Source organism: Microcoleus sp. EPA2 (assembly GCA_020882975.1).
Classification (GTDB): Bacteria; Cyanobacteriota; Cyanobacteriia; order Cyanobacteriales; family Microcoleaceae; genus Microcoleus.
In genome coordinates, this window is the sequence record JAHRFD010000032.1 from 1 (window position 1) to 52,592 (window position 52,592).

The 52,592-nt window shown below is 44.1% G+C and carries 43 protein-coding genes, 1 tRNA gene and 2 pseudogenes; 28 read left to right on the forward strand and 18 right to left on the reverse strand.

What is annotated here, in order from left to right:
• Nucleotides 1-78 precede the first annotated feature (78 nt).
• Nucleotides 79-219: a hypothetical protein gene (locus AAFP14_RS22250; protein WP_341734374.1), complete on the forward strand. Its 141-nt coding sequence runs from the start codon at nucleotides 79-81 to the stop codon at nucleotides 217-219.
• Nucleotides 220-267: 48 nt separating this feature from the next.
• Nucleotides 268-1,287, forward strand: a pseudogene (locus AAFP14_RS22255) (McrC family protein); the annotation flags it as partial.
• Nucleotides 1,288-1,526: 239 nt separating this feature from the next.
• Here AAFP14_RS22255 and AAFP14_RS22260 read toward each other — a convergent pair.
• Nucleotides 1,527-2,531, reverse strand: a complete 1,005-nt coding sequence (locus tag AAFP14_RS22260) for a phosphoribulokinase (RefSeq protein ID WP_341734375.1) — start codon at nucleotides 2,529-2,531, stop codon at nucleotides 1,527-1,529.
• 731 nt (nucleotides 2,532-3,262) lie between these two features.
• Here AAFP14_RS22260 and petH point away from each other — a divergent pair.
• The 3 genes from petH (at nucleotide 3,263) to AAFP14_RS22275 (ending at nucleotide 6,896) form a co-directional block, all read left to right on the forward strand.
• Nucleotides 3,263-4,468, forward strand: a complete 1,206-nt coding sequence (gene petH, locus AAFP14_RS22265) for a ferredoxin--NADP reductase (RefSeq protein ID WP_341734376.1) — start codon at nucleotides 3,263-3,265, stop codon at nucleotides 4,466-4,468.
• 281 nt (nucleotides 4,469-4,749) lie between these two features.
• Nucleotides 4,750-5,463, forward strand: coding sequence for a Uma2 family endonuclease (locus AAFP14_RS22270; protein WP_341734377.1), 714 nt, complete (start codon nucleotides 4,750-4,752; stop codon nucleotides 5,461-5,463).
• Nucleotides 5,464-5,579: 116 nt separating this feature from the next.
• A complete protein-coding gene (locus tag AAFP14_RS22275; RefSeq protein ID WP_341734378.1) occupies nucleotides 5,580-6,896 on the forward strand; it encodes a homoserine dehydrogenase in 1,317 nt (438 codons plus the stop codon).
• A gap of 76 nt (nucleotides 6,897-6,972) precedes the next feature.
• On the opposite strand, the gene AAFP14_RS22280 is transcribed toward AAFP14_RS22275, so the two are convergent.
• Complete coding sequence (locus AAFP14_RS22280; protein WP_341734379.1) at nucleotides 6,973-7,761, reverse strand: DUF4058 family protein; 789 nt, start codon at nucleotides 7,759-7,761, stop codon at nucleotides 6,973-6,975.
• A gap of 119 nt (nucleotides 7,762-7,880) precedes the next feature.
• On the reverse strand, nucleotides 7,881-9,710 hold the full coding sequence (thrS, locus tag AAFP14_RS22285) for a threonine--tRNA ligase (protein ID WP_341734380.1): 1,830 nt from the start codon (nucleotides 9,708-9,710) through the stop codon (nucleotides 7,881-7,883).
• Between the two features lie 278 nt (nucleotides 9,711-9,988).
• Here thrS and AAFP14_RS22290 point away from each other — a divergent pair, with 278 nt between their 5' ends.
• From AAFP14_RS22290 to AAFP14_RS22300, 3 genes are all read left to right on the forward strand, one after another.
• A complete protein-coding gene (locus AAFP14_RS22290) occupies nucleotides 9,989-10,318 on the forward strand; it encodes a DUF2605 domain-containing protein (RefSeq protein WP_341734381.1) in 330 nt (109 codons plus the stop codon).
• Nucleotides 10,319-10,473: 155 nt separating this feature from the next.
• Entirely contained in the window at nucleotides 10,474-10,785 is a 312-nt protein-coding gene (locus tag AAFP14_RS22295) for a DUF2973 domain-containing protein (protein WP_340518289.1), read from the forward strand.
• A 178-nt stretch (nucleotides 10,786-10,963) separates the two neighbouring features.
• On the forward strand, nucleotides 10,964-12,952 hold the full coding sequence (locus AAFP14_RS22300) for a DICT sensory domain-containing protein (protein WP_341734382.1): 1,989 nt from the start codon (nucleotides 10,964-10,966) through the stop codon (nucleotides 12,950-12,952).
• Nucleotides 12,953-13,114: 162 nt separating this feature from the next.
• On the opposite strand, the gene AAFP14_RS22305 is transcribed toward AAFP14_RS22300, so the two are convergent.
• Nucleotides 13,115-18,538 (reverse strand): ATP-binding sensor histidine kinase, encoded by a 5,424-nt coding sequence (locus AAFP14_RS22305; protein WP_341734383.1) that lies wholly within the window; start codon nucleotides 18,536-18,538, stop codon nucleotides 13,115-13,117.
• Between the two features lie 740 nt (nucleotides 18,539-19,278).
• Here AAFP14_RS22305 and psaD point away from each other — a divergent pair.
• Nucleotides 19,279-19,704: a photosystem I reaction center subunit II PsaD gene (psaD, locus tag AAFP14_RS22310; RefSeq protein WP_341734384.1), complete on the forward strand. Its 426-nt coding sequence runs from the start codon at nucleotides 19,279-19,281 to the stop codon at nucleotides 19,702-19,704.
• 165 nt (nucleotides 19,705-19,869) lie between these two features.
• The gene (locus AAFP14_RS22315) at nucleotides 19,870-20,730 is read left to right on the forward strand and encodes a GNAT family N-acetyltransferase (protein ID WP_341734385.1); all 861 of its coding nucleotides are present in this window, start codon (nucleotides 19,870-19,872) and stop codon (nucleotides 20,728-20,730) included.
• 8 nt (nucleotides 20,731-20,738) lie between these two features.
• On the opposite strand, the gene AAFP14_RS22320 is transcribed toward AAFP14_RS22315, so the two are convergent.
• Nucleotides 20,739-20,864 (reverse strand): hypothetical protein, encoded by a 126-nt coding sequence (locus AAFP14_RS22320; protein WP_341734386.1) that lies wholly within the window; start codon nucleotides 20,862-20,864, stop codon nucleotides 20,739-20,741.
• A 41-nt stretch (nucleotides 20,865-20,905) separates the two neighbouring features.
• Here AAFP14_RS22320 and trpE point away from each other — a divergent pair, with 41 nt between their 5' ends.
• The 3 genes and pseudogenes from trpE (at nucleotide 20,906) to AAFP14_RS22335 (ending at nucleotide 23,776) form a co-directional block, all read left to right on the forward strand.
• The gene (trpE, locus tag AAFP14_RS22325; protein ID WP_341734387.1) at nucleotides 20,906-22,459 is read left to right on the forward strand and encodes an anthranilate synthase component I; all 1,554 of its coding nucleotides are present in this window, start codon (nucleotides 20,906-20,908) and stop codon (nucleotides 22,457-22,459) included.
• A gap of 261 nt (nucleotides 22,460-22,720) precedes the next feature.
• A pseudogene (locus tag AAFP14_RS22330) lies at nucleotides 22,721-22,801 on the forward strand (IS200/IS605 family transposase); the annotation flags it as partial.
• 90 nt (nucleotides 22,802-22,891) lie between these two features.
• Nucleotides 22,892-23,776: a PhzF family phenazine biosynthesis protein gene (locus AAFP14_RS22335; RefSeq protein ID WP_341734388.1), complete on the forward strand. Its 885-nt coding sequence runs from the start codon at nucleotides 22,892-22,894 to the stop codon at nucleotides 23,774-23,776.
• Nucleotides 23,777-23,945: 169 nt separating this feature from the next.
• Here AAFP14_RS22335 and AAFP14_RS22340 read toward each other — a convergent pair whose 3' ends face one another.
• Nucleotides 23,946-24,794: a hypothetical protein gene (locus tag AAFP14_RS22340; protein ID WP_341734389.1), complete on the reverse strand. Its 849-nt coding sequence runs from the start codon at nucleotides 24,792-24,794 to the stop codon at nucleotides 23,946-23,948.
• A 381-nt stretch (nucleotides 24,795-25,175) separates the two neighbouring features.
• Here AAFP14_RS22340 and AAFP14_RS22345 point away from each other — a divergent pair, with 381 nt between their 5' ends.
• The 6 genes from AAFP14_RS22345 to AAFP14_RS22370 all read left to right on the forward strand — a co-directional run bounded on the left by AAFP14_RS22345 (nucleotide 25,176) and on the right by AAFP14_RS22370 (nucleotide 29,193).
• Nucleotides 25,176-25,397, forward strand: a complete 222-nt coding sequence (locus tag AAFP14_RS22345) for a DUF3285 domain-containing protein (RefSeq protein ID WP_341734390.1) — start codon at nucleotides 25,176-25,178, stop codon at nucleotides 25,395-25,397.
• Nucleotides 25,398-25,684: 287 nt separating this feature from the next.
• Nucleotides 25,685-26,239 carry an rRNA maturation RNase YbeY gene (gene ybeY / locus AAFP14_RS22350; RefSeq protein ID WP_340518305.1) on the forward strand — a complete coding sequence of 185 codons (555 nt, stop codon included), beginning with the start codon at nucleotides 25,685-25,687 and terminating at the stop codon, nucleotides 26,237-26,239.
• A 162-nt stretch (nucleotides 26,240-26,401) separates the two neighbouring features.
• Nucleotides 26,402-26,911 carry a diacylglycerol kinase family protein gene (locus AAFP14_RS22355; RefSeq protein WP_472851081.1) on the forward strand — a complete coding sequence of 170 codons (510 nt, stop codon included), beginning with the start codon at nucleotides 26,402-26,404 and terminating at the stop codon, nucleotides 26,909-26,911.
• Nucleotides 26,912-26,932: 21 nt separating this feature from the next.
• Nucleotides 26,933-27,520, forward strand: a complete 588-nt coding sequence (locus AAFP14_RS22360) for an anthranilate synthase component II (RefSeq protein ID WP_340518307.1) — start codon at nucleotides 26,933-26,935, stop codon at nucleotides 27,518-27,520.
• A 100-nt stretch (nucleotides 27,521-27,620) separates the two neighbouring features.
• On the forward strand, nucleotides 27,621-28,403 hold the full coding sequence (locus AAFP14_RS22365; RefSeq protein WP_341734391.1) for an MBL fold metallo-hydrolase: 783 nt from the start codon (nucleotides 27,621-27,623) through the stop codon (nucleotides 28,401-28,403).
• Between the two features lie 166 nt (nucleotides 28,404-28,569).
• Complete coding sequence (locus tag AAFP14_RS22370) at nucleotides 28,570-29,193, forward strand: fasciclin domain-containing protein (RefSeq protein ID WP_341734392.1); 624 nt, start codon at nucleotides 28,570-28,572, stop codon at nucleotides 29,191-29,193.
• Nucleotides 29,194-29,270: 77 nt separating this feature from the next.
• On the opposite strand, the gene AAFP14_RS22375 is transcribed toward AAFP14_RS22370, so the two are convergent.
• Nucleotides 29,271-31,958, reverse strand: coding sequence for a phospholipid carrier-dependent glycosyltransferase (locus AAFP14_RS22375; RefSeq protein WP_341734393.1), 2,688 nt, complete (start codon nucleotides 31,956-31,958; stop codon nucleotides 29,271-29,273).
• A gap of 131 nt (nucleotides 31,959-32,089) precedes the next feature.
• On the opposite strand from AAFP14_RS22375, the gene AAFP14_RS22380 reads away from it, so the two are divergent.
• Nucleotides 32,090-32,162: transfer RNA gene (locus AAFP14_RS22380), tRNA-Phe, on the forward strand.
• A 205-nt stretch (nucleotides 32,163-32,367) separates the two neighbouring features.
• On the opposite strand, the gene AAFP14_RS22385 is transcribed toward AAFP14_RS22380, so the two are convergent.
• From AAFP14_RS22385 to AAFP14_RS22410, 6 genes are all read right to left on the reverse strand, one after another.
• The gene (locus AAFP14_RS22385; protein ID WP_341734394.1) at nucleotides 32,368-33,453 is read right to left on the reverse strand and encodes a 30S ribosomal protein S1; all 1,086 of its coding nucleotides are present in this window, start codon (nucleotides 33,451-33,453) and stop codon (nucleotides 32,368-32,370) included.
• Nucleotides 33,454-33,530: 77 nt separating this feature from the next.
• The gene (locus AAFP14_RS22390) at nucleotides 33,531-33,740 is read right to left on the reverse strand and encodes a hypothetical protein (RefSeq protein ID WP_341734395.1); all 210 of its coding nucleotides are present in this window, start codon (nucleotides 33,738-33,740) and stop codon (nucleotides 33,531-33,533) included.
• 583 nt (nucleotides 33,741-34,323) lie between these two features.
• Nucleotides 34,324-34,899, reverse strand: coding sequence for a transcriptional regulator NrdR (nrdR, locus tag AAFP14_RS22395; RefSeq protein ID WP_341734396.1), 576 nt, complete (start codon nucleotides 34,897-34,899; stop codon nucleotides 34,324-34,326).
• Nucleotides 34,900-34,992: 93 nt separating this feature from the next.
• Nucleotides 34,993-35,088: a photosystem II reaction center protein T gene (locus AAFP14_RS22400; RefSeq protein ID WP_083622085.1), complete on the reverse strand. Its 96-nt coding sequence runs from the start codon at nucleotides 35,086-35,088 to the stop codon at nucleotides 34,993-34,995.
• 254 nt (nucleotides 35,089-35,342) lie between these two features.
• Nucleotides 35,343-36,872 (reverse strand): photosystem II chlorophyll-binding protein CP47, encoded by a 1,530-nt coding sequence (gene psbB, locus AAFP14_RS22405; protein WP_341734397.1) that lies wholly within the window; start codon nucleotides 36,870-36,872, stop codon nucleotides 35,343-35,345.
• Nucleotides 36,873-37,069: 197 nt separating this feature from the next.
• A complete protein-coding gene (locus tag AAFP14_RS22410; RefSeq protein WP_341734412.1) occupies nucleotides 37,070-37,399 on the reverse strand; it encodes a hypothetical protein in 330 nt (109 codons plus the stop codon).
• A 104-nt stretch (nucleotides 37,400-37,503) separates the two neighbouring features.
• Here AAFP14_RS22410 and AAFP14_RS22415 point away from each other — a divergent pair, with 104 nt between their 5' ends.
• A complete protein-coding gene (locus AAFP14_RS22415; RefSeq protein ID WP_341734398.1) occupies nucleotides 37,504-37,656 on the forward strand; it encodes a hypothetical protein in 153 nt (50 codons plus the stop codon).
• 488 nt (nucleotides 37,657-38,144) lie between these two features.
• On the opposite strand, the gene AAFP14_RS22420 is transcribed toward AAFP14_RS22415, so the two are convergent.
• Nucleotides 38,145-38,888 carry a DUF3800 domain-containing protein gene (locus AAFP14_RS22420; protein WP_341734399.1) on the reverse strand — a complete coding sequence of 248 codons (744 nt, stop codon included), beginning with the start codon at nucleotides 38,886-38,888 and terminating at the stop codon, nucleotides 38,145-38,147.
• A gap of 124 nt (nucleotides 38,889-39,012) precedes the next feature.
• Here AAFP14_RS22420 and mnmG point away from each other — a divergent pair, with 124 nt between their 5' ends.
• The 5 genes from mnmG (at nucleotide 39,013) to AAFP14_RS22445 (ending at nucleotide 43,538) form a co-directional block, all read left to right on the forward strand.
• On the forward strand, nucleotides 39,013-40,929 hold the full coding sequence (gene mnmG, locus AAFP14_RS22425; protein WP_341734400.1) for a tRNA uridine-5-carboxymethylaminomethyl(34) synthesis enzyme MnmG: 1,917 nt from the start codon (nucleotides 39,013-39,015) through the stop codon (nucleotides 40,927-40,929).
• A 273-nt stretch (nucleotides 40,930-41,202) separates the two neighbouring features.
• Nucleotides 41,203-41,547: a hypothetical protein gene (locus tag AAFP14_RS22430; RefSeq protein ID WP_341734401.1), complete on the forward strand. Its 345-nt coding sequence runs from the start codon at nucleotides 41,203-41,205 to the stop codon at nucleotides 41,545-41,547.
• Between the two features lie 4 nt (nucleotides 41,548-41,551).
• Nucleotides 41,552-41,965: a hypothetical protein gene (locus AAFP14_RS22435; protein WP_341734402.1), complete on the forward strand. Its 414-nt coding sequence runs from the start codon at nucleotides 41,552-41,554 to the stop codon at nucleotides 41,963-41,965.
• A 67-nt stretch (nucleotides 41,966-42,032) separates the two neighbouring features.
• Entirely contained in the window at nucleotides 42,033-42,767 is a 735-nt protein-coding gene (locus AAFP14_RS22440; RefSeq protein WP_341734403.1) for an SGNH/GDSL hydrolase family protein, read from the forward strand.
• A 108-nt stretch (nucleotides 42,768-42,875) separates the two neighbouring features.
• Nucleotides 42,876-43,538 (forward strand): OLD family protein, encoded by a 663-nt coding sequence (locus tag AAFP14_RS22445; protein WP_341734404.1) that lies wholly within the window; start codon nucleotides 42,876-42,878, stop codon nucleotides 43,536-43,538.
• A 340-nt stretch (nucleotides 43,539-43,878) separates the two neighbouring features.
• Here the strand turns inward: AAFP14_RS22445 and AAFP14_RS22450 are convergent, their stop codons facing one another.
• The 3 genes from AAFP14_RS22450 to metK all read right to left on the reverse strand — a co-directional run bounded on the left by AAFP14_RS22450 (nucleotide 43,879) and on the right by metK (nucleotide 49,125).
• Entirely contained in the window at nucleotides 43,879-45,834 is a 1,956-nt protein-coding gene (locus AAFP14_RS22450; RefSeq protein ID WP_341734405.1) for a sensor histidine kinase, read from the reverse strand.
• A 673-nt stretch (nucleotides 45,835-46,507) separates the two neighbouring features.
• Nucleotides 46,508-47,545 carry a glycoside hydrolase family 10-like protein gene (locus AAFP14_RS22455; RefSeq protein ID WP_472851082.1) on the reverse strand — a complete coding sequence of 346 codons (1,038 nt, stop codon included), beginning with the start codon at nucleotides 47,543-47,545 and terminating at the stop codon, nucleotides 46,508-46,510.
• A gap of 317 nt (nucleotides 47,546-47,862) precedes the next feature.
• Nucleotides 47,863-49,125, reverse strand: coding sequence for a methionine adenosyltransferase (metK, locus tag AAFP14_RS22460; RefSeq protein ID WP_341734407.1), 1,263 nt, complete (start codon nucleotides 49,123-49,125; stop codon nucleotides 47,863-47,865).
• A gap of 297 nt (nucleotides 49,126-49,422) precedes the next feature.
• Between metK and AAFP14_RS22465 the strand changes: the two genes are divergently transcribed.
• Nucleotides 49,423-51,138, forward strand: coding sequence for an AAA-like domain-containing protein (locus AAFP14_RS22465; RefSeq protein ID WP_341734408.1), 1,716 nt, complete (start codon nucleotides 49,423-49,425; stop codon nucleotides 51,136-51,138).
• Between the two features lie 173 nt (nucleotides 51,139-51,311).
• Nucleotides 51,312-51,608: a hypothetical protein gene (locus AAFP14_RS22470; RefSeq protein ID WP_341734409.1), complete on the forward strand. Its 297-nt coding sequence runs from the start codon at nucleotides 51,312-51,314 to the stop codon at nucleotides 51,606-51,608.
• Here the strand turns inward: AAFP14_RS22470 and AAFP14_RS22475 are convergent.
• A partial coding sequence (locus AAFP14_RS22475) for an RNA-guided endonuclease InsQ/TnpB family protein (RefSeq protein WP_341734410.1) occupies nucleotides 51,544-52,592 on the reverse strand: 1,049 nt, incomplete at its 5' end. The two genes, AAFP14_RS22470 and AAFP14_RS22475, sit on opposite strands and share 65 nt — an antisense overlap.

The window sequence follows — 52,592 nt, forward strand, 5'->3', positions numbered from 1 at the left end:
ACTTCAAGTCGGGATAGGGCATTGCCACGACTCTAAATGTACGCAGAGAGAAGGTAAGACCACTTGTGGCACATCTCGATGAAGCGTAAAGAATCCCCGCGCGTTTACGCCGGGGAGTATGTCAAAGAATATCAATTAGCAACTTTTGAACAAAACTCAATCCCCGAATCAGTAGGACAAAAAATATACCATAATTATGGTAAGGAAATCGAGATATAATTTCCCAACTTTAAAACAAGAGATAAATGGCACTTAAAATCTAAAGGCAGAGTTGGCAACATTCCCATCACTCCAGAATTTCATATTGCTATCCGCCCAAAGGTTCCCATAAACAACATCTTCGGAATGCTTGACTATGCCTACAACCTGAAGATAAAATTTCCCGAAGGACAGATTCAGTGCCAATTTTTAGAACAAGCTTACGAGACATTAGCTAACATTCTTGCTCAAAAAATTCTAGAACGCTGTCGCAAAGGACTATATCGCGATTACTTACCCAAAACCGAAAGACTCGCCTACATTCGCGGCCGCGTCGATTTGCGATCGGCCATTCAAAAACCTTGGGATGTTAAACTAAAATGCGACTATCACGAACAAACAGGCGATATCGAAGACAATCAAATACTCGCTTGGACACTCTTCATAATTGGGCGCAGCGGTTTGTGCCGCGAATCTGTTTCATCCACTGTGCGAAAAGCTTTTCACGCACTCCAAGGATTTGTGACATTAAAACATTTTAAATCTGAAGCTTGTATCGATCGCACTTATCACCGTTTGAATCAAGATTATCAACTTTTACACGCCTTATGTCGCTTCTTTTTAGATAACACAGGGCCTAGTCACGAAATAGGCGATCGCGAAATGCTCCCTTTTCTCATAGACATGGCTAAATTATATGAACAATTTGTCGCTGAATGGCTCAACGCAAATACACCAAAAGGCTTTTTTGTCAAACAACAGCACCGAGTCACCCACGACCAAAACTATTCCGATCGCATCGACTTACTGCTGTGCGATATTGCAACAAGTAAAGTCCGGTACGTCCTCGACACAAAATACAAAGCTCCCGATAAAGTAGCCAGTAATGACATTCATCAAATAGTTGCTTACGCCAATGCGTTAAACTGCCAAAATGCAATTCTCATCTACCCGCAAAACCTCAAACAGCCACTAGACATAAAACATGGTGATATCCAAGTTCGCAGTCTAACCTTTTCCCTAGATAGCGACCTCCATGAAGCCGGAGAAACCTTCTTAAAATCTCTACTTCCAAACACCCTCCCCTAACTCCAATACGGTTCAGTTAAAAGTGTTTATTCCTCGGAGATCCCCCTAAATCCCCCTTAAGAAGGGGGACTTTGAGTAAGTTCTTGTCCCCCCCTTCTTAAGGGGGGCTAGGGGGGATCGGGCTTAACTAAACTGTATTGCCCCTAACTCTACTCTGCGCCCTCTGCGCCCTCTGTGGTTCATTTTATCCACAAAAAAAGAGGCGCGATCGCGCCTCCCAAATCTTTCATGTTCCCGTTCTAAACACTAACAGCTACTTTCGATTCCTTTGCAGTCAACTTCTCGTAAGTCGCCCGCATTTTCAATCCTACCAAGACTTGGAATAAACCAGTTCCATTATTGGAACCAGGATACTCGCGGTGCTGGAGCAATAGGTGAGTTAACTCGCCTTCATACTTCGCAGAAGTCTTGCTCAAATGGCTTTCGATGTAAATCACTTCTTCGAGATTTTCAAACTGACCGTCTACTTCCAAAATCGATACTTCGTGGCCGTAGAAAGAGTCTGGTCCGTAGTACATCTTAATTCCGGGATAGGAACAAGTTAGTTTCCGGCCGCAAGGAACCCAGTTAATTGTTGAACCTTCGTCAAACAAATACGCAGGTTCAAAATTGGCGACACCTTCGCGCTGGATCATCTGCACCCGCAGAACTTTCCGCTCTTTGTCATCCTTAATTAGATTGGTCGGCAATACTTGAATTACCACATCGGCATATTGCTTTTGTGGGTCGATGTAGGCGGTAAAATCGGGTTTGCGAGCGTTGATCGCAAACAGCACGTCTTCGTAACGGTGGCCCCGTTCCGCCATGTCGCGCTGGATTTTCCAAGCGATTTTTACTTCGTCGCTGATGTCGAGGTAGACGCTGAAGTCGAGGAGCGATCGCACTCGCTCATCATACAGCGGGTGCAATCCTTCAATCACGATCACATGATTCGGCTCAACGCGCTCGGGAGGATCGAGCAGGCCGGTTTCGTGGTTGTAAATCGGTTTGTCGATTCCTCGGCCTTCTTTGAGCGCTTTCATTTGCTCGGCCATTAGGTCGAAATTGTTGGCTCTGGGGTCAAGGGCTGTAATCCCTGTTTCTTTGCGCTGTTTGCGATCGAGACAATGATAGTCGTCCAGACAGATTACGGTAACGAAATCTTCCCCGAACAAATCTGTCAATCGGCGCAAAAAGGTAGATTTTCCGCACCCGGAGTCTCCGGCAACGCCAATTAAAACCACGCGATCCGGCTTAGTTGTCATAGTTTCCCTCTAAAAAAATCAATGTTTACTAACTCAAGTGTAGATTCCACAAAATTGCAGCCCATAGGTAGCTACCAACAAGCTTGATGTGGCTTTACTACCCCGACGGGATCGAGCAAAACCACCATACAGCAGTCTGTTGACTGCCTGCTAGGGAAGACCCAAGCAATTTTCAAGGCAAGTAATTAATAGCTTGTAAAAGTATAGTCATTTATGTATGACATGGGAGGCGTAAATCCTTCTCCTTTCTTTTTTACTTCCAGCGAATGGACCCTTCTCAAGCTGAACTACACAGCTCCCTATCCCATGGCACAAGGCATTTGGGATTGCTTGGGCATAAGACCGTAAGATCTATTAACACTAACTTTAGTAGTTAATCTTACCAGAATGCGATCGCCCCCTACAAGCTCAACGTCGATTTGAGATTTGAGATTTGAGAATTAACGTCGTTTATCGGGGCTGCACCCCCGATCGGGTAAAATAGTCGCAGTACGCAGACAACAATAGCTATAAGTCAACACCTGAACACAACCGGGCGAGGTTCGTGGGCGTGTTCGGCTAATTGGGAATTGGGGACGCGATCGAGCAAAACTTGACACGCCCGCCCAGGGCGGTGAGGCTGAAAGATTAACGCGACCAATTAGTCCCGATGACCTTAAGAAAAAAGTAAATTGAGTCTACGGTCACATTCTCTATCTTTATAACTCTGTATCGTGAAGGAAAAGCAACAAATGTACAGCCCAAGCATATCTGGTGTTGCGACCAGCTCCATATCAGGCAGTCGCATCTTTGTCTATGAAGTCGAGGGCATGCGTCAAAGCTGCGAAACTGACCAAACAAGTAACCCGATTCGTCGTAGTGGCAGCGTGTTTATCGCCGTCCCCTACGATCGCATGAATCAGGAAATGCGGAGGATTACTCGCATGGGTGGCAAAATAGTCAGCATTCGACCCTCCAACGACGCTCCCAAAACTCATGGCACTGTAGCACCAGAACTTGGACAACAGAGTCAGAAATCTGGAGAAACAACTAAGCCCATGACTCAAGCAAAGGAAAAGGTTCAGGTTCCAGTTAACCTCTACAAGCCCGCCAATCCCTATATTGGCAAGTGCATCTCTACAGAAGAATTGGTCAGAGAAGGCGGCGATGGCACTGTCCGCCACGTCACTTTTGACATCTCTGGAGGCAATTTGCACTATCTGGAAGGTCAAAGTATTGGCATTATTCCAGATGGTACTGATAAGAACGGTAAACCTCACAAAATTCGGCTTTATTCCATCGCCTCTACCCGTCACGGAGATAATTTGGATGACAAAACAGTCTCTCTGTGCGTCCGTCGGCTAGAGTACAAAAGCCCAGAAACCGGCGAACAAGTCTTTGGTGTTTGTTCGACTTTTCTGACAGGTTTGGAACCAGGGGCTGATGTCAAAATCACTGGCCCAGTAGGCAAAGAAATGTTATTGCCAGAAGATGAAGATGCCACCATTATTATGATGGCTACTGGTACAGGCATTGCTCCTTTCCGCGCTTATTTGTGGCGGATGTTTAAAGAAAACAATCCTGATTACAAATTCAAAGGTTTAGCTTGGCTGTTCTTTGGCGTGGCTTATACTCCCAACATTCTGTACAAGGAAGAGTTGGAGAAATTGCAGGCAGAATTCCCCGATAATTTCCGATTGACCTATGCCATCAGCCGCGAGCAAAAAAATGTTGACGGCGGCAAGATGTACATTCAAAATCGGATTCAAGAAAACGCTGATGAATTGTGGGAGTTGGTTCAAAAACCCAAAACTCACACTTATATCTGCGGCTTGAAAGGGATGGAAGGTGGAATTGATGAAGGAATGTCGGCTGCTGCTGGCAAGTTCGGAGTCGAGTGGTCTGCCTATCAGAAACAATTGAAGAAAGACCATCGCTGGCACGTTGAAACCTATTAATGTGTAAGGTGATTTAATTCTCAGTTGTAGGGCGGGCTTTGCTCGCCCTACAACTGTTTTAGACTGGTATAGCAGTTGATAGTTATACCAATTTTTTATGAGGCTGCATAGAATTCGATATCGTGGACGGAGAGGGTAGGCACGGTGGCACTACCCCTACAAAACGATGATTTATCTGAGAATGAAACAGCCCTAGGATTAGATATTACAGAATGCCGACACCACAAGAGTTTAAAGTGTAAAATATAAAGTAAGCGCACCGAAAAGGGGAGATAATTGACATGATCCTAATTTCTACCCAACAACTGACATTTGAAGAGTATCTGAATTACCAGGGAGAATCAGGTGTTTGTTATGAGTTATATCGGGGACATCTCATCGAAATGCCAACACCCACAGCTATACATATCAAAATTTGTGAATTTTTAGTTTACCAGTTCCGGCGCTTTTTTGCTACACATAACTTGCCGCTAGTTGCCGTTGTCACTACCGCAGTCCGAACTGAGGAAAACTCGGCGCGAGTTCCTGATGTGATAATTTGCACTCAGAGTCTTTGGGAACAAGTCTGTGCCCAAGCTGGTTCGGCAGTCTTGGACTTTGAAGAAAAACCCCTATTAGTGATAGAAGTTACCAGTCAAAATTGGCGGGATGACTACATCCGTAAACGGGCAGAATATGACTTAATTGATATCCTCGAATATTGGATCGTAGACCCCAATTTACTCAAAATACGAGTGTGTAGCCGTCCCGACAATGAAGGTGGTTATTCTCACCAGGAATTTTTGCCGGGACAGCAGGTTCAGTCTGTACAGTTCCCTGAATTTATTTTATCGGTGAATGAAGTGCTCTCTGGGCCGCTAGTAGAAGATTTAATTCGAGAAGAACAAGCACAGCGACAGCAGCTAGAACAGCAAAATCAGGAACTGGGACAGCAAGTCGAAAGATTGGCCCAGCGACTCCGAGAAATGGGGGTAAACATGGATGCAGAACTGTAGAATTCTGAGCTCAAATTAGATCCCCGACTTCTTTAAGAAGTAGGGGGTGGTATTCTGTCAATGCGCGAATATCATACAATGATTGTAGGTTAAGTCAGTTTCAACGGGTCAAAGTCGTGGGTTTCAAAATTGGTTTGCTAGGTTTAGGTACAGTTGGTGCGGGAACTGCAGAGATTTTGCTCTCTACAGATGGCCGCCATCCGCTGTTGCAGGAATTGGAAATCTATCGGGTGGGTGTGCGCGATATTTCTCGAACTCGGTCTTTACAATTGCCAGAAAATGTGCTGACAACTGACCTGGAAGCGATCGTCACTGACCCGGAAGTTGATATTGTAGTAGAATTGATCGGGGGATTGGAACCGGCCCGATCGCTCATTCTCCAGGCTATTGCTAACGGTAAGCACGTTGTCACCGCCAACAAAGCTGTGATTTCCCGCTACGGTCAAGAAATATTTGAAGCAGCCAACGCAAAAGGCATTTATGTAATGTTAGAAGCTGCTGTCGGTGGCGGCATTCCAGTCATCCAAACTCTCAAACAATCCTTGGGTGCAAACCGCATTCAAACCGTAATTGGCATCGTCAACGGCACAACTAATTACATCCTGACACGGATGCAAACAGAAGGTGCAGACTTTGCTGAAGTCCTTGCCGATGCCCAGCAATTAGGTTACGCTGAAGCTGACCCCACAGCGGATGTAGACGGATTAGATGCTGCTGATAAAATCGCTATTTTAGCTTCCCTAGCTTTTGGAGGCCGGATTAAATTAGCAGATGTTTACTGCGAAGGTATCAGACAAGTTACGGCCTCTGATATTGACTATGCAGACAAACTGGGATTTGTAATTAAGTTGCTAGCTATTGCTCAAAACAACTACCAAACTTCGGAAGAAAATGGGGATAAAAAAAACGAACTTATTTCGATTCGGGTGCATCCTACCTGCGTGCCAAAAACTCATCCGCTGGCAAGTGTCAACGGGGTTTATAATGCAATTTTAGTGGAAGGAAAGCCGATCGGGCAATTGATGCTGTACGGGCGCGGTGCCGGTGCCGGACCCACCGCTAGTGCGGTAGTCTCCGATATTCTGAACATTGCAGCTATTCTGAAAACCGAAACTGTTCCGATTCCCCATCCTTTGCTCAGTTGCAATCACCAACACTATTCCCAAATAGCAAAAATGGACGAACTGGTAACGCGGTTTTATGCTCGTTTCCTGACTCGCGATACTCCGGGGGTAATTGGGAAATTAGGGACTTGTTTCGGCAACCACAAAGTTAGTTTACAATCTGTTGTGCAGACGGGAATTCATGGCGATTTAGCAGAAATTGTAGTTGTTAGTCACGATGTTAAAGAAGGCAATTTCCAACAGGCGATCGCAGAAATTAGGGCGATGGAATCCATTCATAGCATTGCTAGTATTCTGCGAGTTTTGTAAAAATTAATTTGTGATGGCGGGTTTCATCAACAATATTTGCTAATAATTGACCAACTCTCAAACCCGCCTTCGCTTACTATTTCCTTAATCTTTGCTCCCGCAGCAGAGAATCAGCCCAAGCAGCATCGGCTTCCGAGAGCGCGGGAACCGGTTCCGCGTTATAATCTATTCTAAAATCATAGGCTGCGCGATCGTAAACCTCATTTAATAACCCTTGTAAATCTACAATTGGTTCCCCATCCTCTGCACGCAAAGGTAATGAAAACTGAGGAATCCTATCTGGTAAATTGAAAAGGTACAAATCTGCCACAGGTCTTAGATTTGAGCGACTTACCAAAATTCGATATCTTTGCTCAATATCGTTAGCAAACACTGGTAAAGGTTGGTAACTTCGCAGCAAGTCAATCTCTACCATATGAGTGCGACTACCAAACACTTTTTTGCGCTTTTTTTCATAAATTTCTCGCCCTTTTCCCGGTCGTTTGTTAGCTGGAGAAAGCACTTCAATCACCGTCACTACGTTTTTACTCTCTGTTTGGATTATCTGTAAATAACTTAGTTTTAATTCCCGTGGCAAAGGTATTTTAACTTTCAAATATTGGTCTGGAGGAGCGGCAACGGCAACATTAGAATTAGTCTCTGTGCCGGGAGTCGGTGAGCGCTGCGTTGTGGCATCAGACATGGTAATTAATAAAGCATCTTCGCCGCTGATTTGATAAATTCTTTGTTCGATATCTACTAAATATTTAGGCAGTAGTTGGGGAGTTAACAAATCGGCGATCGCCACTATTAACCTATTATGAAAAGAACCCCATAATTCAGGATTTTCTAAATAAGGATTCATCCCTGGAAATGGATTAGTCATTAATTTCACTCCTGTTGATTTACCTAATTTTAATATTTTACCCAGTCGAGTAGAAAAACGCAGACAATCTCAAAATATTATCTGCGTTAATCTCCGTTCATCTGCGGTAAAAAAAATCCCTAAAAATCCCCGTAACTACTAATAGCCCCCTGTAATCTTACCATCACCTCATCAACCAAAATCGCCCCCAACTCCCCAGAAACACGAGTCCGAATATTCAAACTATTCGCCTCAACTTCCTTAGCACCGACAACACCCATCACCGGAATTTTATCCTTCTCTGCATTACGAATCAACTTACCCAAACGCTCATTACTATCATCAGCTTCAGCACGAATGCCTAGAGCCTTCATCTTCGCAGCCACTTCCTTGGCAAAGGGCAAAAATTCACTGCTAACAGGTAACAAACGCACTTGAATGGGCGCTAACCATAGTGGAAAATCCCCCGCATACTGCTCGATCAAAATTCCGATCAAGCGTTCTAAAGAACCGAAAGGAGCGCGGTGAATCATCACCGGGCGCTTGCGAGTGCCATCTTCAGCAACATATTCTAAGTCAAAGCGATCGGGCAAATTGTAATCTACCTGAACAGTTCCTAATTGCCATTCGCGGTCCAAAACATCTTGGAAAATGAAATCGAGTTTTGGCCCGTAAAATGCCGCTTCCCCAATTCCTTCAAAATAGTTCATTCCCAAGGTTTCCACCGCGCGGCGAATCGCACCCTGAGCTTTTTCCCAAGCTTCATCGGAACCGATATATTTCTCTAAATTGTCCGGATCGCGGAAACTCAAACGGGCTTTAAAATTCTTGAGTTGTAGACTCTTGAATACTGACAGAATCAAATCTACTACGCTCAAAAATTCTGCATCCAATTGTTCCGGGGTGACAAATAAGTGAGAATCATCCACTGTAAAGCCACGAACTCTGGTTAAACCGCCCAATTCTCCCGATTGTTCGTAACGGTAAACTGTGCCGAATTCTGCTAAGCGCATCGGCAATTCCCGATAGGAGCGGAGTTCGCTTTTGTAAATTTGAATGTGGAAGGGGCAATTCATGGGTTTCATGACAAAACCCTGTTCGTTGGCTGCGGCTTCCTCATCTTCTGCCATCAGCGGAAACATATCTTCTTTGTATTTCTGCCAATGTCCAGAGATTTTGAATAAATCGACTCTGGCGATGTGGGGAGTTACTACTTGCAGATAGCCGCGTTTGATTTGTTCTTGTTTCAAGAAGTCTTCTAAAATACTTCTCAAAACAGTGCCTTTTGGTGTCCACAAAGGCAAGCCTGGACCTACTGCATCGGCGAAGATAAATAAGCCTAATTCTTTACCTAATTTGCGGTGATCCCGTCTTAGGGCTTCTTCTTTGCGGTGTTTGTAGGCTGCTAATTGTTCGGGGGTTTCCCAGGCGGTACCGTAAATGCGTTGTAGCTGGGCTTTGGTTTCGTCCCCGCGCCAATAGGCTCCTGCTAGGCTTTCGAGTTCGATCGCCTTTGGATTCAATTCACTGGTATTGTCTAAGTGAGGCCCGGCGCACAAATCCCACCATTCGTCGCCCAAATGGTAAAGGGTAATGGGTTCGATCAAACCTTCGAGAATTTCTAATTTGTAAGGTTCGTTAATTGCCTGAATTCTGCTTTGTGCTTCTTCGCGGCTGACTTCTTCGCGAATTACAGGCAATTTGCGGTTGATGATTTTGATCATCTCTTTTTTAATGGCTTTTAAATCCTGTTCCGTAAATGGTTCGGGAGTGTCAAAGTCATAGTAAAAACCGTTTTCAATCCAAGGGCCAATGGTTACTTGAGCCTTGGGAAATAATTTCTGCACCGCCATCGCCATGACATGGGATGTAGTGTGGCGAATTTTTTTTAGTTGCTCCGACTCGCTGGTGCGGGGCAAATCAATTTTAGCGGGCTGTTCTGGAACGGAAAGGGATTCTGAGCTAGACATCGGTTGATTTAGCAATTAATTTAGTTGCACTGGGTTCTATCTTACTCAGATTGGGAGAACAACCGCCCACTTAATGCTTTGGGGTATCTGGCGAATTTACTGAAAGCAGCCGAGGTGCAATGTCTGGATTCATGCCTAGGGTTGTTTTCTCCCATCCCCAATCCCAAATCCCTCGTCGGCTTTAACAATCGCCCATAAGTTGAATTTTTGTTAAAAAAATGTTACAATTTGTAAATAGCATCTAAGATTACAATAGATAAATAACCCAATTTTGATCCATGCTTAATCCCGACTTGCCGGAAGCCGAATTGCTAAAATCCTTACTGCAACCGCTGTTAGAGGATTTTAAATACTGGTTTGCTCGCTCGGCAACTCTTTTAGAAACTGAGGAAATCGCCTTTTTGAGCAGTGAAGCACAATCGGACTTGTTAGGGAGAGTTGAACAAGCTCAGCAAGAAGTAAATGCTGCGATCGCTTTATTTCAAGCAACCGGAGGTCAAGTTGGGATTGAAACCGCCGCCCTGATGCCGTGGCACAGGCTTCTGGCAGAATGCTGGCAAGTATCGTCGCGATTTCGCTCATCCCAGTCGGCCAAGCTTGGCAGATAAGGTGATTTCCAATTAAACGCGCTGTCCAATCCCCAACCAAGGAAATATGGGCAGCAGACTTGACAACCTCAAAAAGATTTCCAGTTAATAATTTATTAATTGCTGAAACACATTTGTAAATTGCTGTGTGGCTGTTTAGCCCGGAGGAAAAAATCATGTTACATCTGCTTTATATCCTAGCTTTTACCGTTCTTGCCTTTCTGGCGGTGGGTAACTTAATCCGTAGCTTAGTCACGGTGGGGATGGAGTCCCAGCGCCCTCAACAATTTAGACATCCTCATCGTTACGCATCCTCTTCTCGCTCTCAAAGTGTGCCGCATCCCGAACTTTTAGATGAATACGGAAACATAGTCAACGAGCCTCTGTTAGTGATGCGTTCGCTTAGTGTACAAGATGCCCGCGAACAATTGGATGCTCTCTACAAATCATCTCCCGGTGGCAGTGACGAAGGTGGCGAGCTAGTCTAATTCGGGGAAACGCACAGCATTTATACTTACGCGATCGGGGTCAGAAAAAAATAATTAACCGTTAGTTTGTAAGTAATGGCTAATTAGTGGTGTTTTTTGAGAGATACTAAAAAGGGATCGATCTAAAGTGTCGATCGCTCCCGTTTTGTCATCGGCAAAAATGCTCGCTTAAGGCTAGATGATCGTCTCTATTTCATTACTCGCAGAACTTCTGCAAGCTTTGCCCCAGCTACGGGCCCAAATTTATTTCAAATCTTCCATGACAGCGCTGTCTCACGCGATGGAAGACTTGGTTTTGGCAGGTTCTGATGAACCGTTAGTCATTGCTAGCTTTCAGCGAGAGCGATTTTATCGCCAGGAAGCTCACCGCTATCGGCGCATTTCCGATCGCTCATCTCAGGTATACGTGCTAGCAGCACCGGAAACTGACTTTAAAAACTCCTCGGAATTTTACGAAACTGTGGCTTTCGATCCAGAGGATGGATTAAGCCAAGAGTGGCACTTAGTGGTCATCGGAGAAAACTACTCAACTTGTCTGATTTGTCAAGAAAAATTTATCCCTCTGGAAAATCAGGATGAGCGAGAACCACTATTGATGGATCAAGCTCGTAGATTTGAGGGAATTTGGACTTTCGATCGCGATGTAAGTTGCAAAGCAGCCCAATTGCTGCTCGATCGCATTGTCAAATATCGCCCCGAATTAGCCGAAAAAATCGAAGGAGCGCAAACAAGTTATAATCTGGTCAAAAAACCGAAAAAATCCCGGAAAACCGAGACGACCAAAGCTGCCAAACCAGAGAAAACTTTAGGGAAAACTGCCAAAATCCCCAATCCTAAACTCAGCGATGCTTTTACCGAGCGGTTGGTGACTTACTTGCAAGCGGGTCAACACAAACTGCTGAAAGCCTACGGTGCGATCGCGGCCCAAGAACGCAAAGAACGCTTGGTGAATACGATCACAACGGCCATGCGGCAATCGCTGAATCCTCAAGAAATAGTGGAAGTGGCAGTGCAAGAACTGGGTACAGCTTTGTCAGCAAACCGTTGTTTGATTTATCGCTGCAAAGCGACAGATATTGCCACTAAAATCGAGCGCGAGTTTTTGCGCCCCAGCACTAATTCCCTGCTAAATCAGACTTGGCCCTTGCAGGAAAATCCGATATTTCGTGATGCGGTGGCAAACCAAGAGCGAGTTTATATTCAAGATACAGCACAACATCCGCTGATTGTCAATACCAAATCCCTACAAAAGACTGTCCAAGAGCAGGAAATTGTCTCGTGGTTAATGGTGCCTGTGCTTTATCATGGGCGGATTTTGGGGATGGTGGAAATGCACCAGTGTCGATCGACTTTGGCTTGGGAAGAAGATGAACTGGCTCTAGTAGAGGCGATTGCTACTCAACTCGGTTCGGCCTTAATTCAAGCAGAAACCTACGCTAATTTAGAAGAACTCAATCAACAATTAGAAGCCTTAGACCGCACTCGTAGCAATCTCATTGCCATCACCGGACACGAACTCCGCACTCCCCTTTCTACGATTCAAGTATGTCTAGAAAGCTTGAATTCCGAACCAGATATGCCAGCAGAATTGCGGAAAATCATGTTAGAAACAGCCCTAGGCGATGCCGATAGAATGCGGAAACTCGTCCAGGATTTCCTCACTCTTTCCCACTTAGAAAGCGGTCGAGTGGAATGGAATGTGGAATCACTTACCTTGCAAGAATGCGTAGATTTAGCCCTCAGCAGCGTTAGAGCTCGTTCCTTTGATAGAAAGTTGCCGGAAATTATCACTGATGTATCCGCAGAATTGCCTCTAGTGCAAGCTGATGGCGAGTGGTTGGTAGAAGTGCTTTCCAAACTGTTAGATAACGCTTGCAAATTCACCACACCCCAGGGAAGCGTGACGGTTAGAGCTCAGTGTAACGGTTATCGGATGGTGGAAGTGCTGGTAGCGGATACGGGGAGAGGGATAGAGGCGAATAGTTTAAAAGTAGTGTTCGATCGATTTTATCAAGAAGAAGGAGCTTTGCGGCGCAGTGCCGGCGGTACGGGTTTAGGATTAGCAATTTGCAAACAGATTGTGGCTGGTTGGGGAGGTAAAATTTGGGTAGATTCCCCAGGAAAAGACAAAGGGAGTGAATTTCATTTCACTATTCCCACCGTATAAAATACCGAGATACGCGACTTTTTGCATAATTGGGCTATCCCACAAATAACCACTAATACCATTTTTGTAAAGTCCTACTACAGATGTAGTTCAAAGCCCCCCCTTAGTAAGGGGGGGGTTGGGGGGGTAGATATGTAGCGCTACTTTATGAAATTGGTATAACTACATCGGAATACTAATTACAAATTCCGTTCCTTTCCCCACCGATGAAAAACATTCCAAAGTCCCTCCATGTTTTTCGGTTACTATCTGATAACAAATCGACAAGCCCAATCCCGTTCCTTCCCCTTCTGCTTTAGTGGTAAAAAATGGAGTAAACAATTTTTCGAGGACGCTTTCTGGCATTCCCAAGCCGTTATCAGCGATCCGAATTACCAAGGTGTCCATTGTTTGTCCTAGTTTTTCGGAAATTCCGAAAGTAGAAATGGTAATTTTATTGGGATTTTTATCGATTTGTGCATAGGTTTTGCCCACATTAGATTCATCCAAAGCATCAATTGCATTAGCAATCAAGTTCATAAATACTTGATTCATTTGTCCTGGATAGCATTGTAATTTTGGTAACTCACCATAATATTTAATGATTTTAATTGCTGGTCGAGCTTGTTTGGCTTTCAGTCGGTGAGACAAAATCATCAAAGTAGTTTCAATTCCTTCGTGAATATCAACGGCTCTTTTTTGAGCGGTGTCGGTGCGGGAGTAGTTGCGGAGGGATTGCATGATATCCCGAATGCGATCGATTCCCAATTTCATGGAGGCCGTGGTTTTGGGCAAATCTTCTAATAGATATTCCAGTTCGATCGACTCAATTTCATCTTCAATTTGTTGTCCGGGTTCGGGAAATTTTTCTTGATAAAGATTGAGCAAATTAATCAAATCATCAATATATTCTTGAACGTGGTGCAAATTTCCCGAAATGAAACCAACAGGATTATTCACTTCGTGAGCAACTCCAGCCACCAGTTGTCCAAGTTGAGATATTTTTTCAGTTTGAACTAATTGTGCTTGAGTTTGTTGCAGTTGAATCACTGTGGCTTTTAACTCACGAGATTTTTCTTGTTCGCCAGCATAGAGACGGGCATTTTCAATGGCAATTGCCGCCTGGGCTGTCAATATTTGCAACAGTTTCAATCGCTCCTTTGTAAACGCACCCACCACCAGATTATTTTCTAAATAAACTACACCAATCGACTTGCCCTGATAGAGAATAGGGGCGCACAAAAGCGATTTTGGTTTGTTTTTTTGAATATATAAATCCCCTTGATAAATGGTTTCTTTGGCTGCATTTGTCAAGAGTATTGGTTTCTGAGTCATCACCACATATTGAATCACAGAAATTGGCAGATCTGAACTATTTTTTAATAAAGTTGGCTCGTGGAAAACACGGAAATTTTGTTTGTGAATATTTAAGACTTCTATGGAAAGTTCCCCCTCTTTTTCGAGAATAATAGCTCCTTTTTCAGCTCCCGCATTTTCTAAAATAATATGGAGCAGTTTTGTTAACAATTTTTCTAAGACTATTTCACTAGAAATAGTCTGGGATGCTTTCATTACTGTTCCTACATCTAAAATGTTACCATCGGCAGAGGTACTGGCAGTGGTAGTGACTGTTATTTGATTATCGGATATTTTTTGAAACCAATCAGGATGGGAATGTTCTAATTGATTAACTTTGGCAGTAGCACCCCATTGGAGATAGCAAAAACGGGCATCATTAAGATATAATTTGGCGGAATTGTACCGATTTTGTGCTAAATAAAAGCGGGTGGCTAGTTCGTTGGCTAGGGCTGCATTTTGGATAAATCCGTTTTCCAGCGCTGAGGCGATGGATTGGTCGTAATATTCTGCGGCTGCATAATTATTTCCTGAGAGTCGCTCTATTTCTGCGTAAATTAATAAATATTTGTGTTGATAGTTGGCTGGGCAATGTTGTGCCAAATCTCGAAATTCTTCGAGGCTGATGTTGAGTTGTTCTCGGTATAGTTGACGATCGCGATCGCTGGCATTTGTAGCACCAGACGCCAGAGCGATCGCATAATGAAAACGAAAAACAGGATTGACAAAATGACCGGCACCACCTTTCAAAAACTCAGCCCCATCCAGGGCATATTCTAAGGCTAGATGGACGTCACCAAACCAGTTAGCAATAGTCAGTTTGTAAAGATAGATTACAAAAATCGTAGTCAGATCGGCAGAGGATTCAGCAAATTTTAACAGCGCTTCATCATCAATAAAAGTTTGAGGTATTTGGGCGGCTTCTAAGGTGCAGGTAAGTTGGGCGATCGCATTTTTGTTCAATAAGTGATAGGCTAACATATTGCGATCGATTTTTGACAACACCGGGATAAATTTATCCGTAATTTCTGTGGTTTTTTGTAGAGATTCATTCCCAAAAAAACAACTCCATACATAATTAATCGAAGCATAGCCAGACCACTGGTAAGCACCTGTTTCTATACCATTATTAAAGGCTTTCAGCATCAACAACTTGCACTCATCTATATATTTAATGTAATGCAAGGTTAAAGCCCCCCACATATGGAAAATACAAGCTCCCAACTCTTTAATATTCCAAGTTTCGTAGAGAGTGAGGGAGAGTTTTCCTGCTGCACAACCAGCCTCGATTTCACGATATTTAGTGATTAAAGTAAAGGCATATAAAGTGTAACCAAAGGCGGAAATTCGGCAATTACCATGCTCAACACTCCCTTGCACTAACTTGATAGCGCAGAGAAATTGAGCGTTGGGATTGGTAAAATAGGCAATGGGGAACAGTTCTTTCAAAATCCGGTGGGCTGCGAGTTTTAGCGGATCGGTGAGTAGGGGTAAATCTGCCAAATCGGCGATCGCCCGATCGCCAATCATCCCCTTCGTTTTCGCTAATTCACTAGCTAAAAAATCCTCATCTGGGTAAGCTTCAAATTCGACACCCAAAGATTGTAATGTTTCCACACCTAACTTGTAAGCAGCCGATAAATCATTTTTCATCCGCAAACAAGTCATTTTTAATTCATCGATTAAGCAATGTGATAATAAAGTTTTAGTCCTCGGAATAACTTCATCAAAAATAACTAAAGCTTCATCATTATTTCCATTCAAATATTCTGCTTCACCCCGTGCTATATTTAATTCTAAAGTCAAGGCATAATTATCTTGCCAGCTTGAGGCGGGTAAAGTGTTGCATCCAGTTTCAAAAAAAGTCTTTGCAGCTTCAAAAGCTGAAGCAAATTTAGCTATGTTGCCTGCTTGTAAATTTAGTTTTGCTAATTGATAAAATTCTTCATCGCTAGAAATCAACCCGCGAGCCAAGTTGAAATGATTGACAATATCAAAGATTTTTTCTTGGCGTTCGGCTTCATTAGTGTTCTGCAACAACAAACGTCCTAACTTCAAATGAACTGGTTGTTTCTGCGCATCAGGAATCATCACATAGGCTGCTTGTTGCACTCGATCGTGCAAGAACTTATAGCGCACCTTTGCGGCTGTTTTGTCCAATTTTTCCAATTCCTGCTCATCCAATACTTGCGCGACTCGATAGTTATTATCTACAGGTAAAATCAAACCTACTTGCAGTGCTTCCCACAACTCTCGCACTGTTTCAGTTAAAGATTGTTCGCTGGCTATGGACAAGAACTCTAAAGTAAATTCATTATCTATACAAGCAGCTAATTGTAAAATTCTTTGACTAGAAAGTGACAATCTTTGAATTTTTTTGATCATCAAATCAACGACATTTTCTGAAATCTTTTGCTGCTGAATTTGTTGAAGATTCCACTGCCATCCCTCGTTAATTGGATTAAATTGTAGTAAGCCATCTTGATGTAATGACTTCAGTAATTGTTTGAGAAAAAAGGGATTTCCTCCGGTTTTTTCTAACAATAGTTTACCCAGAATTTCCGCTTTCTTAAAATTCACATTCAGCGTTTCAGATACTAATTGATTTATCTGATAAAGTGTTAAGGGTTTTAATTGAATTTCTGTAATCGAAATTCCTTTAGCCCGAAGGGCATCATTTGCTAGCATCAAGGGATGGGTGGGACTGATTTCACCATCTCGATAGGCATTAATAACTAGCAAGTAAGGGTTTCTGGCGATGCAATTTTCTTGATACATCTTGACTGTTGCAGCATCTATCCACTGACAATCATCGAGAAATAATATTAAAGGATGTTCCGCAGTTGCTATGGCGTGGATAAACTGCTGCATGACTCGATTGAATCGATTTTGAGATTCAATCACACCAAGTTCGGGCACGGGAGGTTGCGGGCCTAAAATTAACTCTAATTCGGGGATAGCATCGATCGCAACTTGAGCATTGACACCCAAAGCATTCAGTAGTATTTTTCGCCACTGCGCTAACTGAGCTTGGCTTTCCATTAAAATTTGATTGACCAAACTCTTCATGGCTTGATTGAAAGAAGTGTAGGGAATATTGCGTTTAAATTGGTCGAATTTACCAGAAATAAAATAGCCGTGATTGCGAGTAGAATCCCGCATAATTTCCTGGACTAATACTGATTTACCAATGCCTGAATATCCCGATACCATCACAATTTCACTACCGCCTTTGCTAACTCGATCGAAGATTTGCAACAGTTGTTCGACTTGTTTTTCTCGTCCGTAGAGTTTTTGAGGTATGGATAACTGACTTCTAGCATCAAATTGACCGGGGATCAAGTCGGAAACTCTACCATGACTTTTAATTTGATTTTGGCACAGTTCTAAATCTGCTAACAATCCTGTGGCGCTTTGATAGCGGTCTTCGGCATTTTTTGCCATGAGTTTGGCGACAATTTGTGCTATAACTGGGGGAATATTTGGCTTTAATTCTCGAATTGGTGTCGGTTGTTTGGCAATGTGACAGTGTACCATTTCTAAGGGTTCGTTGCTCTGGAATGGTAATTGTTTTGTCAACAGTTCGTAAAACGTGACACCTAGGGAATAGAAATCGCTGCGGTAGTCTAGCTCTCGATTCATCCGCCCAGTTTGTTCTGGGGACATATAGGCGAGAGTGCCTTCTAGGCGATCGGGATTTTTTAAGTTGGGATATTCTTTGTTTAACCGAGAAGCAATGCTGAAATCAGTAAGTTTTACTTGTTCGGTTTCAGGATTAATGATAATGTTAGCAGGTTTAATATCTTTATGAATAATTTTATGATGATGAATATAAGTCAAAGCTTTTGATAAGGACACCGCAATATTGAGAAACTGGGCGAGGGATAATTCGGAATCTTGCCAGGGTATATTTTCTATTGTTTGAGCTTCGGGATTGGAGCGATAACCTAGGCTGGTCATCCATTTTCTCAGCGATCGCCCTCCCATATCTTCTAAAATTAATAATAAGCAATTTTGAGAATTTTCAATACCATAAACTTTGATGAGGTGCTGACAGTCTAGATGTTGAGTAATTTGATACTCGTGCTTGAGTCTGGCTAGCTGGTCTAGGGTGGGACAGTCGGTGTTTAAAACTTTAAGAATCACAAACTGTCCATCGGCTCTCGATACCGCGCGATAGATAACTGTGTGAGCTCCTTGGTGGATGATTTCTTGGAGCTCATAACCAGAAAATCCTGAAGCTGGGAACATGGTTTGTCCTTTCAATTGGGTAGATTGGTTTGTTATTCTAGAATGCCAGATATGCCGTCAAGTTCAATTACGGGAACTCGGCTGGTCTGAACATAAGTTGGCCAAAGGTATCTTAGTTCCTCCAAACCAAAAAAAATACTTACGTAGAAACTGGGTATTTTGGCTAGCTACCAGACCAAGCAACCAAGAATCGTAGAATCTAAACATTCTCTACATTGGTTTCCTCGTAGCTTGTCATCAAGGAAACACCTGTTTTTGCCTTTCGGCGCTGGCTGGCCCCTTACTTACGCGATCGCCATAAATTTTAAGTGGGAAATATACATAGTTCCCAAGATAATAGGTCTAGAAATTATAACTCAAAACTGTTTTCACAGCAACAACCAATCGAGGGGAAAAATTTGAGCCTTGGAAAATTTGAAAAATGCACAAAGTTGCCCCAGGAATAAATGAAGGATTAGTGTCCACAGGAGTTAGGTGCTTTTTGGCTAGGGCTGGTTTTACAAAATCTCCCTAACTAACCCTAGCAATAGCTGTTTTTAAATTCTTATTTAATGATGATTTTATACTGTCAAATTTATTTTTTACGCAGCGGTGGCAATTGCCAAATCTCCAATCTTAATTGGATATTTTGAATTATCATAAAATATCCCTCGCCAAAAAACTGTTAACTTTCCTTACAATTTCGAGATTAGGGTAACACCCAGGTGATAGGATGCCCTAAAAATCCTTTGGATATATCTATGGCAGAAGAACTCACTGGACAACCCCCTATCTTCGGCGGCAGCACCGGCGGCTTGCTGACTAAGGCGCTAGTTGAAGAGAAGTACGCGATCACTTGGACTAGCCCCAAGGAACAGGTGTTTGAAATGCCGACAGGCGGCGCTGCAATCATGCGTCAAGGCGACAACCTGCTGTATCTGCCCCGGAAGGAGCAGTGCATCGCTTTAGGTGGCCAACAACTGCGGGCAAAATTCAAAATCTCGAACTACAAGATTTACCGTGTATTTCCCGACGGTTCTAATGAGTACCTGCATCCCAAGGATGGCGTGTTCCCTGAAAAGGTGAATGAAGGTCGTGCATACAACGGTAAGGTTGACCGCAATATTGGCAGCAATCCTAACCCAATTAAGGTGAAGTTCACGGGTAAAAAAACCTACGAAGTTTAGGTTTTGAGGGAATCGCTGAGCTCGAAGGGGTAGTATTTCCAGAAAAGCTCAGCTTGTATTTTCTGGTTTGTAGTAGCGCTTGGACGCGGCAGGCTGTTTCTATCTCGCCTAAGCGCAACTACAAACTGCTTGTGTAATTAAAAATTAAATTAATAATTATCAAAAATGACGGTAGAAATCAGGCGAGCAACTCATCAGGATATTGATGCTTGCGCTCGGATTAATTATGAAGCTTTTAAAGGTATTTCCGATCGCCATAAATTCCCGACAGATTTTCCCACACTAGATTTTGCCACCGAAATCACCGATATTTTAATCCACAGCCCATCGTATTTTGACATTGTAGCTGAAAACTCCGGTGAGGTTGTTGGCTGCGGTTTCATGGACGAACGCAACCCGATTCGTGGCATTGGACCTGTTAGTGTCGATCGCACTTTTCAAGGAAAAGGAACAGGAAGGCAAATCATGAAAGCCTTGCTGGAACAGGGAAAAGAGGCTGCTGGTATTCGTTTGGTACAAGAATCTTTTAACTTGGCATCCTTGTCACTATACATTTCTCTGGGTTTTGAGGTGAAAGAACCTTTGGTATTGATGGAGGGGATGTTTCGCAGTCCGCCACAGTATGACTTTGAGGTGCGGCCGCTCAGCAGTGAGGATATAGATGAATGTCAGGCTTTGTGTAATAGAGTGTATGGGTGCGATCGCACTTCCGAAATTGAATACGCCCTGAATAACTTTTCTCCCTTAGTTACCACCAAACAAGGCCGGATTGTGGCCTATACTTGTGCGGTATCTACTTTCGGTCACAGCGTCGCCGAAACAGCAGCCGATATGCAGGCTTTGCTGTTGGGGGCGGCAGCCTATAGTCCCGGAGAAGTGCTTTGTTTTCACTTGCCGGTGCGCTATGCAGGTTTGTTTCGCTGGTGTTTGCAAGAGGGGCTGCGCGCCCTCAAGCCGCTGGCGGTGATGGCAATTGGTGAGTACCAGCAACCTGTGGGATGTGTCCTTCCGTCCTATCTTTATTGATTATTTAATTAAAGTTTAGTATAGCAACCGCCAAGACGGTTAGGAATTTCTAAATCGCTGATAATATTGCTATTATTGCATTTTATTTCATCCTTATTTGTACCCGATCGCCGAGTCGAAGGGCCATCTTCCATCTTCCTTATTCCATCTTCCTTCTTCCATCTTCCTTCTCCCTATGATATTTCCCAATTTTTCACAATTCTCCGAACTAGCAAAACAAGGCAATTTTGTCCCTGTTTATCAAGAATGGGTAGCTGATTTAGATACGCCAGTTTCTGCTTGGTATCGGGTTTGTGCCGGTCAACCTTACAGTTTTTTGCTAGAGTCCGTCGAAGGTGGGGAAAAAATTGGGCGTTATAGTTTTTTAGGGTGCGATCCGTTGTGGATTTTGGAGGCTAAGGGAACCCAAACAACTCAAGTTTACCGTGATGGTTCCCAAAAAGTATTTAGTGGCGATCCGTTTGTGGCTTTAACTGAATGTTTGCAGTCTTATCAACCCGTAAAATTGCCACAGTTACCAGCCGGAATAGGTGGGTTGTTTGGGTTTTGGGGTTATGAGTTAATTAAGTGGATTGAACCGCGTGTTCCTGTCTATCCGGCTGGGGAAAAAGATTTGCCCGATGGGTTGTGGATGCAGGTCGATAATTTGTTGATTTTCGATCAGGTGAAACGGAAGATTTGGGCGATCGCCTATGCAGATTTGCGTGAAGTTGGGGTTGATTTGGCCCAGGCTTATGGGCAAGCGTGCGATCGCGTTTCTCAGTTAGTTGATAAGCTGAAATCCCCGCTTTCCCAGCAATCTACTCTTATAGAATGGACTCCTCCCAATAACGGGCAAGATGCCAGTTCCACCACCGGAAATACAGAAACAGAATTGAGTTATACCAGCAATACTACTCCCGAAAAGTATTGTGCCAATGTCTTAAAAGCTAAGGATTATATTAAAGCGGGAGATATTTTTCAGGTAGTGATTTCCCAGCGACTGGAATCTGAATACAGTGGCGATCCTTTTGCACTCTACCGCTCCTTGCGTTTGATTAATCCTTCTCCCTACATGGCTTATTTCAATTTTAAAGATTGGCAAATTATCGGTTCCAGTCCAGAAATTATGGTGAAGGCAGAAAACAGTGCAGATGGCAAAAAGATAGCAACTTTGCGCCCGATTGCGGGCACTCGCCGCCGGGGTCAAACTCCTCAAGAAGACGATGCTTTGGCGGCCCAATTGCTGCAAGATCCCAAGGAAATTGCCGAACACGTCATGTTAGTTGATTTGGGCAGAAATGACTTGGGCAGAGTTTGCCGCAGCGGTACGGTAAAAGTTGATGAATTAATGGGAATTGAGCGTTATTCTCATGTGATGCACATTGTGAGTAATGTCATCGGAGAATTGGCTGAGGATAAGACTGCTTGGGATTTGTTGAAGGCTGGTTTTCCGGCGGGTACGGTTAGTGGTGCTCCCAAGATTCGGGCGATGGAGATTGTACATGAATTGGAAGGTTGCCGCCGGGGACCCTATTCTGGGGTTTATGGGTATTATGATTTTGAGGGACAGTTGAATAGTGCGATCGCGATTCGGACTATGGTTGTGCGCTCTTTAGGTGCTGATAAACATTCGGTTTCTGTGCAAGCAGGTGCTGGTTTAGTGGCGGATTCTAACCCAGAAATGGAATATGAGGAAACCCTGAATAAAGCTAGGGGGATGTTGCAAGCAATTCGTTGTTTGAAATAGAGGATTGGATATTGGCGAGGCGGAGCCTCTGGATCTGCGTTACCAGGCAAAGCCTGGTAACGAGAAAATACTTAAGAATTAAAGCATAAAGCCCAGAAACATAATTTTGACACTCAAGCGGGCTGAAGCCGCTGAGATTCTGCGGACAGAGCAGAGTTGGGCAACACCCAAAGTCTAACTCTCGCTGCGGTAGTCAAACACCGCCTACTCAGTCGGTCAAGCTTTACACTTAACTTACTGGCTACTTTTCTTAGAATATTCTATTTTGTTAGTACCGCAGGTAATATTAGTAGTGAAGTTGTTAGAAAATACATCGAAGACCCGCATCATTCGGCCAATTGACAAAGAAAGAACACGGGGACTTCAGTCCCCGTGTTGCTTCCCTAGGAAGGGCTAAAGCCACTGAGTTTCCCACATCCCGTATTAATTTTTATGAATTTTTACATAGTTGACGTATTTGCCGAGTCAAAATATGCTGGCAACCAGCTAGCCGTCTTTTGCGGTGCGGGAGTTGCACAGCTATCGGAGAGCGAAATGCTGATGATAGCCAGGGAAATTAATTATTCAGAAACTACGTTTGTGCGATCGCCCCAACTACAAAACGGCGGCTACGATGTACGGATATTCACCCCAAAAAAAGAATTGCCCTTTGCCGGTCATCCCACTTTAGGAACAGCATTCGTTTTGCAGCAACAGATTATCAACCAACCTGTAGAACAAGTTATTTTAAATCTAGCAGTCGGTCAAATTCCCGTTACTTTCAGCTATCACAATGCAGTCGCAGATATTTTATGGATGCGACAAAAAGTGCCTACCTTTGGTCAAGTTTTATCAGGCGAAATACTCGCAAGGGTGCTGAATTTAGAAGTCGATGAAATAGATGAAAGATTCCCAATTCAAGAAGTTTCCACCGGAGTACCATTTATAATAGTACCGCTCAAAAACCTAGCCTCGCTCAAGAAAGCCAAAGTCAACTTAGAGCAATATTCTGAGCTGATTGAGACCACAGAAGCCACAGAAATTTTAATATTTTGTCCAGAGACTTACAATGATATTAATGACTTGAGCGTCCGAGTTTTTGCGCCTTATTTAGGAATTCCCGAAGATCCGGCAACGGGGAGTGCCAATGGCTGTTTAGCTGGATATTTGGTCGAATATGCTTATTATAGGTCACAAAAGATTAACGTGAGAGTCGAGCAAGGTTATGAGATCGATCGACCTTCGCTGCTGTTGTTGCAATCTGCAAAAAATGCAGGAAAAATAGAAGTGTTGGTAGGTGGAAAAGTAGTGATGGTTGCTAAAGGAGAATTTGTGTAGCATCCCCAACTTATACCATTTCTCTAAAATCGTGCAACAATCTTTGATATCGTTTCCGGCTGCATCGCAATGATTTAACCAGAAACGAGATAACTCTCGGTGAGGACAGGTTTTACCAAGCAGCCAGCCAAAATCCGTCACCAGCGCTATGAAGCGATTGGGCGCGAGTTTAGATAAAGCGGCTTTTTCGGAAAATTTGTAATTGAGCGCGATCGATCTGAACTACCACGGGTTTTTGTCGGTTTAGGACGATCGCATTATGTCTGTTTAGCAAAATTAACTGAGCCAATAATACCATCAATACTCGCCGTTTCCGAAACTTGCCATTAAAAGTAGCCCTGCGGACGATCGCCTCTTCTATCTTATACCACCAGTTTTCGCCTTTCTGGGAAACTATCAAAATTGTTCCCGGTATATAATCGCCTCCATTTGCCCAAAAAGCATACCTTTCACCTAAAGTAAAGTAATGAAAAACCTTAGTAGCTGTAGAAGTTTTAACTAACTTTTCCGAAACGCCCAAAGCATTAAAAGTGACAGTAGATCGAATATAATCGGGGTATTTTACTACTATTTGTTGAGCCACTTTCCCGCCCAAACTTTCTCCAATGACATCCGCAGAATTTCCCCTAGTAAACTGCTGCTTAATCCAATCAATAGCACCCACGATTTCCGCGGCTTTCAACTGTCGTTCTAATTTTGATATAAACACATCTGGCGTATCTTCCAAAACGCGCTCGAAAGGATACCATGAACCATAACCACGAATCACCAAAACCGATGGATTGTTAATAGAAATAGGAACTCTTGCTTCCGCATAAAAACCTGTTTCAGGATGTTCAAACACTTTTTCTACTAGATAATTATCTATAGTTTCTCCCACGGCGTGTCGCACATAAATTGAAGGATTATTGGGTTTGAAAGTATCATGCAATTGAGGTTTGGCAAACTTTTCATAGATGGCATCTAGCAAGTGTCTTCCAGTCTGAGAATCTACAAAATCCAATTTACTTTTTTTCATTATGTGGTATGGCGAATTTTAGCAACAATATTTGATGAGTAAAAATAATACACATAAATCCGCCCCAGCAAATTAATTTTTACAAAACTTGCAGGGTAGGGCGGGTTAGAGAGATTGTCAGATCAAAAGGGTATTTCTTATAAAAATTTTTACGCTAGGTCAAATCCTGTGAATGATTTGATTTATTGGTTTGGGTTTGCATTGATTTCTGGTGTTTGGTTGTGTTATACCAATTTTTTATGAGGCTGCATTGAATTCGATCGCCTCTACAGAGGATACCCACGCACCATCCACCGCCCCTACCAGGGTTCGGCGGTTTCATTCCATGTGGGGGCTGTACCCCGTGGCTGTCCCACTCCCTGAAACTTATACATTGAAACTATGACTCAACCTCCTTCTATCCCAACAACTTCTGAAGAAACCGCCTCCGAAATTCCGCCAACCTCTGCTGGTGCTCCACCTGCACCTAGTTATGTCAAGCTGGCGATGCGGAATATGGTGCGGAAGCGGGCGACTTCTCTGTTTCATTTTGCGTTGACTGCTGCTGGGCTTTTGGGCGTACTGGTGGCTTTGGCTTTTGTGGATCGATATTTCAATTCTTAAATCCGGTTTTCAGTAGTGTGTTGCTAATTTCCCGACGCCAAAACTCGGTTGATTTGGGTGATTGCCTGATTGTAGCGGGAGGGCGATCGCCAGAAACCGGGTTTTTTAGTTTCTGTTTTGATTTTTCACGGTTGGGGAGTTAAGCTAATTGCAGTTTCGGAATCTTGCAATCTTTGACAAATTATTGTATGGTTCCTGCTAAAAGCCAAAAGTTTCTGAGTTCGATCGCACAATCTGAGATTTTACTAAAAATTACTGATAAAAATGCTTGACAGGAAACGCCAAAAATGATTATAGAGGTGAATGTGGAAGACTGTTATGGGCTAGCCCAACAGTCTGCTGATAATTCCCAGGAACCTCAGAGTGCAGCTAGCGGGGAGATTGCCGCCGAAACTTGGGAAACTTGGTTTGGTGTTTGGCTGGAAAATCAGCATGAGGATGTGCCTGCTGCCCCTGGCTATGAAGTGAGTCTGCGTCTGACAGGGGATGAGGAAATGCAATCGCTGAATTCTCAGTACCGTCACCAGGATCGATCAACTGATGTACTAGCTTTTGCGGCCTTAGAAGTAGAGTGTCCTGGGTTAGATGAAATGTCATCTGAACCTCTATACTTGGGTGATATCGTAATTTCCATCGATACGGCCAACCGACAGGCCCAGCAGCAAGGACATCCGCTGAAGACTGAACTAGCTTGGCTTGCAGCCCACGGTTTTCTACATCTTTTGGGATGGGATCACCCTGATGAAGAAAGTTTAATCCAAATGCTCGATCGACAGGAAACTTTGCTACAAGCAATCGATATTGTGATCCAGACACCATTAGAGGAATTTGAAATTGGATAGACTAGGCTGGTGATAAGTTGACCAATCAGAGAAACTCAAGCATAACTTTCGGAAATTACATCAATTTTAGAGTAAAGACCTAGGAAAGTTATGGAGACTGTTATCAAGTCAATCTTTCATCTTTCAAACGTACTCGTCTTTATCATATAAAGTTGGTTGTTTATGACACTAGAGCAACAGTCAAAAGTATCAAATATTGCACAGCTTCTAACCATGCCTCCAGACTCTTCCAATCAGACAGTCAATGGGTCAAAAAAAGCATTAAAATACAATCGAGAACTGTCCTGGAAAATAGCATCTAACTTAGCGATTAGTTTTAAATATGCTTGGGCTGGCTTGAGTTACGCTTTTGAAACTCAGCGTAATTTTCGCATCCACACGGTAATTGGCACTCTGGCGATCGGACTTGGGGTATTTTTACACCTGAAGCCTGTGGAAATATCCGTGATCGGCATTACGATTGGTATAGTCTTGGCAATGGAATTGTTGAATACGGCGATCGAATCCCTGGTAGACTTGACTGTAGGACAATCTTACCACGAACTGGCGAAAATTGCCAAGGACTGCGCTGCTGGGGCGGTACTGGTATCGGCAATGGCGGCGGCGATCGTCGCGGTGGCACTTTTACTACCTCCTTTTTGGACAGTGATTCAATTAGCCATCGCCAATTAGACCTCAAATTAAAGTTAAGCCGTGATTATAGTCATCGATAACTACGACAGTTTTACATACAACTTGGTACAGTATCTAGGAGAACTAGGTGCTGAATTGCCAGTAGCAAAAGAGGTACAAGTCTACCGCAACGACCAAATTTCTCTAGCAGAAATTCGCAGATTGCAACCGGCGGCAGTTGTGATTTCTCCAGGCCCAGGGCGGCCGGAAGATGCGGGAATTTCTCTGGAATTAATCAAAGAATTGGGGCCGACTATGCCAATTTTGGGCGTGTGTCTGGGACACCAAAGCATCGGTCAAGTATTCGGTGGCAAAATAGTTTCTGCACCCATACTAATGCACGGGAAAACTTCTCAGGTGGAACATCGGGGATTGGGGGTGTTTCGCGGTGTGGAATCGCCACTGACTGCAACTCGTTATCACAGTTTGGTTATTGAAAAACAGAGTTGTCCAGAGGTTTTGGAAATTACAGCTTGGGTTGAAGATGGAACTATTATGGGTGTCCGACATCGGGAATATCCGCATATTGAAGGGGTACAGTTTCACCCGGAAAGTATTTTAACAACTTCGGGAAAACAATTATTACGCAATTTCTTGGAACGACTTTGAATTTTGAGTGATTTTGGGCTGACCCGAAACAAATTGAGCGATAAAATCCTAATTTGTGGTATAACCACAAATGACCAACACCCGATCGCAGCACCCAAAGATGAAACGGCGACAATTAATGCGTTACGCACAGACAAGTTTGCTGGCAGCTTTAGCAACTGGTTTGCCATCTGGATGGGAAAGCTATTTGGCTCAAACTGCTGATTCTTTGTCGGTTCAGTGGCTAGGCCACACTTGCTTTTTGTTTACAGGAGGCGGTGCAAGGGTGCTGGTGAATCCTTTCCGTCCCCTGGGCTGTACGGCGGGCTATAGATCTCCTAAAGTCCCTACAGATTTGATTCTGATTAGCAGTCGGTTGCTCGATGAAGGGGCGATAGACGGATTTTCTGGCAATCCCGGCCTTTTGTACGAACCGGGGTCTTATCAGTCAAATGGGCTGCGACTGCAAGGCATTCGCATGGAAAAAGACCGCGAGGGAGGACGGCGATTTGGGGTGAATGTGGCTTGGCTGTGGGAGCAAGCTGGTGTTAAAATTTTACATCTGGGTGGAGTTGCAGCTCCGATCGGCATTGAAGAACAAATCTTGATCGGGCGTCCAGATGTAGTATTGATTCCCGTTGGTGGTGGCCCGAAAGCCTATACTCCTGCTGAAGCGAAGCAAACTTTGCAAATTCTCAAACCAAAGATGGTGATTCCCACACACTTCAAAACCCAAGCTGCTGATGCTGCTACCTGCGATTTGGCCACACTAGATGAATTCTTGGCGCTGATGGATGGCACGCCGGTCAGTCGATTGAATAATGATACCATTTCCATTCGATCGAATTCTTTGCCAGCGAACGGTTCGGTGATTGAGGTTTTGAGTTACAAATTTAATGCTTGAGCCGCTTTTTTGCTAATGTTGCGTTATATTAAGGAAGTTTTGGTGCGATCGACAATCTAAGCAGATTCTACCTCTAGTTTAGCCTTTCCAAGCATTGCCTCGCAGTGCACAGCAGGCTAACAAAAGAATTCAAGTCCATTGTTCTATTGTCATACCCATTTTTCTGATGAAAAATCAAAATTTACCTAACTGGATGAAAAAACTGACAGGTGTGGCCGGAGTAATCGGCGCTAGTGCTCTCATTGGTTTCCCAGCTTGGGCGCACATCAACGCCAAAACTAATGTTGCTAGTGCAACTCCAACTCAACAAGTGGCTGGAAACGTCAAAACCGCTGCTTCCCCCGCACCAGGCGCTTCACCATCAACAATGGCTGCTAAGGATATTGTCGCCATTGCATCAGGCGACGCTCAATTCAAAACATTAACCAAAGCTTTAACAGCAGCAGGATTAGTTTCGACTTTACAAGGAAAAGGTCCGTTCACTGTGTTCGCACCGACGGATGCGGCCTTCGCTGCTTTACCAAAAGGCACTTTGGATGATTTGCTCAAACCCGCGAACAAAGCTAAACTGACCAAGATTTTGACTTATCACGTTGTTCCTGGTGCTGTTTTATCTACTGGCTTGAAATCCGGTAATGTTACCAGTGTTGAAAAAACTCCCCTAAAGGTAGTAGTTAGTGGCGGCAAGGTGACAGTAGATGGTGCTAATGTCGTCAAAGCTGATATCAAAGCTAGCAACGGCGTGATTCACGTAATTGATAAGGTTTTGATCCCGGCTGATGCCAAATAGAAGGACGATTGAATTCCTGATTACCTGGTTCGTAATCAGGAGTTGATTTCTTCGATGAAAAAACTCAAACATGATTTTTAAAGTTTGAGTTTTTTCAAGTATTGTAGATCTTGCCATGCTTGGATCAGATTGCCTTGTAAGAGTGTGGCGACACCATTCAATACTCTAATTTCCGGTAGATTCGGGTTGAGAGCAAGAGCAGGTTTTAAGGCAGTTTCCGCAGCTTTGGGATGCCAACCATAAAGGTTGACAAAAGCGAGATAAGCATAGGCGTAGGGGTTTTTTGAGTCGAGTTGAGTGACTTTTTCTAAAGCTGCGATCGCACCATTGACATTCTGTTGCAATGCCCTAGACAATGCCAACCCATAGGCCAATTCTAGATGATTTGGTTGTTGTTGCAATCGATATTCAAAGGCTTGTTCCGCTTGTAGGGTATAATCTTGAGTTGGATCGTACTGATTGATGCGTCCAATCTGCTCAAACACTGGTTCTAAACCGGGCAATCCTTTCGGTAAATTAGCAGCCATTGTCCTCAATTGAGTCACCAAATCCAACTCAACCTTTTCTAGATTATCCTCATTCCCAGGCTTCTGATTCTTCTGTTTCTGGTTTTGTTTCTGGTTCGCCGACTCTGGCTCAATCCTAACACTAACTGTCCCCACATTCATCGGATAAGTTTCTCCGGTGTTCCGATTCAGATAAGTAGCTTCGAGATTGTAACTTCCTGGTGCAATATTAGCAGGAGGAAGCATGGCAGTGCGATCGACAACTCGAAATCCCACAGCAAATTTATCAGCCTCCAGCATCCCCGGATGCAAAGTCCCTTGGGCGATCGCGCGATCGTGTAAAATCTCAAAAGTTTGTCCAGGCTGTTGAATCTCGCTACCTCCGCGATTTTTCCATGTTACCAAGACTAAACCAGACTGCAACTGTCGCCAAGGCCCAGACCAAATATATGTTACTGGAATCGGAACACCGGGAACTGCTCTGGCTGGAACAGTAACTTGCTCTAATTGTACTTGCGATCGCGCTTCATTCAAAGGCTGGATTTCCACAGCCCGCCATCGCTTCCGATAAAGATTCAAATTAGTAAAATCCGGCAAAAACCAAGTTTTTTGCAACTCAAATTTATCACCTTTTTCAATAGCCACCACCGCTGCATTTTGAGCAGTTTTAATCCGTTCGCGAATCGAACCTTGGTCTCCCGTTTTAGTGACAAACCAAGAAAGCGATCGTACATCTTGCGGCACTTCTTTTAAACTTGTCCCCACCTGTCGCCCGTAAATCTGAAAATTAGCCAAAGCACCATAATAATTCAAATTATGCTGATTAATTTCCGGTGTGGAAGGTAAGACACCTAAAGTCGATTGTAAATAAGGTTCCGTCTGAATAATTTCTGCAATTACCTCTCGGTGCGGCCACTCTTTCGCCAAGTAAGGATAACTCGAATTTCCCGGACTCACCAATTCGACTAAATTATGTCCCAGAGCACCTCCCAGCGGCCACATATGAAACAACATCGCCAGTATGGCTAAGCCCATTGTACCCCAGCGAATTTGCCTTCCCCATCTTTGGGGCCACATAGTCAAAAAGTATGCTAAGAAAATTGATAAAACTGGTAAATAGGGCACAACATAGCGACCGTCTTTATTAATGTTGACCGAATTAATCAGATAAGCTCCTAGCCAAAAAATAGCCAACCACCCACAGGAATTAAGCTGAAAACTGGACCCCAGATGCCCTCGATGTCGCCAATAATAAAGTAGCAATCCGACTAAGGGAATGAGTAACAACGGCCAAGAAACCTGTTCGGGTAAGTGTTGACCGTAGTAAATCCAAGCATTGATTGTATTGAGCGGTGGGTCTCCTTCGGCGATCGCCGAATCAAAAGTTGCCCTTTTTCCCCCGGTCAAAATTAACAGCCAATTGGTTTTTGCCCAAGGTCCAAATACTGCCACTGATAGTAATAAAGCACCGCCTAATTGAGCTAATCTTCCCCAAGCTTTTTTTCGGAAAGTAGCGACAGCTAACCAGACAATGGGGGTAAATAGAAATAATACGGTGGTGTGTTTGGCGAGGATGGATAAACCTAGAGAAATGCCGCTTGCGATCGCCCAAAAGTAAGACGATAGAGAAAGAGACCAAACTTGTCCCTGTGGGCGAGAATTAATCCGCCTATTTGCATCAACATCCGTGTTATGGGTGATGTCTTTCCTCAAAGTCCCCCGATCGACATCGAAGGGTCCTCTTGCTTCAGAAGCCTTCCACATTGTCAGACACAAGAAAGTCAAAGTAATCGCCGCAGTGACAGGATAGTCGAGTAAAAATTGCAAGCGGAACCGATAGAGCCCCGGTAAAACTACACAAATTGCAGCGGCCCACAAACCGACTTGCCGATTAAATAATTGGAGGCTCAGACAGTAAACTGAAACCAGGAGAATGGCACTAAATAATAAAAAAACTAAGGTTGCTTCATCGGGCCCAGTCCCAAATATACGCAAAAACGGTACTGTGGCAATAAAAATTAAGGGTGGAATTTTGGTGGAAAGTAGCCAGAAGTTGGTCCACCATTCTCCCGATAACCATTGGGGATGTTGGAGTACCTGCAAGTAATTCAGGGTGCTGGTGAGGTATTCTGCTTGATCCCAGGCGGGGACAGAGCGATCGAAGGTGAACCAGAGGCGATCGCTCATCGCCCCCACCAGCCAAATTATGCCGAGGACTAGCAGACTGTAGTCTTCATTGCCCCGATGTTGCCGTGTCATTCCGATTTTGGGTGTTAAGTTGCAGCTTTTAGCTTACAGGGGAGGGGTTCCCGCGCGATCGAAATTTTTTTTAGCAAACTACTTGCTAATTCCCGATCTCTCTGTTACGATAGTTAAGCGTGAAAAAACAAGCCGGGATAGCTCAGTTGGTAGAGCAGTGGACTGAAAATCCACGTGTCACGAGTTCAAGTCTCGTTCCTGGCATATTAGTTATTTGCTATATCAGTTGGTAGTTTGAAGTTAACAATCCTACCAGAATTCCAATTTTCCGATCGACTTTGGTTCGGCGTGCTTTCATCAATCCATCGCTTTCCTAACAACAAGAGCGATCGAGATATTCAAGCTTGGTTAAATATCACTCAAAAAAAAAGAGGGGAATCCCCTCTTCTTTTATAACAGTAGCTGGGATTTATTCTACAGTCGCCGGAGGTATTTCTACCTCTAATGTGGCTTCTGGTGTTGCTTCCGTTACTGCTGCGGGTATTTCTTCCGGCAAATCTTCTTCCATTGCTGATGGGATGTCTTCGAGTATTTCATCGGAGAGTTCATCAGAATCGATCGCATCTACAGGAATTTCCATACTAGCTTTAGCTTGTTTTTGAGCTAGCATTTTTTCACGGAACTTAGCTGCCATTTCTTCAGCTTTTTCGTAAACCAATTCACGATTTTTGACCATCGCTCCTGGTTCCGGTTCCAATTGCTTGGTGGAGAGAGAAATCCGACCTCTCTCAGCATCCAAGTCAATAATCATCACTTTCACTTCGTCGTTGACATTAAACACGCTATGAGGCGTATCGATGTGATCGTGCGAAATTTCGGAGATGTGCAGCAAGCCGCTGACGCCACCGATGTCGATAAAAGCACCGTAGGGCTTGATACCACGCACAGTACCGATGACCACTTCTCCAACTTCGAGGCGGTTCATCTTGCGTTCCACTAAGGCGCGACGGTGGCTTAAGACTAAGCGGTTGCGGTCTTCGTCTACCTCTAAGAATTTTAATGGCAATTCTTCAGCAACTAATTCTTCTTTCGGTTTGCGGGTGCTGATGTGAGAACCGGGAATGAAGCCTCGCAACCCTTCTATTCTCACCAGTGCACCACCACGGTTAGTGGCAAAAACTTGCGATCGCACTGTGGCATCTTCTGCTTGCAGTTGTCGCACTCTTTCCCAGGCCCGCATATACTCAATGCGTCGGATAGACAGGGTTAATTGCCCGTCTTCATTTTCATCGGTGAGGATGAAAAATTCTCTGGTTTCGTTTGATTGCAATACCTCTTCTGGGCTTTCCACTCGATTGATCGACATTTCCTGAATCGGAATGTACGCTGCTGTTTTAGCACCGATATCAATCAGAGCGCCCCTCGGTTCTATACTAAAAACTGTACCCGCTACTACATCGCCGGGGCTAAAGTGATAGTCATATTTATCAAGTAGGGCAGCAAAATCCTCGTGAGTAAAGCCGATATCTTTGACAGTGGTTTTGAGATTGACCATGCGAATAATTTCCTAGGATTTCTCTCCTTCATGTTTTTCGTTTGTGCAGGCAGATATTAGAGATTTTGGTAAAGGAGTTAACTTTTTGCAAAATCTTTTACGAAAGTCAGTTTTTGCCAACTTTTGCCCGGTGCAACCGCACACAGGCGCTTGCCATTGCTATTTGTCCGAACTCTCTGGTGAAGTACCCAAGCTAAACTTGGTGATAGTTGGGGCTTCCAACCAACACCAAAGTTAGGACGGCCTGATTCGCCTTTGAGGTTTCCCGTCTCTACCGCCGATGCCACGTTTTAGACACCATTTCGGTGTTCGACACTCAATGTCGATTATGGTCTGACTCAGCGTCAACAGGTAGCAGCCAGTCTGACCCAGACTATTACAATGCAGTTTTTTAACATTCTGAGTCAAGTAGACTATTTTGACATACTCACCGCTCTTTTTGAGCGGCGATTCTTGACAGTTCACTGGGATGTGCTACCGAGGCAGTCTTACCTTCCCTCCTTGTCCATTTAGAGTCGTGCCGATGCCCCATGCCGACTGTTTGATTTGTGTCACAAGTTAAATACTTGTTTTGCTTCGGGGTTGGATGTCAACCATTGCCCTGAAAGCGTTCTCTCAGGAAAACTCTCATCGTAGCTGTTTCAACGCGCGTCTTGAGCCTAGAGATACGGTTATTATACCAAAAGCCGTCCTTTAAGGAGTCGGTTTTATGCCCAATTTTCCGATCGCCTATCCGCCCACAGCTTCAAATTTGATGTCCACCAGTTTAAGTAGGAAGAGTTCACTGCTTCCACAATTGGCAAGCACAGGCTCGACTCCCCAGGGCATCAACATAGGTAAATCTAAATAAACAGTCAACTGCCGTGAACCCTATTCACAATGGTGCAAGATTTCAGGCATCCTAGATGATGGCTTGGTTTCTCCATCGCACTCATCCTGTGGTGACAACTCAGGGCTAGTTTCTGGCGGAGTTTGTGGATACACAGCTTCGCTGAGGGGACTCTGAAGGTGATTGAGGGTATCTACAAAATCTCGGATGCCTCGAAATTGGCGATATACAGAGGCGAAACGGACGTAAGCGACTTCGCTGAGCGGGCCGAGGTTTAACAATACTAATTCTCCAATATCGGAACTGGCAACTTCCCGGAGCGATCGAGCTTGGAGTTGGGCTTCAATTTCTTCTGCCAGAGTTTCTAGTTGCCCAGAAGACAAACCTGTTTTTTCACAGGCCCTAATCAGTCCCCGGACTAATTTTGAGCGATCGAAAGATTCGCGTTTACCATCCCGTTTAATTACTGTAATCGGCACAAATTCGATGCGTTCGTAAGTTGTGAACCGATGCTGGCAATTGAGACACTCGCGCCGCCGCCGAATACTTTGACCCGATTCGGCTGAGCGCGATTCCAGAACGCGACTATTGGTGTGTTGACAGGAGGAACAGCGCATGATTGCTGATTTTTACAGGCTTAGCCAGAAAATTGCAATTCATCTGACCCTGTATGGATCAGATGAATTGCTGGACTAGAAATATCGGTCGGCTTATTTGCCAATCCGAGGAGGTTCCCGGAAGGCGATCGCAAAAAATAGTACACCTAATGCCAAAGCCAGAATCAAAATGTAAGCAACGCTTTCCATGTTTAAAGTTTCCTTCTCTTCCCTTTTGGTATTATTTTATCTCAATTGTTGCTTTCTGATTTGACAGATATTTCCCCAGGAATCGGTTTGATTTTCGGTAGGGGCAATCCCCCTGTGGTTGCCCTGTGGGGGCTACCCATCCAGAATTCTGGTTTTAGTGCCTTAATTAACTGAAAAAAACCCGGTTTCTTTGAGAAACCGGGTGCTTGCAGCATCAGCAAAAATTCCCGATGCGCGATGATCGTAAGAAGAACCTAGATAGATTCTTCTCTTCTGGTGGTGACGTCGCCCAATTTTTGGAACAAGCCCCATTCGACTTGTTCTTCCATGTCAGCTTCAACTCCAGCAAACACGTCGCGGAAGATTGTCCGAGAACCGTGCCAAATGTGGCCGAAGAAGAACAGCAAAGCAAAGCAAGCGTGTCCAAAAGTGAACCAACCACGAGTAGAAGTACGGAAAACCCCGTCAGACTTCAAAGTTTCGCGATCGAATTCAAATACTTCACCCTTTTGGGCGGCGCGAGCAAACTTCTTAACATCCAAAGGACTGGTAAAGGTTTGACCGTTATATTCGCCACCGTAGAAAGTGACAGTAACTCCACTTTGTTCAAAGCTGTATTTAGATTCAGCACGACGGAAGGGAATGTCAGCACGAACGATGCCATCTTTGTCCGTCAAAATCACAGGGAAAGTTTCAAAGAAGTTGGGGAGACGGCGCACCGACAATACCCGACCTTCGCTGTCAGTAAATACTGGATGGCCCAGCCAAGATTTAGCAATACCGTCGCCATTAACCATCGCGCCGGCACGGAACAAACCACCTTTAGCAGGAGAGTTGCCCACGTAGTCGTAGAAAGCCAATTTTTCAGGAATTTGCTCGTAAGCTTCTTGGTAGCTAGCACCAGAGGCCAAACTAGCTTGGGCTCGGCGATCGATTTCTTGTTGGAAATAGCCACCATCCCACTGATAGCGAGTCGGGCCAAAAAGTTCGATCGGAGTAGCCGCCGAACCGTACCACATGGTACCAGCAACCACAAAAGCTGCAAAGAACACGGCAGCGATACTGCTAGAAAGCACAGTTTCGATATTCCCCATCCGCAGGGCTTTGTAAAGCCGTTCCGGTGGGCGCACGGTCAAGTGGAACAAACCAGCAATCACGCCGACTACACCCGCTGCAATGTGGTGAGCCACGATGCCACCTGGATTGAACGGATCGAAGCCTTCAGGGCCCCAGGAAGGAGCCACTGGTTGGACGTGACCGGTCAGACCGTAGGGGTCAGAAACCCACATTCCAGGTCCGAAGAGACCAGACAGGTGAAAGGCACCAAAGCCGAAGCAAAGTAAGCCAGAGAGGAACAAGTGAATGCCAAACATTTTTGGCAAATCGAGGGCGGGTTCGCCAGTGCGGGGGTCTCTGAAGAGTTCCAAGTCCCAAAATACCCAGTGCCAGACTGCTGCTAAAAACAGCAAGCCAGAGAGGATGATGTGGGCAGCGGCGACGCCTTCAAAGGACCAGAAGCCCGGATCGACGTTACCTTCGCCCGTAATGCTCCAACCACCCCAAGAACCGGTGACTCCTAAACGAGTCATAAAGGGTAGCACGAACATCCCTTGACGCCACATGGGGTTGAGAACTGGGTCTGTGGGATCGAAAACTGCTAATTCGTAAAGGGCCATTGAGCCGGCCCAGCCTGCCACGAGGGCAGTGTGCATTAAGTGTACAGAAATCAATCGGCCTGGGTCATTTAAGACGACTGTGTGTACGCGATACCAGGGTAATCCCATTGACTGCGTTGCTCCAAGGTGTAAGTGATGATGTCTATTTTGAATCAAAAATCAGATTTTAATTCCTGAGCAGTTACCTGCTGGTTTTAAATCCTGCTTTTTGCCTTCTGCTTTCTGCCTTCGAGGATGGAGGCGTAAAAATGAAAGTTATTTAACGAAGTGTATCGAGTCTTAGAGCCGATTGCAATATGTAAGCATCACATTAGTTGGGGGTTGCCGATTTGACAGTGGGCGGAAATACTCCCAAGGCGATCGATCACTTGCTCGGCATCGATGAGTCTGGTCAGCACGACACTGCCGATATTTTTGGCAGGATCGGTATTGTCTGGGGGGACTGTCGGTTTAACCTCTACCATGAGTACGGCATCTTCTACGCGGTAGAGCCACATTTTTTCCTTTTGGTCCCAGAGGCAGAGGTTAAGTTGTGTAATGTCTGGTTGGCGTCTCCAGCCGGCATCTGTCCACAAACCACCTACTCCCCAGACGCGCCCGATCGTCCAACCGTCGGATAAGAAGAAATATTTCACTTGTGTACGCTTGAGATTTTGTTGTCTAACATAGCGCAAAATTGCCACTGTACGGAATTGTTGAACCGCGAAGACGCTTATGTCACGAAGGAAGAGGAGAGAAGATGACAATTAGCCTGAAGACTATTATGGAGAATTTGCCTCCCGAACCACGAGCAATTGTCGAAAAGCGATCTGTTGAATTAATGGCTGAAGAAATGACATTGAAACACTTAGGGATAGGGACTTACCGTACATCGATTTTAAGCGGTTCATAACGGTTAGGGTTGCGGTAATTTTGCCTCTTTGGTCGTTTGCAGTCGATCGCATCATTTCGCTCTCGGTTAATATACCCCAATTATGACCGTTCGATATTTGACCAAATCTTTTACTATAATATATAATGATATTAAATGAACAGGTGCCCCGAACTGCACGGGGAGGTATGGTGCGGGTGAAATACCGTGCGCCTGTCAGAGACAAGGTGCCCCGAACTGCACGGGGAGGTATGGTGCGGGTGAAATACCGTGCGCCTGTCAGAGACAAGGTGCCCCGAACTGCACGGGGAGTTATGGTACGGTTGAGATACCGTGCGCCTGTCAACCTGAAACATACTTTGATGAAACAAACCATCGCTACCAAAATAACGCCTCGCCAAGGCGTAGAGAGTGATTTTAATCCCCTTTTAAAAGAGGCTTAATCTCTCAATAATGGCGAAATCCACGACTATTATAGTCGTGGATTCGCATTTAAACTTACCTTCATTTTAGCGGTATTCAAAGTTAATTTTATGCGGGAGAACAGGAATTTTCAATAACTGCATTTTCGGCTCAAGTAGATTGAATGCTTCCTTCAATTCGGTATTACCACTGGCTGTCCCTGCTTCCTTTGAGTTACGATCGATCAAGTACACCACATAATCTGCTAACTGCAAACCAGTGTAAAACTCTGAGAAGCCAAACAAAGGTAGTTCCACAAAGTTAGAAGATTTTTTTTGTGAATTCCAATCTCGATATACTCTGAGCAATCTCCCATCCTGAATACTGGTATGCTGAGTTGAGCGCGAATCCAGAAGTAATATTCCAGTTTCGTTAGATTGCTTTAGATAAGCATCTAGCTGCTCTAATAATTGATTGAAACTTAAGCGATACAAACCAGTTTCATCTTTAATATCTTCGCTGGTCTCGCGCAATCTTTTTTTGTTGACTTGAACAGCGAATATATGGCAAGGTAACTGACTCATAGTTTTTGAAACTTCCTTGAACGCTCGAAGACGGAATTCCCTTGCAAAATTCTTAAATGACCCCACACCTTGCCAAATATCGCGTCCCTTAAGTTCCCAGTCTTCAGGTTCCTTCCCACTAAATAGTTCCTTTTTAAGTGCTGAAACTTCTCTATCCATTTGTGACCAGTGCTGGACATGAATAGCAAAGCTAGCTAAAAAAAAGAAATTTGTCTCCATATCATTCCACCCAGTGCCACCCTCATCAACGTAAAATAGAATCGTCATCTTGTCTTATGGTAACTTTTTGACATGAGCATTATCTTACAAGTGTTTTGTAGCTTTTAACTTATACTAGAATAAAGACAAGACTAAAACCTTGTTTGTCGCCTGCGCTTCCCCTGACTCAGCCATGACTGCACAAACCCCAGTACAATTTCAAGACAGTTTCGACATCATCGTAGTTGGTGGCGGACACTCCGGCTGCGAAGCCGCCCTCGCCACTTCTCGCCTCGGCTGTCGCACTCTTTTACTCACTCTCAACCTCGATAAAATTGCGTGGCAACCCTGCAATCCGGCTGTCGGCGGCCCGGCTAAAACTCAACTGACTAATGAAGTGGATGCGTTAGGCGGGGAAATTGGCAAAATGGCCGATCGCACTTACCTACAAAAACGCATCCTCAACTCTTCGCGAGGCCCCGCAGTGTGGGCGTTGCGAGCGCAAACAGACAAGCGGGAATACGCCGCTGTCATGAATAATATTGTCGAAAATCAAGAGAATTTGACCATCCGGGAAGCGATGGTGACAGACTTAGTTTTGGGCAACAATGAAGAAGTAATCGGAGTCGAAACCTACTTCGGTGTCGCCTTTCAATGCAAAGCCGTAATTCTGACCACAGGCACTTTTTTAGGTGGCACAATTTGGGTCGGCAATAAGTCGATGCCGGCCGGACGCGCCGGAGAATTTGCCGCCGTTGGTTTGACAGAAACTCTCAACCGTTTGGGCTTTGAAACTGGCAGGTTGAAGACTGGAACTCCGGCAAGAGTTGACAAGCGGACTCTCGATTATACCAACCTGGAACCGCAGCCGGGAGATGCCGATGTGCGCTGGTTTAGTTTCGATCCAGAAGTTTGGATCGAACGGGAACAAATGCCTTGTTACCTGACTCGAACTACGCCAGAAACTCATCAATTAATTAGAGACAATTTGCACCTTTCTCCAGTCTACGGCGGCTGGGTTGATGCGAAGGGGCCGCGCTATTGTCCGAGTATTGAGGATAAGATTGTCCGGTTTGCGGATAAGGAAAGTCACCAGATTTTTATTGAACCGGAAGGTAGGGATATTCCTGAACTTTATATCCAAGGTTTTTCGACTGGTTTACCGGAAACTTTGCAGTTGCAAATGCTGCGGACTCTTCCTGGTTTGGAAAAGTGCGAGATGATGCGTCCGGCTTATGCTGTGGAGTATGATTATTTGCCTGCAACTCAGTGTTTTCCAACGCTGATGACTAAGAAGATTGAAGGTCTATTTTGCGCGGGTCAGGTGAACGGTACGACTGGCTATGAGGAGGCGGCTGCCCAGGGGATTGTTGCGGGGATTAATGCGGCTAGATTTGCGAAAAATCAGGAGATGATTGTGTTTCCTCGCGAGCAAAGTTATATCGGCACTCTGATAGATGATTTGTGTACGAAGGATTTGCGGGAACCTTACCGGATGTTGACTTCGCGATCGGAATATCGGTTATTATTGCGATCGGACAATGCTGACCAGCGCTTGACTCCGCTCGGACGGGAAATTGGCTTGATTGGCGATCGACGTTGGGAGTTGTTCGAGCGGAAACAAGCTAATATTGTAGCAGAGAAGAAGCGCTTGTATGCCACGCGAGTGAAGGAACATGAGGAACTGGGTAAGCAAATTTTTGCTGAAACTCAACAAGCGATTAAGGGTTCGATTACTCTAGCGGATTTGTTGCGCCGTCCGGGTTTTCATTATGTGGATTTGGAACGGTACAATTTAGGAGATTCGAGTCTGAATTTAGCTGAAAAAGAAGGTGCAGAAATTGACATCAAATATTCTGGCTATCTGCAAAAACAGCAAAATCAAATTGATGAAATTGTGAGACACGAACGCCGACAATTGCCGGGAGATTTGGATTATATGACAATTACAACTCTCTCGAAGGAGTCGCGGGAAAAACTGACTAAGGTGAGACCATTGACGATTGGGCAAGCATCGAGAATTGGTGGGGTGAATCCGGCTGATGTTAATGCTTTGTTGATTTTTCTGGAAGTGCGAAATCGTCAGCAGCCGGCTGGTGTGGGAAAATAATTTGATTTGATAAGCGTGCCGGACTCAGAAACCGGGTTTCTTCCTAAAATCTGATTGGGATGCGTGAATTCTCGCAGAAACCCGGTTTCTTGGATGGTTGAGTGGCAAGCAGCGGGACGCAAAAACCGAATTTCAAATTAATATAAAGACCATAGTGAATGAGAAATCGATTGTCAATACGATGTCGGTGGGAGAGTCTGCCGTCGGCGGACTCTCCTTGTAATCGCTTTTCAACAGCTATAATTGAGAATCTGCTTCGTTAGTTGTTTGACAATGCAAGAGGAACCTCCCGTAGATCCATATTTAGAAGAAATTTGTGCTGGGTATACCGATCGCGAAAAGGTCGAAATTCAGCAATATCTGACTGAATGGGATGCTGGAACCTATGGTAGCGTTGCTCAGAGTATTTTAGACCATGCCACTAGGAAAGACTTTGCTCCATTGAAATATTTGCGTAAGGCGCATAATTTTAATCGCAAAGGATCTGTGAGAGTTCCTAAAACTGGCTATCGTTGGGATGGTTCAGCCGTTTACCGTAAAGGAGGTGAATATCTGATTGTACGACCAGATTCATCTGGGGTTGAGAAAATTGTGACCTATGGCATCAATGAGGAATAATGAGATGATACAGGCTCAAAATAAATTAGAGATTCAGAAAGAGTATGTGGCTTTGCTGCTGGAACAGTTAACGATCGCCGATCGCGATAGCAGTCAGGAGAGAAAAGCGATTGCCAAACAGTATCCGGGTTCTGAGCAAGAATTTGCGTTGCTAGAAGAGTTAGAATTATTGACAGTTAATATTCGCGGTTATGCCAGCATAATTAAATTAACGGGTGGGGTTGAAAATGTTCGGGATGCGATTCAGCAGTTGTCACAACTGAGTGTATTTAATGTCCCGATTGTGGCTCGATTTTATGTCGAACAGCGATCGCCCTATCCTCAAACAAAAATGTATCTACAGCTTTTGGATTATTTGCGGTTACTCGTACTGGAGTATTTGCAAGTGCAGGGAAATATTCAACCTATTTTGGCGTGATTTATTTGGGCGATTGCCTTTCATTTTCTCAATTTTTTCAGGGGCGATCACATCCCATACTATTTGTATGAACACACTAACAAAAATCGCAATTGTAGCGCTTTCTTTCGCTTTACTGGCATCAGCAGGATTGAATGTCTTTCTCTACCAACAAGGGCAAAAGTATTACTTCCTATTAAATACTACAACACTTGACCCACTCGGTCTCAACTACTATCCCAATTCAACAGAAAAAAGACACCAGCCTGTCATTGTTTTTTATGGTGATTCACGGGCTGAGAGTTGGCAACCACCTAACCAAATCAAGAACATAACTATCATTAATCGTGGCATAGGTGGTCAAACTACGGCGCAGGTGCTGGGGCGTTTTCAGCAGCACGTAGCATTGCTGAAGCCTAAAATAATTGTGATTCAGGTTGGTGTCAACGACCTCAAGGCAATTCCTTTGTTTCCAGGACAAAAAGAGGCGATTATCCGCAATTGCCAGACAAATATTGGGCAGATAGTGCAAAAATCTATTGACACGGGAGCTAAGGTTGTGATAACAACTATCTTTCCGTTAGGAACGTTGCCCATAGAAAGAAGGCCGTTTTGGTCAGACGATGTAGCGATCGCCATTAATGACGTTAATGATTATATTAAGGTGTTGGCGCGCGATCGGGTAATTGTGTTTGATAGCAGTCAGGTATTGGCAAATTCCCAGGGGATTGTTGACCCAAAATACAGTCTAGATTTTCTGCATATTAATTCAGAAGGTTATGGGGCACTGAACAAGGCAATTGCTGGTATCTTGGTGCCGTAGGATAACGCTGTCGCTCTGAAAAACATATCTAGTAGAAGTTCAACGACTCAAGGTGAAAGTTGAATGTTAAAATATAGTAGAAACCTTTACCGTGCTTAATTTCCAGTTATGGCTGAAAAATTAACAATTAAAAACTTTGCTGGTATCACGGATTTAGATATTGAGATCAAGCGTATCAATATACTGATTGGCCCCCAAGCCAGTGGTAAAAGTGTTTGCGCTAAACTGCTTTTCTATTTTAAGAACTTCGTATGGGAAATTTTAGCTGCTGTAGAGAATGAGCAGACAAAACGTAGTCTAAACTCAAACTATTCCAAGAAATTTGAGGAATATTTTCCTCCTGATTCTTGGGGAAATCAACATTTCTCGATTAGGTATGAAATTGCAAATATTTTTATTGAAGTTAGTAGGAAACAGGAAGCCAAAGGCAAGATTTCCTTCCGCTATTCAGACTTGTTAAAGCAAGAATTTACAGACTTAGGCAATTTATTAAAAAAAGCAAGAGAGCAAAATTCTGTAGAAAATGGTGAGTATGATAATTTGGATATATTATATTCAACCAGATTATTTTTAAGAAAGCGATTAATAGATTTCTTAGATAGATATATCTGTCGAGAGGCAGCTTTCAATCAGTTATTTATTCCTGCTGGTCGTTCTTTTTTCTCTATTCTTCAGAGCAATATCTTTTCTTTTTTGTCAAGCGATAACGTACTAGAGTTTTTCCAATCAGCGCCACAAAGCTATCTCTGTGAACTTTTGCAAGTCTCTTGAAAGAACTATTGAACTTATCGGATGCTTCAATCGAGAAGGGAGCTTACCCTGGATGCACTTCTGGTTTTTCAACATGACTCAATCCACATCCTTAAATAAAGGTTTTTTATTTTAACAAAATTCCAAAATCTCAATACATAACTATTATATATGAAGGCTGCAAATAGTGCAATAATAATCAAAAAGGTGTAATAAACCGCATCAAAATAACTTAATTAAATAGACATCTGGGAAAAATAAAATATCCCGCCCCTACTGAAAAAAGTAAAGCATTTGGACGCAAAATCACGGCTTTGCAACAAACCCAATTGTCGCCCAAATACTTCACCCCAACATGACATTACCTATTTCCCGCCGGTATCCGCACAGTAAAGATAGACCCTTTCCCCTCCTCACTTTCCACCGAAATCTCGCCACCCATCATCTCACAGTAATACCGACTAATCGTCAGCCCCAATCCAGTGCCACCGTACTGTCGCGTTGCTGAACCGTCAGCTTGCACAAAAGCTTCAAATAACTTGTGCTGTTGTGCTTCCGACATTCCAATTCCCGTATCCTTAACCGATAAACAAATCCAATCAGATTCGATCGCCCCAGCATCAGTTTTACCGATCGCGATCGCACTGTCAACACCCGATTCTCCCAGATGCAATTGGCGACTTCCTGCAATGCGGCTGACACTCAGTTTCACCAGGCCGTTTTTGGTGAACTTACCAGCATTACTCAGCAGGTGCATCAAAACTTGCCGCAATTTCCCTAAATCTGCCTGCACAATACCCGCAATTCGATCGCACTCAACCTCCAAAACATTACCATTTTTCCCTACCAAAGGTTGCGCGGTACTCGCCACTTTCTCCACCAGCGATGCGATGTCAAACTCCTCAATTTCCAGTTTCATCCCCCCCGCTTCAATTTTGGACAAATCGAGGATATCGTTAACCAAAGATAGCAAGTGCGCCCCCGCTTTCTCAATCTTGTCTAAGTCTGGTACAAACTCCTTGTACCCACCATCCCGCGCCTCTTCTAAAAGTAGTTGACTGTAGCCGATAATCGCGTGTAAAGGTGTCCGCAATTCGTGGGTCATATTTGCTAAAAACTGGCTTTTAGCAGTGTTAGCGGCGACAGCAACTTCCTTAGCTTGTTCCAATTCTTTTGTATGTCCCGAAACCCGCTCGATTAGGTGATTGAGAGACACAGCCAGAGAGCCGATTTCGCCTTGAGAAGTAACAGGGACTCGCAAGTCAAAATTCGACTCGGCGGCTACTTGTTCGGCCACCTGGGTGACGCTGATGACAGGTTTGGCGATCGCCCTACTCGTCTGACAAGCCACAATTCCCGCCACCGCTACCGACAGCAACATACTAATAATAATTATGGCTTTTTCGATGCCTTGGGCATTCTCCATCACTACACCGCTTTGCCTTTCCTGCTGCTGGGCTATGCCGAGAATTTTGCTCAATTCCTGAAAATGGCTATCGAGTTGCTGTCCACCCGACACACTTTCAATTGCCAAAATTTTTCGGGCTGCTTCTATCTGTTGCGGTGATAATTGCGACCGCTCGATTTGCTGCAAGCTAAACTGGAGAGTAGTGGCGTAGGAGTCTAAATCTGCTGTGCAATTTTGCAATAAAGCCTTGAGAATCGCAGGTTCTGCGGCCAGCCAAGCTGGTTTACTATCGACAAATGCTTCTATTTGCGATCGCATTTGTTTCGCCTTATTAATACTCGCGATCAACTGCTGTTTTTGGAATTGCAATTTGGCAGAATTGTCTACAAAAGAATCTAGCTGTGTTCCCTGCAAATGTGCAGCGAGAGTTGCATCTTTATAATTCCCTAGCAATTGGGCTTGTTGGTGAGCATCATTGAGCTGTTTTACTCCTTCTCCTTGGTGGTAGTCGGCGATTACTAATCCACTCATTGAACCGAAAAAACCGATACCGATTGCCAACAAATACCCCCTACCAATTTTTTGATGGATGCCCCAACTGCCGATTTTATTTTGGCAAGTTTCGATGATTTTACCCAAGGAATTTATGACGATTTTCTTCCTGAATGATTTTTGGCAGTCTTTTTTAGGAATATCCCCAGACTTTAATTCAGAGAAATCGAGATGTTTGTCATTGCTTACAACAGGCTTATAAACAGGTGTTGTCTTCGGCTTTAAGATTGGCAATTCTCTTGCTGATTCGTCCCCATCGTTCAAACAATCAACTGATTCATTGGTGCTATCACCTGCTTGTTTGGGTAAGTTAAGTTTGGAAATATGCAACCGCTGTATTCTGCTAGTATCTATCACTTTTTTTCACTCTCCACAACGGACATTTCTTTCTAGTTTCTAAGACATACAGCCGCCAAATAATCAGATTTTTTGTTTAATAAAAACCGTCAATTGAATTCGGTGGATGTCTCAGAAATAATTAGATGTTTGATGACTCCTCACCAATTATTTTTCAACTCCTAAAAGTCTTCTTCAGGTAAAAAGAGATAAAGATTGATGCAGACAGTGTGTTTTATTCCCATAACACATTACAAGCACAGAGTTGTACTTTTTTATTTTTGTTCAAATAGTGACAGGCCAATTGGGAATTTTAGATAACCTCCAAAGGATTATTTGCAGGTACTGGCACATACTTTTAATCCTTGTCATAAATCCCAAGTGAAAAAGTTGCCCAGTCCACTGATGAACCCGAAAGGGTCTAAAATTTGCAAGTTTTTGCCTTGAGGCGTGGGGATAATCCCAAATCCCAAACCGAAAATCGTTTCACTCAAAGCTGATTTTGTCTTTTCAACAATGCACCCGATCCCTCAGCTTTGGAATTTGACTACCAATCCGATCGCAATAGTTGAAACTTCCGGTTTCAGCAGCCGACGAGTTGGTATTACCTGATATCACAAATATAGCAGGCGATCGACTTGACAGGCAACCATAGCGCCCTCCGTAAAGCTGGTAAAATTCAAATTATCATGTATCAGTGAAAATACTGATTATTTTTCAAACATTTAGCTAAAGCATCGTGATTATCGCGCAAAGCTTCATAAAAAAACAAAACTTCTCCGTGAATACCGCAAGAACGGTGGTAAGCAATCACCTCTAACAACAGTTCGGGAGTTATGCAATAAGAACTACCTCGATTCGCCAACAGAATACCGGGCGAGACGTACTGTAATTGCTCGCTGCTAAACTGTTGTCTAACCAGTCGATCGACTAATTGCTGATAACTGTTAAAATCACGGCGGTAGAATTGCGGGTGAATCATATCCACCAACTTTCTGTCTACCCAACTTTGAGAATCCTGCAAATATTCCACCAGTCCCCATTCATAAGGACTAGGCGACATCGACAGCAATAAATCTGGATTAATCCCTTTCAATTCGCGGTATAAACGAGCCACAAATTCAGTAATAATATCAGCGCGCCAGTGCAGCCAATGTTGCTCCCTAGGATTGGCTGGCGGTTCTCTCCCGCACTGTTGGCGATAGTTTTCCACAGTTTTAGCATCATAGCCACCTTCACAGGGAAGCGCAATGCGATCGTCCCCTTGAACGCCACTGACTGGATAATTTTTCGCAACTTCCAGCATCAAACTCAGCAAAAAGTCTTGTACTTCTGGGTCAAGAGAATTCATCCACTCGAAATTATTTTTTTTCAGCAAATTTCCCGTGCGATCGCGCGCCGCCCACTCTGGTTTTTTCGCCAGCAAATGACCACCGTTGAGATTATAAGAACTCACAAAGCCGTATTCAAACCAAGGAATAACTTTTAAACCGACTCTATTTGCTTCAATAATTAACTCTGCTAAGGGGTCACGTCCTTGATAGCGCGAGTCAATTTCCACTCCAAATTGTTCGCGCATAATTTGAGAAGGATAAGCGGTAAAACCTCGATTCCAGACTACAGGAAATACTGTATTAAATCCCGTATCGGCAAGGAAATCCATTGCTTCTGCAATTCGTTGTTGAGAAGTGAGAACTTTGCAGTCTGTGCTGGGTATCCAGACACCGCGCATTCCAGTGTGATGAGGCGCAAAGGTGGTTGAAATGGCTATTCTATCTTTTGTGTTAACTGGAACTGCAAACTGCTGTTTTAATAAAGATTTGAAATTGCGAATTGCTGACTGGAATGGCTCCCAAAATGGCATTTAGTATAGGAATTTGTTATTGGTTCTTTTAACTGGTTCTCCGGCAGAGCCTGGGAACCAAGATACTTTGGCTCTGCCTCCCCAGCTTTTGGAAAAATTGGAGGCAGAGCCTCCGGATCTGTGTTACCAGGCAGAGCCTGGTAACAAGTAGTATTAAATTTTAGTAGCCCGCCCCAGAAATTGTACTATCGGGTTACTGCCGACAACTGCTGAACCAAAGCTGCTTTCAACAGTTCCACCTTATCAGTTTGCTCCCAAGGCAACTCTAAATCAGTGCGTCCAAAGTGACCGTAAGCTGCCACATCTTGATAGAAACGGCCGCCCCTTTCCGCAGGCAAATTCTGCAAGTTAAATGCTTGAATAATTCCCGCAGGACGCAGTTCAAAATGCTGCTTCACAACTTCCAAAAGGCGATCGTCATCGACTTTTCCAGTGCCAAAAGTTTCGATCATCATGCTCACAGGCCGCGCCACGCCGATCGCATAACTCAACTGCACTTCACACTTTTCGGCCAAACCGGCCGCTACGATATTTTTAGCCACGTAGCGACAAGCATAAGCCGCGCTGCGGTCTACCTTAGTGGGGTCTTTTCCAGAAAAAGCACCGCCACCGTGACGGGAATAACCGCCGTAGGTATCCACAATAATTTTGCGCCCAGTCAAACCAGAATCTCCTTGAGGTCCGCCGATCACAAATTTGCCGGTGGGGTTGACAAGGAAGCGAGTTTCTGCATCGGGTTTGATGGCAATATCCGCAAACACCGGTTCGACCACAGCAGTCCAAAGGTCTTCTTTAATTTTGGCTTGAACTGCGGCAGTATCAGTAATATCGCCGATCGCCTCAGTGTGCTGCGTAGAAATTAAGATCGTATCTATGCCCACAGGTTTGCCGTCTTCATAAACCACGGTAACTTGGCTTTTGCCATCGGGACGTAGATAAGATAACTGACCGGTTTTTCTGACTGCTGCGAGTTGGCGGCAAATCCGGTGGGCGAGGCTAATCGGTAGTGGCATCAATTCCGGCGTTTCGTTGCAAGCAAAGCCGAACATCAAGCCTTGGTCGCCTGCTCCAATGGCGTCCAATTGTTCTTCGCTAGATTCTTCCCGACTTTCCTGGGCTGTATTCACCCCTTGAGCAATATCGGGAGACTGAGCGTCAAGAGCCACCAATACCGAGCAGCTATTGGCGGAAAAACCGTTATCTGCGTGGATGTAGCCAATGTCGGCTATTTTTTTCCGCGCTAATTCTATGTAATTTACCTGGGCTTTGGTGGTAATTTCTCCCGTCAGCAGCATCAAGCCTGTGTTGACAACAACTTCAGCAGCGACGCGACTTTTAGGGTCTTCGGTCAATAAGGCATCTAAAATCGTATCTGAAATTTGATCGCAGATTTTATCGGGATGGCCTTCGGTAACAGATTCAGATGTGAACAGGTAGCGGCGTGACAATGATTATTTCTCCTTGTGATGTTTTCTAGTTTAGTGGAAGCAGGGTTGGATTTTGAGTAAAGTGACACTACTATAGCAAATTCACACTCCAAGCTCGATCGACAGATCCAAATCTTTAAAGATTTGCCAATTTATTTTTATACTATTGAATAATTTTAACCTCTCACATCTCAAACCTAAAATCGGCTGACTGGTATATTTTGGAAGACAGCCCAGTAGCGAAGCACAGTGCTGGCGTTGATTGGTATGAGTTTACGCATCTAACTATTTATCAGGGTCTCATCTCGCACAACAACTATGCCAGGAATCCCCAAATCACCAAATTTCATCCAGAGGGTTGCAGACTTAGAATTTCCCGGTGGCCCCATACCTCTGGACTCTCGATTTTATGTCGATCGAACTCCAGCCGAAGCACGAGCTTGTGCAGAAATTGGCAAACCCGGAAGCCTAATTCGGATTAAAGCCCCCAGAAAAATGGGCAAAAGTTCTCTGATGCTACGCATAATTCAAGCGGCACTAGCGCGGGGATACCGCACTGTCACCGTAGATTTTCAGCAAGCGGATGAAGCTGCTTTTGGTAGCTTAGATAAATTTTTGCGATGGCTTTGTGTCAATGCAGCTAGACAACTCAAACTCCCACCCAACTTGGATGATTTCTGGGATGAAGATATGGGCAGCAAAGTAAGCTGTACTATGTATTTTGAAAACTATTTACTAGAAGAAATTGAAACTCCCATTGTCTTGGTACTCAATGAAGTCAATCGAGTATTTGAACGTACAAATATTGCTCAAGAATTCCTGCCACTATTGCGTTCCTGGTACGAACAAGCCAGACTAATTGACACTTGGCAAAAACTCCGCTTGGTCGTGATTCACTCAACAGAAATTTATGTGGCTTTGAGTCTCAATCAATCTCCTTTTAATGTAGGATTACCAATTAAATTGTTGGAATTTAATGTGGAGCAAGTTCAAGAATTAGCGCGACGACATGGACTGGAATGGAGCGATAGCTATCCAGTTCAGCAATTAATGAAAATGGTAGGAGGACATCCTTATTTAGTCCATTTGGCTCTTTATAATTTAGTAAACTCCTTACAAGATAACCTCCGGGAATCGCCAGAAGAGGCAGGTAAGTATCCGGCGCAAACAGAATTAGAACAACTGCTAAAATTAGCTCCTACTCAAAGCGGAATTTATAGCGAACATATTCAAAGTCAGTCGATAATCTTGCAAAAAAATCCGGCACTATTAGAAGCTTTCCAACAGGTGATAAGTTCTCAAAATAGTATTTACATAGAGCCTTTAATTGCTTATCAGCTAGACAGTATGGGCTTGGTAAAGTTAGAGGGAAATAATTGTCAGGTGTCTTGCGAATTATATCGCTTGTATTTTCAAGAAGAAAATTTTTCCGAGCCTAGGCCAAGGGTTTGTCTGGAAGATTTACAGCAAGAAAATGAAAGGCTACAAGCTTTGGTGAACGTGGACGAACTTACTCAAATTGGGAATAGACGGCATTTTGACAGTTGTTTGCGGGCGGAGTGGAAGCACATGAGTCGTGATGGTTCTCCGATATCTTTAATTTTGTGCGATATAGATTATTTTAAAGTTTATAATGATACCTATGGACATCAAGCTGGAGATAGTTGTTTGCGATCGGTAGCTCAGGCAATTGCTCGATCGCTCAAGCATCCTGCTGATGTGGCTGCTCGCTATGGTGGCGAGGAATTTGCGGTGATTTTACCTGGGACTGATGCGTCGGCTGCTGCGATAGTTGCGGAAACAATTAGAGCTAATATTAAATCTTTGAATTTGGTTTTTAAGCATTCAAAAGTTGCCAATTTGCCGAATCCTGTGGTAACAATTAGTTTGGGAATTGCGAGTGTTGTTCCTGGGCCGGAGAATGATATATCAACGCTGGTATTGGCGGCTGATGAGGCTCTTTATGATTCTAAAAGACATGGGCGCGATCGGGCTACTCTGAGTACACTGTTGAATTTTCGGTTTCCATCTTAATCTTAGTCTACGCAAAGGAATATAACCGGGCGGTTTAAACCGCGTAAATGAAGATAACCGGGCGGTTGAAACCGCGTCTACATAAACTTTCGTCCGCCTCCGCGGACTAAGAGAATCGATCGCACATCTAGAAAAATTCTATAATCAATCGATATTCTAAAATCTACAATCGGATGGCGACACCAGTTGATTTTCCTAAATATCTGCAATCCCTGGTTGAGTCTTATCAAAAACAACAGCATCTCTACACGCTGACGGATTTACAGGTAGAGGTGCGGATGGAAATGCCGCCGGAAGAGCTATCCAACAGCGTAATGTCAAGTTGTGAAGCAAAAAAACTTGACATCACGCCCAGCGCCAAGAACAATAGAAGTGAGGCTAAATATTGGATTCAAGCCTTGACACTCAAGCGGGCTGAAGCCACTGAGATTCTGCGGACAGAGCGGATTTGGGTAACATCCAAATTCTAACTCTCGCTACGGTCGTCAAGCACCGCTTACCCAGTCGGTCAAGGTTTACACCCAACTTACTGGCTACTTTTCTCAGGATATTGGCGGAACCATTTAAGTCTGCATTCATCACTCTTCCATCGGCAGACCGATACAATCCACGCTTAATTCGCTTTCCAGATGCTTTCCACCCTTCCGGTTTTTCACCATATTTGGGCAGGGAGTCTCCATCTAAAAAACTAGCTTTGGACGTATACGCTTCTTCGGTTTCTGTAAACTTAATACCGTGCAAGTCACATAGTTGATTTAATCGGTCTTTCAGCTTTCCCAAAGGCATTTGAACAAACTTTTGATTGTTCTTTTTGCCCATATTAACATGGGATTTGAAACCTTGATTCCATCCAATTACTAGATTGCCAATGTCATACTTCAAGCAATGGTCAACAATTAGCTTGGCTGCCTTATTAATACCATCACGCATTTGGTGATTGCGTTTGCGAGTTACGCGGTCTAACCAATTATCCCAGTAACCTTCAGGCTTTCCCTCTTTCCTGGTTGCCACCCTTTTGTTCCACAATTGATTCATCGCCTTCATAGCGCGAGCATCAATCAAGAAAGAATTTTCCAGAGTGTCCACACAAGCTGCTAAATTGTCAGCAGTTCCCAAGTCAATTGATAGCGCTTGGGTGTAATCTAAAGTGTGCTGCTGGCATTCTACTTCGTAAGACATCTCAAGATAAAAAGCACTATTCTTAGGAAGAATCGTAAACTCTTTTACTTTGGAAAAATCAATATTTGACGGCATAGGTAGAAAGAACTCGGAAACTCCGAACCACCGTTTTACTGTCAATCCCAGCGAAAACCTTAGCTGACCGTCAACAAGCTTCGGCTTCAAACCTCCAGAATTTGGATAAGCCACTTTAAACAATTTAGAGCCTTCCAGGTATCCCGGTGGTTTGGGCTTAAAATGCAATTGAGCTTTAACATACAAATCTCTTAATTCTT

Coding starts and splice junctions, on each gene's coding strand:
- AAFP14_RS22335 (WP_341734388.1), top strand. CDS start 22,892: ATGAATTTTTACATAGTTGACGTATTTGCCGAGTCAAAATATGCTGGC.
- AAFP14_RS22295 (WP_340518289.1), top strand. CDS start 10,474: ATGTTACATCTGCTTTATATCCTAGCTTTTACCGTTCTTGCCTTTCTG.
- AAFP14_RS22280 (WP_341734379.1), bottom strand. CDS start 7,761: ATGACTAATCCATTTCCAGGGATGAATCCTTATTTAGAAAATCCTGAA.
- AAFP14_RS22435 (WP_341734402.1), top strand. CDS start 41,552: ATGATACAGGCTCAAAATAAATTAGAGATTCAGAAAGAGTATGTGGCT.
- AAFP14_RS22300 (WP_341734382.1), top strand. CDS start 10,964: ATGATCGTCTCTATTTCATTACTCGCAGAACTTCTGCAAGCTTTGCCC.
- AAFP14_RS22290 (WP_341734381.1), top strand. CDS start 9,989: ATGCTTAATCCCGACTTGCCGGAAGCCGAATTGCTAAAATCCTTACTG.
- AAFP14_RS22355 (WP_472851081.1), top strand. CDS start 26,402: ATGACACTAGAGCAACAGTCAAAAGTATCAAATATTGCACAGCTTCTA.
- AAFP14_RS22345 (WP_341734390.1), top strand. CDS start 25,176: ATGACTCAACCTCCTTCTATCCCAACAACTTCTGAAGAAACCGCCTCC.
- ybeY (WP_340518305.1), top strand. CDS start 25,685: ATGATTATAGAGGTGAATGTGGAAGACTGTTATGGGCTAGCCCAACAG.
- psaD (WP_341734384.1), top strand. CDS start 19,279: ATGGCAGAAGAACTCACTGGACAACCCCCTATCTTCGGCGGCAGCACC.
- AAFP14_RS22445 (WP_341734404.1), top strand. CDS start 42,876: ATGGCTGAAAAATTAACAATTAAAAACTTTGCTGGTATCACGGATTTA.
- AAFP14_RS22400 (WP_083622085.1), bottom strand. CDS start 35,088: ATGGAAAGCGTTGCTTACATTTTGATTCTGGCTTTGGCATTAGGTGTA.
- AAFP14_RS22385 (WP_341734394.1), bottom strand. CDS start 33,453: ATGGTCAATCTCAAAACCACTGTCAAAGATATCGGCTTTACTCACGAG.
- AAFP14_RS22470 (WP_341734409.1), top strand. CDS start 51,312: ATGGCGACACCAGTTGATTTTCCTAAATATCTGCAATCCCTGGTTGAG.
- trpE (WP_341734387.1), top strand. CDS start 20,906: ATGATATTTCCCAATTTTTCACAATTCTCCGAACTAGCAAAACAAGGC.
- AAFP14_RS22340 (WP_341734389.1), bottom strand. CDS start 24,794: ATGAAAAAAAGTAAATTGGATTTTGTAGATTCTCAGACTGGAAGACAC.
- AAFP14_RS22370 (WP_341734392.1), top strand. CDS start 28,570: ATGAAAAATCAAAATTTACCTAACTGGATGAAAAAACTGACAGGTGTG.
- AAFP14_RS22440 (WP_341734403.1), top strand. CDS start 42,033: ATGAACACACTAACAAAAATCGCAATTGTAGCGCTTTCTTTCGCTTTA.
- AAFP14_RS22465 (WP_341734408.1), top strand. CDS start 49,423: ATGCCAGGAATCCCCAAATCACCAAATTTCATCCAGAGGGTTGCAGAC.
- thrS (WP_341734380.1), bottom strand. CDS start 9,710: ATGTCTAGCTCAGAATCCCTTTCCGTTCCAGAACAGCCCGCTAAAATT.
- mnmG (WP_341734400.1), top strand. CDS start 39,013: ATGACTGCACAAACCCCAGTACAATTTCAAGACAGTTTCGACATCATC.
- AAFP14_RS22320 (WP_341734386.1), bottom strand. CDS start 20,864: ATGGAAGATGGCCCTTCGACTCGGCGATCGGGTACAAATAAGGATGAA.
- AAFP14_RS22315 (WP_341734385.1), top strand. CDS start 19,870: ATGACGGTAGAAATCAGGCGAGCAACTCATCAGGATATTGATGCTTGC.
- AAFP14_RS22270 (WP_341734377.1), top strand. CDS start 4,750: ATGATCCTAATTTCTACCCAACAACTGACATTTGAAGAGTATCTGAAT.
- AAFP14_RS22250 (WP_341734374.1), top strand. CDS start 79: ATGAAGCGTAAAGAATCCCCGCGCGTTTACGCCGGGGAGTATGTCAAA.
- AAFP14_RS22455 (WP_472851082.1), bottom strand. CDS start 47,545: ATGCGCGGTGTCTGGATACCCAGCACAGACTGCAAAGTTCTCACTTCT.
- psbB (WP_341734397.1), bottom strand. CDS start 36,872: ATGGGATTACCCTGGTATCGCGTACACACAGTCGTCTTAAATGACCCA.
- AAFP14_RS22430 (WP_341734401.1), top strand. CDS start 41,203: ATGCAAGAGGAACCTCCCGTAGATCCATATTTAGAAGAAATTTGTGCT.
- AAFP14_RS22415 (WP_341734398.1), top strand. CDS start 37,504: ATGACAATTAGCCTGAAGACTATTATGGAGAATTTGCCTCCCGAACCA.
- nrdR (WP_341734396.1), bottom strand. CDS start 34,899: ATGCGCTGTTCCTCCTGTCAACACACCAATAGTCGCGTTCTGGAATCG.
- AAFP14_RS22305 (WP_341734383.1), bottom strand. CDS start 18,538: ATGTTCCCAGCTTCAGGATTTTCTGGTTATGAGCTCCAAGAAATCATC.
- AAFP14_RS22420 (WP_341734399.1), bottom strand. CDS start 38,888: ATGACGATTCTATTTTACGTTGATGAGGGTGGCACTGGGTGGAATGAT.
- AAFP14_RS22260 (WP_341734375.1), bottom strand. CDS start 2,531: ATGACAACTAAGCCGGATCGCGTGGTTTTAATTGGCGTTGCCGGAGAC.
- AAFP14_RS22365 (WP_341734391.1), top strand. CDS start 27,621: ATGAAACGGCGACAATTAATGCGTTACGCACAGACAAGTTTGCTGGCA.
- AAFP14_RS22375 (WP_341734393.1), bottom strand. CDS start 31,958: ATGACACGGCAACATCGGGGCAATGAAGACTACAGTCTGCTAGTCCTC.
- petH (WP_341734376.1), top strand. CDS start 3,263: ATGTACAGCCCAAGCATATCTGGTGTTGCGACCAGCTCCATATCAGGC.